We start from the raw sequence: 56,602 nt of genomic DNA, 5'->3' as shown, positions 1-56,602 counted from the left end.
ATTCCACGTACGTGGCGGCGACCCGAGCATCGTCGAAAACACCCCGGTTGGAGTCGGTGGACAACTCGGACACCTCCACGTTGACGAGCTGCGGACGTACCGCAACTGCCGACGACCGTACCGACGAATCCTGAGGCGCGCCTGAGGTGCTGCCCCGGCGTCTCGGCACAGGTATGGTCTGGTTCCCCTCGTCCGTGCATCATCGACATATGACGAATTCGTACGACGCGTGGCCCGAACTTCGAGTCGACAGCTGGGCGGACACGCGCGACACGGTGCAACTGTGGACCCAAATAGTCGGCAAGACCCGAATGGCGTTGTCTCCCCCGCTCAACCACTGGTGGGGAGTTGCGCTGTACGTCGACGCCTCGGGCCTGACGACGTCGCTGATGCCACTCGGCGATCGAGGCCTCGAGATTCGCTTCGACTTTCTCGCACACCAGTTGATCCTCGCCACCACCGATGGCGAGCGCCGAACCATGAAGCTCGAGCCTCGAACCGTTGCCGACTTCTACGCCGAGTACACCGATCTGCTCTCCGGGCTCGGCGTGGAGGCTCCGATCGTGGCAGTGCCGGTCGAACTGCCACACGCGACACCGTTCGCCGAGGACGTCGAGCACGCGTCGTACGACGCCGATGCCGTCCAGAAGTTCTGGCGAGCGCTCGTCAGCGCTGATCGGGTGTTCTCGGAGTTTCGAGCCGGCTTCCGCGGCAAATCCAGCCCGGTCCACTTCTTCTGGGGCGCTTTCGATCTCGCTGTCACACGATTCTCCGGAAGGCCTGCACCACAACATCCCGGTGGTGTTCCGAACTGTCCCGACTGGGTGATGCACGAGGCATACAGCGACGAGGTGTCGAGCGCCGGGTTCTGGCCGGGCGGGGCCGCGGAGGGCGCGTTCTACGCGTACGCCTACCCGAACCCGGACGGCTACGACAGTCATCCGGCCGTCACCGCCCCCGCGTACTTCGATCGTGATCTCGGCGAGTACGTACTTCCGTACGAGTCCGTCCGCACCGCCGAGGACCCCGACGCACTTCTGCTCGCCTTTCTCGAGAACACCTACCGCGCTGCCGTCGAGACCGCCCACTGGGACTAGCTCGGGTGGGGGCGGTCATCGTTCCCCCCATTCGGGGGTATCCCACGGGTGACCCGGATCACTACCGTTCGTCGCATTCGGTATCGCACATATACCCGATACCCGACAAAAACGGAGGAACCATGACCGCTGTCTCGCCCGAGGATCCGGGCGTCGCCACTCCGACCCCACCGGCGGTGCAGACGAAGACGAGCGTCCGCCGAGTAGCGGTTGCCAGTGGCATCGGCACCACGATCGAGTTCTACGACTTCTTCATCTACGGCACTGCCGCCGCACTCGTCTTCCCCACGATTTTCTTCCCGGCGCTCGGATCGACCGCAGGCACCGTGGCGTCGTTCGCGACGTTCGCCGTCGCGTTCATCGCCAGGCCCGTCGGTGCGGTGCTGTTCGGCCACTTCGGCGACCGCATCGGTCGTAAGAAGACCCTGATCTCGACCCTGCTGTTGATGGGCGTGTCCACCTTCGCGATCGGTCTACTGCCCGGCGCAGCCACCATCGGAGTCGCAGCCCCGATCATTCTGGTACTGCTCAGATTCGGGCAGGGATTTGCCGTCGGCGGAGAGTGGGCGGGTGCCACGCTGCTCACGGCCGAGTACGCACCGGCCGGCAAGCGTGGGTTCTATGCGATGTTCCCGCAGCTGGGACCCTCGGCCGCGTTCATCTTCTCCAGTGCGACCTTCCTCGCCACCGGCCTGCTGTTCGGCGACACCAACGAGACCTTCCTCAACTACGGGTGGCGAATTCCGTTCCTGCTCAGCGCTGTTCTGGTCCTCATCGGCCTCTACATGCGGTTGGCCATCGAAGAGACCCCGGTCTTTCGAGCCAACAAGCTCGCCGAAGAGCACGCTCCGGCGAACTCGGCACCGACCAAACTGCCGATCTTCGACGCATGGCGCATCCAGAAGCGCGAAATCATCACTGCGGCAGGCGCTTTGGCGTCCCTCTTCGCCTTCTTCTACATGGGGACCGCATACCTGACGAGCTACGGCACCAAAACCCTCGGGTTCGACCGCCCGTTCGTGTTGGTTACCGGGATAGGCGCTGCGGTGATCTTCGGTATCGCCATCGCTACCTCGGCAACCTATTCCGATCGCGTCGGCCGACGTCGGGTCATCATGGCGGCGTGCATCGTCGCGGTGCCGTGGTCGATAGCACTGTTCCCCTTGCTGGACTCGGGCTCACCGGTCGCGTTCGTGATCGGCATGTGCGTGACGCTCGCGATCTTCGGTGTTGCGTACGGCCCGACCGGAGCTCTGCTTCCGGAGCTCTTCCAGACCCGATTCCGTTACACCGGAGCAGGTTTGGGCTACAACCTCGCCGGCGTTCTCGGTGGCGCGATTCCGCCGATGCTTGCCGCACCGCTCGCGGCCGCGTTCGGCAGTATCTCGATCGGCGTGATGCTGGCTCTGCTGTCGGTGCTGAGTCTGGTCTGCACCAAGAGACTGATCGAGACCAAGGATGTCGACATGGCGTAAGGGCCCACAACCGACACACACACAAAGAACCGCGGCCACCCGGAAATCGGGTGGCCGCGGTTCTTACCAGCTGTCCTGGAACGAGACTCAGTCGTCGCCACGGGGCGGCGGCTGAACGTCGACGCCACCGGAGTTGTGCTCCGGTCCCGCCGCGGGGTGCTCGGCCGGTACGCGACCGCGAGTCTTGGCGGCCTCACTGTCCTTGGTGGCACCCTCGGCGAACTTGCGACGCCAGCTCTCCTCGGGACGGTAGGGGCCCGGCTTCGGCCGAACCTTGCCACCCGGGAAGGCCAATCGCGCGATGGTCCGCTGGACCATCCCCCACTGCTGAAAGAACGGCCCGGTGTTGTAGGGCAATTCGTAGCGCTCGCAGATGTCCTTGATCTTCGGCGCGACGTCCGAGTACCGAGTGCTGGGCATGTCCGGGTACAGGTGGTGTTCCACCTGGTAGCTCAGGTTGCCGCTCATCAGGTGGAACAGCGGTCCGCCGTCGATGTTGGCGGCGCCGACGAGCTGGCGAACGTACCATCCGCCGCGGGTCTCGTTCTCGACCTCTTCCTGGCTGAACGTGTATGCCTGGTCCGGGAAGTGACCGCAGAAGATGATCGCGTTCGACCAGACATTGCGAATGATGTTGGCGGTGAAGTTGGCGGCCACCGTCGAGAGGAACGTGCTCTCGACACCACTGACCCGACTGTCCAACAGGGCGGCCGTCCGGCGGTTCTTGCCGAAACGCGCGGATCCCCGCAGCTTGGACGCGAGGCGAGACCTCTTGCTCTCGGGTAGACGACCACCCGAGGCGAGCTGCGCCAGCGCGAATGCCCCGGCACTGATCAGCGGCCAGCCCACGTAGTCCTTGACGAACTGCTTCCGTGCCTTGACGCCGATGCCCTTGAGGTCCTCGACGAGCTCCTTGACGGGCTTCTCTCCGCGACGGATAGCCTCGATGTCGAGATCGTGCAGGGCGACGCCCCACTCGAAGAACGCCATCAGCAGCACGTTGTAGAACGGCTGGGCCAGGTAGACGGGGCTCCACTTCTGACGTGGATCGATACGCATGATCTCGTAGCCGAGATCCTTGTCCTTGCCGCGAATGTTCGTATAAGTGTGGTGCACGTAGTTGTGGGAGTGCTTCCACGAGTTGGCGGTGGACGCGGTGTCCCAGTCCCACACCGAGGAGTGGATTTCCGGATCGTTCATCCAGTCCCACTGGCCGTGCATGACGTTGTGGCCGATCTCCATGTTCTCGAGGATCTTCGCGATGCCGAGGCATGCGGTGCCGGCCAGCCACGCCGGCTTGCTGGTGGAGCCGAGCAACAGCACGCGGCCGGCAACCAGCAGCTGACGCTGGGCTGCGATCACCGAGGTGATGTACTTGCGGTCCTTGTCACCGAGGCTGGAGTACACCTCGTCGTGAATGGCGTCGAACTCCTTGGCGAGTTCGGCGATCGTCTCGTCACTCAGGTGCGCCAGCGGGTTCACCGGCTCATCGGTGTCGGTGAAGCGCCTGGTGGTTTCGTCGATAGACATACATTCCCCTGTTCGAATGGAAGATCAGAGTTCGATTTCGATGTCGCCCTCAGCAGTGTTGACACAGATCCGAACCGCTTGCCCCGTAGGTTCGGAGATATCCCCGTTACGTAGGTCACGTAAACGCCCCTTCCTCAGGGTACCTACGCACGTATGGCAGATGCCGATTCGGCAGCCGTACGTCAAATCCAGGCCGGCTTCCTCGCCCGCGGCGAGAATCGTTGTGCCGCCGTCGCACTCGACGTCCTTCTCGCTGTTGACGAAGCGCACGGTTCCGCCTTCACCAGCGTCGTCTCCACCGCCGATGACGGGCTGGAAACTCTCGTAATGGAAGCGTTCCGACTCGCCCTGGTCTTTCCAGTACGAGCGCAGATCGTCGAGATGCTCGCCCGGACCGGAGCAGAATGCTTCTCGCTCACGCCAATCCGGAACCAGTTCGTCCAGTTCCGACGCCTTCATCCGACCTTCGTCACTGGTGATACGTAGCTTCACCGTCAGTCCGCCGTGCTTGGCTTCCAGTTCCTCGAGCGTATCCGCGAACATCAACTGTTCACGGTTGTGCACCGAGTGCACCACGACCACGTCGCGGACCTGGTCGTGATGATCCAGGGATCGCAACATGCTGATGATCGGAGTGATGCCACTACCGGCGCTGATGAACACCATCTTGTCCGGAACCGGACTCGGAATCGTGAACTCACCCTCGACCTCGCTGAGCCGGACGATATCGCCGGTTCTGATGGTACCCACCAGATACGGCGACACCGTGCCGGACGGCACGAGCTTGGGACTGACGCTGACCAACCCGTCCTCCGGGTCCGGATCGGACGTCAACGAGTACGCCCGCCAGTGATAGCGGCCGTCGATCAACACCCCGAGCCGTACGTACTGGCCCGGCGTGTGACCCTGCCACTCGAAACCGGGACGGATGTACACCGACACGGCCTCGGATCCCTCGGGAACCACACGTTCGACTTTGCCGCGGAGCTCACGAGTGGTCCACAGCGGATTGATCATCGACAGGTAGTCGTCGGGCCGGAGCGGATTGAACAACGACCGGACTGCGCGCAGCATCGTCCGTCTCACAAAAGAAACCTGGGGCTTGGCCCCCCGTTCAGCCATACTCAACGGTAACCCCGGGCGGCCTGCCGCGCGCCGGAATTGCTCAGACTCGAATGAGACTGCTACACAACATGAACAGAACCGGGAAATACCGACCGGTCAGCGTGCTCGCGACACTCGGTCTCCCAAGGCGGCACTGACCTTGCCATACCAGCCCAGCGGCCGGGTACCTCGAGTGGGTACATCCGCCAACAACGCCTCGGCTGTTTCCTCGGCATCGATCTTGTTGTCGCCGATGCCACCGGTCGCCCCGCGCTTGGCCCACCCCACCACGTAACACCCGGGCACCGGAGTGCCGTCGGCCGCGGTGACGCGGCCGCCCTCGTTACGGATGGTGCCGGTGATGTCGTCGAACGGGACGCCCGGCGACGGTGTTCCGCGATAACCGATCGCGAGCAGCACCAGCTCCGTCGAGAGAGTGACCGCGTGTTCACCCACTCCCACCTCGATGGACTCCACCGAGCCCTGCCCATGCACAGCAGAAGGTGCCCGCCCGAAGGCGAACACGATGCGACGCCCGTGCGCGCCGGATCCGAGATCGACTCGGGCCGCACCGGCCAGCGCCGATGCGGGAGCGGACAACGGCAGCCGGTCGATCGCGTCGAAAATTCCGTCCGGTCCCGCCACGACGACGTCGACTCCGGCGCGATCGACGAGCGCCTTGCACTCCGATCGTGTGAATGCCGCGAACTCCGGTCCTCGTCGAGCCAGGACGACCACCTCTCGCACGCGATTGCGACGGAGCTCTGCCAACGCGTGTGGGGCGATCTCGGTTCCGTTCAGAGAATCGGGATCGGCCGTGAGAATGCGCGCGGCGTCGAGGGCGACGTTGCCGTTGCCGATGATGGTGACGCGGTCGACGCCCGTGAGATCGATGGCGTCGGCGGGGACGTCGGGATGCCCGGTGTACCAGCCGACCAGGGTGCGCGCGCTGACCGAATTGTCGAGATCGACACCGGGAATCTCGAGCGCTCGATCCTTGTCGGCACCGACGGCATAGACGACGGAGTCGAACTTTCGAGCCAGCTCGACGTGATCGACGTCCTTGCCCACCTCGATGCCGAGCTTCATCGTCACGCGTGGGTGCGCGAAGATTCCGCGAAAGTGCTCGCTGATGCGTCGAGTGCCGAGGTGGTCCGGTGCCACGCCGTAGCGCGCCAGACCGCCTGCGGTCGGCAGCCGGTCGTAGAACGTGATCGTGGTTCCCGGCACGCGCAGCAGGGCTTGCGCGGTGTAGCAGGCCGCCGGACCGGTGCCCACTATGGCGATACTGACCGGAGGCAGCTCGTTGACCGTCGCCACCGGAAAGCGCGGCTCACCCCACTCCGCAACCGCCGGCTTGTCGCGGTAGTAATCCGCGTTGATCTCGGCGTAGATCTGCTGGTCCGGAGTCAACCGGGACACCCGGGTGATCGCGTCGACCGGGCACGCATCCGCACACGCACCGCAGTCGATGCACGATCGTGGATCGATGTACAGCAGCTCGGTCTTACCGAAATCCGGCTCGTCGGGGGTCGGATGAATGCAGTTGACCGGGCACACCGACAGGCAGGATGCGTCGTTGCAACAGTTCTGCGTGATCGCGAACGGCATGGGTTATCGGATGTCCTTCACGGCCTCGAAAAGAGTGGTCAGAGCATGTGCAGACGACGGTAGATCATCTCCGCCGGCTTGGTGATCAAACCGCAGTCGAGAAGAAATGCCATCAGATGCTCGCTCGAGGTGCGCATCATCGTGTGGTGGTGGGCGTTGTTCTTCGCTTCCTTCACCGCACGGTCGACATCGAGGCCCGCTGCTGCGTAGACCTCCTTGTTGACCATGTTGGACACGATCAGTCGAGCGGCGATCGCGACGACGAGCGCGCTGGCCTTGCGGCGAGCCGGACTCTTGCCTTCGATGTCTTCACGCATCTGCGCGCGCGCGAACGTCATGTGCCGCGATTCCTCGACGACATGGATCTTGCTGGTGGTGCGCACGAGGGGCAGGACGTTCTCGCCGCGCATCCAGTCGCGCTGCATGACGTCGAGAACTTCTTCGGCGACGAGGATGCCGCCGTAGGCGACCTCGGCGGATGCCAGGGCCTTGAATCCGCGGCCGAGTTCGATGCTCGACCGGCGCGGCAGGTACGCCTTGATGCCCATCTTCTGGCAGGCCCGAGCGAACATGATCGAGTGACGGCACTCGTCGGCGATCTCGGTGAGCGCGAACTGGAAATCCGAGTTGGACGAGTCCTTGCAGTACTGATCGCGCAACACCATCTGCTGCAGGATCATCTCGAACCAGATGCCGGTGCTCATGATCGAGCAGACCTCGTGGCGAGTGAGCGTGATGCGCTGTTCTTCGCTCATCTCGTCCCACAACTTCGTGCCGTAGAGCGTGCTCCACTCCGGATTGAGACCGTAGAGGGACGGATCGAGATCGGCCTCCCAGTCGACCTCTTCGGCCGGGTCGTACGACAGCTGGGCGGCGGAATCGAGCAAACGTGCGGAAACATCCTCGGGCTCGAGGACATCGTTCCTGGAGAGTGTGCTGGTCATCGCCGTCGTTCCTTTCATCGTCGAACAGGAGTGGTTAGCTGTTACGGAGATTACCAGGTACTTGTCGACACAGATAGTCACTCGGGCAGAATCGCCCGAATTCTTTTCGTCGGGGCACCTAGAGTTCGAGCGTGCAGAGAACGAAGAAGCGCCAGTGATCGCAGCACTGAGGTCCGCCCTCGCCCGCACCCCGATGCGCCTCTACGCGGCGGGAATGGTGTCGGCCAACGCCATCGGGGCGGTCATCGTCTTCGTGTTGGCGCGGTTCATCTTGCCGCTGCCGGTCGGATCGGAGGAGATCCTGTTCTGCTCTGGAGGTCACTCCGCAGGCTGCGCTCCTGACCGCAATTACCTCGCGTTCTTCGTATACCTACCGGTCGCGATCGGTATAGGGATCGCGCTCGGACTTCGCGTTGCGAGACCGCTCGTCGAGTGGCTGCACACCGGCGGCACGCCGTCGGACGAGACCACGATCGCCGTGATCCGGCTACCCCTCCGGCAACTCGGCGTGCACGTTCTGTTGTGGGCGCTCGGTGTTGCGGTGTTCGTCGGCGTCAACGCCTCGGCCGGGGCTGCGCTGTCGATCATCGTGGCCATCGCCGTCAGCTTCGGCGGACTGGCGACCTGCTCGCTGGGCTACCTGGTGGCCGAACGCACCCTGCGGCCGATCACCGCCGCGGTGATGGAAGTCAGCGAGGTCACCGACGCCGCGGCGCTCGGCGTGAAACTGCGCGTCGTCCTGATCTGGGTACTGAGCACGGCCATTCCCATCCTGGGGCTCGGGCTGATCGGACTCGGCCGACTGATCGATACCGTCATACCCCCGGACGTCGACCTGTCCCCCGCGATGGTCTCGCTGTCTGCCATCGCCCTCGTCGTCGGCTTCGGCGGCATGTTCCTCGTCGGTCGCTCGGTGTCCGATCCGCTGCATCAGGTGAGCTCTGCCATGCAGCGAGTGGAGGCCGGTGCCACCGATACCCGCGTCGACGTCTACGACGCGTCCGAGATCGGAAGACTGCAGAACGGGTTCAACAAGATGGTCGTCGGTCTCGACGAGCGGGAGCGACTCCGCTCGCTGTTCGGCCGGCACGTGGGCCACGACGTCGCCCAGCGCGCGTTGGCCAGCGCGCCCCGTCTCGGCGGCGAAAACCGAACCGTCGCCGTCCTGTTCATCGACCTGGTCGGCTCCACCGCACTGGCCGAGCGCGAATCCGCCGCGACGGTAGTGGACCTGCTCAATCGATTCTTCGCAGTGGTCGTCGAACACGGCGAGCGCAACGGCGGCTTCGTCAACAAGTTCGAGGGCGATGCCGCCCTGCTGATCTTCGGCGCTCCGGTCGATCATCCCGACCCGGCCACCGCGGCGCTGCGCACTGCACGCACCCTCGCCGCCGCGCTTCGAGCCGACGGCGGATTCGAGATCGGTATCGGCGTCACGTACGGGCCGGTGATCGCCGGCAACATCGGGGCCGAGTCCCGTTTCGAGTACACCGTCATCGGCGACACGGTGAATCAGGCTGCGCGGCTCACCGATCTCGCAAAAGACGACCCCGACACCGACGTGCTCACATCGTCGACGGTGCTCGAACACGCAACCTCGGACGAGCGGCAACTGTGGGAATCGGGTCGGTCCGTGACCCTTCGCGGGCGATCCGCACCGACGGTTCTGGCGGCTCCGATACTGCGCGGCGAACAGGCGAGCACGCGGTAGAAAATTCGAAGGTTTCCCTTTCGGTGCCGATGGGGCATACCCCCCGAACCAACCCACCCATCGCGCTGGCGCGAGACATTTGCTGGTACAACGTCTCTCGCTCCGAAAGGCACCCATGCCCGCAATTCTGTTCGGCTCCATCAGCACTCTCGTCGACACCTCCGAGCTACAGCGACGCTCGTTCAACGAGGCCTTCGCCGCCCACAATCTGAACTGGAACTGGTCGCAGGACGACTACCGGTCCATGCTCGGATCGAACGGCGGTGCCGACCGCATCAGCGAATACGCGTCGAGCACCGGAACCGAGGTGGACGCGGCCGCAGTGCACGCCACCAAGTCCGAGATCTTCCAGCGATTGATCGGCGAATCCGACGTCAAGACGCGACCGGGCGTGGCCGACACGATCGACTCCGCGAAAGCGAACGGGTTGAAGGTCGGCTTCGTGACCACGACCTCGCGAGAGAACATCGACGCACTGCTCGCTGCCCTGTCTCCCGAGCTCACCGCCGATTCGTTCGACATCATCGTCGACGCCTCCTCGGTCGACGCAGGCAAGCCCGACCCCGCGTCGTACGAATTTGCCCTGAAGACGTTGGGCGAGAACGCGTCCGACAGTGTGGCCATCGAGGACAACGCCGGTGGAGTGCAGGCGGCAGCGGCAGCGGGCGTCACCTGTGTCGCGTTCCCGAACGAGAACACTGCCGGTACCGATTTCGGCTCGGCCACCGACACCGTCGATGCACTCGATCCCGAGCGCGTCCGCGCACTGATTTCAGCCTGAGCGGAGCCTGCGGAGTGAGCATTTTGCCTGATCCTTCAACCATCTCAGGAGCAACAAGTGAGTAATCTTCAGGCCCAGGTCGTCGCCGGCGACAGATCGTTTCGTGTCGAGGGATACGAGCGGATCGAATACGACTTGATCTACGTCGACGGAGTGTTCGCGATCGAGAACACCGAATTGGCCGACAGCTACCGTCCGTACGGGCGCGCCCTGATGGTTGTCGACGAATCGGTGCACGCCATCTACGGCGACCGGATCGGTGCATACTTCGATCACCACGGCATCGCCCTGACGGTGGTGCCGGTCCACATTGCGGAGACCGCGAAATCACTCGAGACGTTCGAGCGCATCGTCGGCGAGTTCGACGCGTTCGGTCTCGTGCGAACCGAGCCGGTCCTCGTGGTGGGTGGTGGATTGACCACGGACGTAGCCGGTTTCGCGTGCGCGAGTTACCGCCGAAACACTCCCTACATCCGCATTCCCACCACGTTGATCGGCCTGATCGATGCGAGCGTCTCGATCAAGGTGGCCGTCAACTACGGCAAGCACAAGAATCGTTTGGGGGCCTACCACGCCTCACAGAAGGTGCTGTTGGACTTCTCCTTCCTCGGCACACTGCCCGAGGATCAGGTCCGCAACGGGATGGCGGAGCTCATCAAGATCTCCGTGGTCGGCAACCTCGAGATCTTCGAGTTGCTCGAGCAGTACGGCCCGGAACTGCTACGCACCCGGTTCGGCCACCTCGACGGAACTCCTGAGTTGCGTTCGGTCGCAGACCGTTTGACGTACTCGGCAATCGCGACGATGCTCGAGCTCGAGGCACCCAACCTGCACGAGATCGACCTCGACCGAGTCATTGCATTCGGGCACACGTGGAGTCCCACGCTCGAGCTGACGCCGCCCGCGCCGTTCTTCCACGGCCACGCGATCAACATCGACATGGCCCTGTCGACGACGGTCGCCGAACAACGTGGCCACCTGTCGACGGCCGATAGAGACCGCGTGCTCGGAGTCATGAGCAGCATCGGACTGGCGTTGGACAGCCCGTACCTGACACCCGAGTTGCTGACCGAGGCAACAGCATCCATCCTCAAGACTCGGGACGGGATTCTGCGCGCCGCGGTGCCCGACCCGATCGGCACCTGCCGCTTCCTCAACGACCTGGAACCTCGCGAACTGGCCGACGTCCTGTCGTTGCACAAGAAGATCTGTCTGGACTTCCCACGGGCAGGCGAGGGTCTCGACATGTTCACCGCACCCACGCCGTGACCGATGCAGCCATGACGCCGCGTCCGGTCACCCCGACGACGATCCTGGCGCGCGAGCTCAGCGAGATAGCCGCGCTACTCGACGCCGACGCCGGGGTGACCGACGAGCTGACCACCCGTGTTCATCGGGCCCTCGATCTCGCCGCGGGACTCGACCCGTATCTCGACACCTGCACCACCTCCGAATCTGCGGCACTGGCCACGTTGGCGTCGCGGACCCGCTCTGCGGATTGGGGATCACGCAACGTGGTCTCCGGTTCCGGGCCCCTGGAGATGGAGATGCTCTCCGGCCATGTGGAGGGACGCTTCCTGGCGTTTCTCGTGCACATGACGCGGGCGACTCGGGTGCTCGAGATCGGTATGTTCACCGGTTACTCGGCGTTGGCGATGGCCGAGGCGCTGCCCGCGGGCGGCGAGGTCGTCGCCTGCGAGGTGGATCCGTACGTGGCCGAGTTCGCGCAGTCCTGCTTCGCGGAATCGACTGCAGGATCTGCCATCTCGGTGCAGGTAGGGCCTGCGCTGGATACTCTGCACGGGCTCGACGGGAAGTTCGATCTGGTGTTCGTCGACGCCGACAAGAGCGGATACCGCGGGTACGTGGAGTACCTGCTCGAGAGCGATCTGCTCTCCGACGGTGCCGTGATCGCCGTCGACAACACGCTGTTGCAGGGTCAGCCCTACGCTCCGCAGCCGAACGAGAACGGCCGGGCCATCGCCGAGTTCAACGACTATGTCGCGAACGACCCTCGCGTGGAACAGGTTCTGATTCCGTTGCGCGACGGTGTGACACTGATCCGGCGCACATGATCCGCACCGTTGCGGCGCTGATCGGCCTCACGGTCACCCTCCCCGTCGACCTCGCGGCGGTGGGGGTGGCGGCGCTGCGCGGTACCCGGCCCGTCGCCCATCGAACCGATTCGCCCAGAACGATTCTGATCAGTGGCGGCAAGATGACCAAAGCCTTGCAACTCGCACGGTCCTTCCATCTCGCCGGCCATCGGGTGATCCTCGTGGAATCGGCGAAGTACCGCTGGACCGGACATCGTTTCTCCCGCGCTGTCGACCGTTTCCATTGCATTCCCGACCCGGGTGATTCGGGATATGCGCAGGCTCTGCTGGACATCGTGCGCCGCGAGGGCGTCGACGTCTTCGTGCCCGTGGCAAGCCCGGCCGCGAGTATTCACGACGCCGACGCGCGTGCACTCCTCGATGCGCACTGCGAGGTGATCCACGGCGACGCGGATACCGTACGGATGGTCGACGACAAGTCCCGATTCTCCGAGCACGCAGCGTCATTGGGACTCCGGGTTCCCGACTTCAAGCGCATCACCGACCCAGCCCAGATCGACGAATTCGACTTCGAGCCGGGCCGTGAGTACATCCTCAAACGGATCACGTACAACCCGGTCGGCCGAATGGATCTGACGCGGTTGACGGCGCACACGCCGGAACGCAACTCCTCGTTCGCCCGGAGCCTGCACATCACCGAGGACGACCCGTGGATCCTGCAGGAATTCATCGCCGGACAGGAGTACTGCACGCACGGCACGGTGCGCGAGGGTCGCCTGCAGGTGTACGGCTGCTGCGTGTCGTCCGCCTTCCAGGTCAACTACGAGATGGTGGACAAGCCCGAAATCCTGCGCTGGGTAGAGACATTCGTCTCTTCGCTCGACACCACCGGGCAACTGTCGTTCGACTTCATCGAGTCCGCCGCCGACGGCCGGATCTACGCCATCGAATGCAACCCGCGCACCCACTCGGCCATCACGATGTTCTACGACCACCCCGACCTGGCTGCCGCGTACCTCGACGACGGACATGCCGAGATCGTGCCGCGTGCGACGGCCCGGCCGACGTACTGGATCTACCACGAGCTGTGGCGTCTGATCACCGAGGGTGATCGAGTATCTCGGCTCCGCACCATCTTTCGAGGCAAGGACGCCATCCTCACCGGTTGGGATCCCCTGCCGTATCTGTTGGTACATCATCTTCAGATTCCGTCGTTGCTGATCCGGAACCTCCGCGAGCGGCGTGGCTGGTCCCGAATCGATTTCAACATCGGAAAACTCGTGGAAAACGGAGGCGACTGATGACGTTGTCGGTCGTGGTGCTCGTCGGGTCCTCGGTGGACCGCTTTCACAGTGACCTCTCTCGCGTCTACGCCGGCGGCTTCCTTGACGCGCTCGGCACGAACCCCGCGTACAGCTTCGAAATCGCATTCGTCTCCCCGGGCGGCCTCTGGAGTTTTCCCACCGGTCTCGAGGATTCGAGTATCGCTGCGGCGCAGCAGATGCCGTTGGCACAGGCGGTGGAGCTCATCGCGGCGCGCGACTTCGACGTCATGGTTCCGCAGATGTTCTGCATGCCGGGTATGACGACGTACCGCAGCCTGTTCGACCTACTGGGCGTGCCCTACCCTGGCAACGGTCCGGACCTCATGGCGTTGACGGCGAACAAGGCCCGCGCCCGCGCCGTCGTCGCGGCAGCCGGCGTGCGTGTTCCCGACGGCGTGGTCGTCCGATCCGCCGACGACGTGATGGACCTCGCCCTGCCGGTCGTGGTCAAGCCCGTGGATTCGGACAACTCGATGGGTGTCTCGCTGGTCCACGGGTCCGACGGGCTGGCACCCGCGATTCGAGAGGCTCTGACGTATTCGCCTGCTGCACTGGTGGAGACGTACGTTCCACTGGGTCGTGAAGTTCGGTGCGGGATCATCGTCCGAGATGGCGAACTCGTGTGCTTGCCCCTCGAGGAGTACGCCGTCGACTCCGTCCGCAGTAGTGCGGACAAGCTGAATCGCACATCCGACGGCGATCTCTACCTGGTGGCGAAAGAGCAGACCAGAGCCTGGACGGTCGACGTCACGGATCCGATCACCGAAAAAGTCTGGGCAGCAGCACGATCGAGTCACATCGCACTGGGATGTCGGCACTACGGCCTGTTCGACTTTCGCATCGACCCGGACGGCGAGCCGTGGTTTCTCGAAGCCAGCCTCTACTGCTCCTATTCGCCGTCCAGCGTGTTGGCGGTGATGGCCGCAGCCGCGGGCATCACCGTCGAAGATTTGTTCGCATTCGCGCTCGAAGAACTGCCGGTGAAGGAGTCGTCGTCATGACGTTGGGAATCGAGATGGCCGATCTGAACTTGGAATCGGTTTCAATAGAGCAACTTCGAGAGCTCCTCGCCGAACACGGGGTGTTGATCCTGCCGAACCAGCCCGTCTACGATCAGCGCTTCCTGGCGTTCCTGCGCCGGTTCGGAGAGTTGATGTTCACCGAAGGCGAGACGCCTGTTCCCGACTGTCCGGATCTGAACGTCATCAGCAACGTCGGCCGCTCCACGCCGCCGAAGTCCACGTTCCACGTCGACACCACCTACATTCCGAATCCACCCGCCTACACCGCGTTACGCGCGGTCGAAGTTCCCGCGGCCGGCGGCAGTACGTTGTTCAGCGACCAATACGCCGCATACGAGACGCTTCCAGCGGAAATGAAGGAGCATTTGGCCGGGCGCACGGTGACGCACAGAGTGACCGGCGTGGCGTCGGATTCCGATTCTTCCGCCGACCATCCCCTCTTCGCCGTTCACCCGATATCGGGACGCACCGCGCTGTCGCTGTCCGCGCCCGCTCGCTGTGTCGCGGTCAGCGGACTGACCGAAGACGAAGCACGAGACACCGTTCGCTACCTCGTGGGGCATTCGACGAGGGAGGACAACCTGCTGCGGCACAACTGGTCCCCCGACGACATGGTGATGTGGGACAACAGGTGTGTGATGCACCGCGCGGATCACAGCGGGGTGGTCGGCAACCGGGTGATGCACCGCGGGATGGTGGCGAGCACCCACCCGACTGTCTCTGTGTGACCGATGACTCAAAGATTTGCCGCCGCGGCTCACGCCCGGAGAATCGAGTCATGACTTCCCCCTTGGCGATCAGCCGCGAAACAGCCGTCGGCGCCGAAGCTCGTCTGTCCTGGATCCTGTCCGGACTGGCAGGCATGGTGGGTGCGGTCGCGTTCCTGCATTCCGCCGGCTACTTCGTGACCTTCATGACCGGCAACACCGAACGAGCCGTCGTCGGACACTTCGGCCATCCGGAGGGCAAGGAGGTGGCACCGGGGGCGTCACCCTGGGCCGCACTGGCCCTCATGGCCGCGTTTCTCGGCGGCGTGATCGTCTCGTCGATCTGTCGGCGCCGCTACTGGTCCAACCACCCCCATGGAGCGACGGTGTTGACCACCGTTGCGCTGGGAGCGGCGGGTCTGATCGACATCGCCGTCTCCGGGTGGTCGTCGGCAAATGTGAACTTCTACCCGATCCTCCTCGTCGCCTTCGCGCTGGGCGCGTTGAACACCGCGTTCACGAAGAAGGAGGAGACGTACATCCCGCTCAGTTACGTCACCGGAACGGTGGTCAAGCTCGGCCAGGGAATCGAGCGTCACCTCTTCGGCGGCGGAACACACTACGACTGGCTCTGCTACGCAACGCTTCTGGGCTCCTTCGCAGCGGGAGGTGCTGTCGGTGCGTTCATCGGCGTCGTGATCACCGGGCCGCAGGTGCTACTGCTCACTGCGCTCATCAGCTTCGGTGCAACGATCTTCACGTTCACCCACACCGAACGGAACTCGTTGCTCGGCTGATCGGTGGCTGATCGGCTAATCGGTGACCATCGGGGATGCGCCGACGATCGTGCGCAGCATTCGGTCGACGACGGGACGTGGCAGCCGCGATCCGATCAGCACCTGCCTCCCCACGAGACCCTCGATCATGACGACGAGCATCTCCGCATCCCCCTGGGGGTCTTCGGATTCCAACGACGCGACTATCCACTGGGTGTACGCGACGAACGCGGCCCGCTGAGAGTCGAACAGATCGCGGATTTCCCGATCATGTTGCGCTTCACCGAGCAGGATGCTGCGCGCGATCACTCTTTTCGTTGCTTCTCCGGTGGTCATCGCCTCGATGAAGTCGATGATGCGGTTCACGACGATGTCCACGGTGAGTGGTTTGACGTCGACCAGACCACCGAAGGTCGCGCCGGCAGTGTCGTAGTCGCGGGCGAACAACAGCTCGAGCGCCAGGTGCAACAGTCGTCCGCGAGTGGGCGCGTGGTAGTTGACCGACCCGGGGCTCAATCCTGCTGCAGCGTCGACCGCCCGGTGCGTCAAGCCGCGAAAACCTTGCGTTGCCAACACTTCGATTGCTGCCGCGGCGATTTCGTCGCGCCGACGCACTCTCGACTCGTCGTCCTTGGGACGGGCAGGACTCATACCACGGAGTCTAGTGCCCCACCATTGACAGTTGCCGAAGTCACGTCATAGTCTCAACCGATGTTGAGGAACCCCGCCCGATGAGCCGCGGCCCGTCGCGACGACAAATGATGGTGGGTGCCGCCGCGGCTGCAGCCACGGCTGTGTTCGGCCCCGCGGCACGAGCGGCCGCAACTCCCGGCACCGGTTCGAGTGAAGACTGCGGCGAGCGGTACCAGGGCTACCGCGACATCGACCGAGAACGGCCCTATGCCCATTTCTTCGCCGCACGGACGACACCGGCACCGGCCGTCGTGACCGACGCAGTCGGGGGGCCGCCGATAGCGCCCGAGTGGGTCCCGCACTTCGATTCCATCACAACCGATCTCGCGCCGACGGGATATTCGGCGATCGAAACCGGCTACGGACGACGCGCCGACGGCATGACGTTCGTGGCGGTGCGCACCGCGATGCCCCGGGTCACGGCAGCGATGTGGGATTGGTGGTTCGGTTGGCATTCCGCCGAGGCGGCCCGCTACAAACTGTGGCACCCCGATGCCCACCTCCACGCCGCGCTCGCCGAGGACCGCACGGTCCACGCGATTCAGGACAGGGCGAAGTACATCGGCAACACATCGTTCGTCGACGAGTACGTCGGCCCGAAGCTTCAGCAGCTGGGTATCGGCTTCCGTGACCCTGTTGCACACGGTTTCGACGTTCCCGCAGACCAGACGGTCGTCTTCGGCCGAGTGGGAAGTTCCATCGCACCGGTGGATCTGGGCTGGCTCGCCCATCAGGTTCGGCCGGTACAGGGCGGTGCCGAGATGCGCAGCCGCTTCTATCTGAACCTACGAGGATTGCACGTTCCCGATCCGAAGCAGGCCGTGTGCGCAGTTCGCCGGGGTACGTCCGTGGATCCGAGCGACCTCGTTCTCGGACTCGACCTCGCCCGAGATCTGCTGCTGCACTGCGGACAGGAGATGAACCACCTCGCAGGGTTTCTGCCGGAGCTGCACGCAGAGTTCGGCGGTTGATCCGTCCACGAGGGGCAGCTAGTGACCCAAGAAGACTTTCGCCAGCACGATGAGCGCCGCGACGACGGCAGTGGCAAGCCCGATCACCAGGGCCCGAAACGTCGGACGGTTCCCGCGAACTCGTTCCGTGACAATCGGTATGGTGGCGATTCGTACGACGATCACCGCACCGGCCAGCAGTTCGGCCCATTGTGCCGGAAGCACCGACAGCCACCCGAGCGCCAGCATCGCCGCCGGAAACGTCCCGGAGCTCAGAATGGGGACGGCATCCCGGAATTCCTCGATGGCCTCGAACGTGCGCTGTTCGTCCGTCGCATCACCGTGCGCCTCCGGTATCTGGCTCCCGGCGACGAAATCGGCGAATACATGCGCGAGAAAAGTCGTTGCCGCAGTGGCCGCTACGAGAACAGCCGCCGTCCCGTGCCCGATGGAACTCGGCGTGGAGGCGGCAACCGCGGCGAGGACCAGGATGTTGCCGTAGATGTACGCCGAGAGCCTCCTGGCCGCCCGAACGGGCGTCAAGGGGCCGTCGGACCGGGTGACCAACCGACGGTAGAGATGGGTGCCACCGGGGCGGTGTCCGGGATCGGTCATGGTGCAGATCGTCGCACGTCGCCGGCGATCGGTCGACGAATCATCCCTGCTGGTCGGCCAACCACTGCCGAATATCGTCCGTGACGGGCTCGACCATGTCGTCGTACTCGTGATGTTCGCCGACGAACGCGGCCACCAACGGACAGATCGGGACGGCGTGCTTGTTCTCGGAACGCGTCGCGTCGAGCGCGTGTCGAACGACGATCGTGGCCAGACCACGTCCGCCGTAGGCCGCATCCACTTCGGTGTGGAAGAAGACGCGCCTGCCCTGCTCGTCGTCGGCGAACTCGGTGAAGCCGACCTGCGTGCCCTCGACCGAAATCGTGAACCTGTCCGCCTGCTGGGCGATCTCGACCTCGGCACCGGTTTTGTCGACCGTCATCGACGCTCCCCTTCTCTCGATGGCACGCCCCAGTCGGTTGGGTACGCGGCCGGGTCAGCCTACCCAGCTGTATACCGAAACCCAGTCCAGCAACAGATGCCCGTTGCTGTTTCCGGTGCCGTTGGTCTCGGTCTGCAGTTCCCAGCGCATCGGACCCGAGGGAACCCACTTGGTGCTGTCCAGAACCACGGTGTCGTCGAGGATGTAGCGAACGCGACCCGGGGACCATTCGATGGTGTACGTGTGCCAATCGGTGAAGTTCGCGCCGATGTTCCGAGCGACGTCCTGGCAGCCGCCGACGCACGAACCGGCACCCGAGTAGTGATGGAATCCGCCGACCTGCCCCGCGAGACTTCCTTCGGGGAAGTCCATTTCGCCGTCCGCAGGCCATCTTTCGGACTGCGGCCACAGCAGCCATGCAACGTAGTACTCGGCTAGAGTTGCCGAATCGACCTTGAATCGCGCTGTGTATCTTCCGTATGTCTGGTTCTGCCCGGCCGCGTTGATCACCGGTGAGACGCTGGCACCGGCCGGGACACCGTCGACATTGTGCAATCCGTAATCGAGCAGGCCGTCGTGCGTGGACAGCACGGCGTCCGCTCGGTACGGGCGCTTCTGATAGGTGTCCTTGTAGCACTTGGGGTACGTGCGCCACTTCTGATTCTGCGCACCGACGTAGACGATCTTGGTGGGATCGCAGTCGTTGGCCCAACTGCCGACGGCGGAAGGCTTCGCGAAGTCGTCGACGAAGATCTGCTTCCAACCGGGTAGGTCGCCCACCGGCGCTGCCACCCCGCTGGGCGTGGTGGACGGAGTGGTCGGTGGCGTCGTGGGCGGCGTCGTCGTGGGCGGTGTCGTCGGAAACGGCGTGGTCGCGGTGATCCACTTCTGAGCAGCAGACCCGTTGCATTTCGCCAACACAGGTCGGTTTCCGTTGACCTCACGCGAATTCTGAATGCACAGGCCGGTCTTCTGCAGCAACGAGATCGAGCCGTCCCCACGGATCGACCATTGCTGCGCGGGCTTGCCGTTGCACGCCCACGTCGTCAACGCGACGCCGGCCGCCGCGTAGCCCGATGCCGGCGACAAGCATCGGCCCTGCACTCGAATCGTGGCGTCCTCGGTACCGGTCCACGTCTGCGCGCCGGTACCGTTGCAATCCCAGATCTGGACGGGATTGTTCTGTCCGGTGAGGCCGCCCTTGTTGTCCAGGCAGAACCCTGCGGGCGTCTTGATCTGTCCCGAGGTGGCGGCCGCGGCCTGTGGCGCGTGAACTACGAAAGCCGAAAGTAATACGGTGGTTCCGAGCGTCACCAAGGAACGCTTCAGAACAGCACGGCCCGAAACAGTCATGGTTTCATCCTTCGAGAGACCGAACATCGCATTGGATACACGGCGGATAAATACAATTGATTGCCGGCATCTCGAATCATAGGGATGATTCAGACATTGCGCAGTGAATTCGCATTCGCCCTGAAACGCCTGCTCAGAGGCGTAATTGAAAGAAATACGACCGGTACGAATTAGCGATTAAATATTAAACTAGTTGCTCCGGATCGAAAATCTATTCACGCGAATCGAATTGTCGAGCAAATCATGCATCTGGACTTTTTAGGACGTCATATCGATCATTTCGCTGGCAAACGAGCGCATCGCCAGCCCCGTGCAGGATCCGGCGCGACAATTCGAGGGACGGTGCGCACAGCATCGCGGCTTCCCGAGCACCGGGTCCGGAAAGCGGCACCGAACACCCTCTGTACGGTGGAGCGAAGGACCTCGACCGCGCATCACAAGGGAAAGGAACTTCATGGATCGGCCACAGAGGCTGGAGAAAGACCCGAACAAAGGCTTCGTAGCGCTGCTGGGCTGGAGTTTGGCCGCAGTGGAAGCCCTGGACGCGTTCGATCGACGCTACGTCGTCGTCGCGCCAGAGTGGGCCGAGGCGTACTGCACCGAGCATGACATTCCGTACCTACCGTGGAACTTCGAGCGACTCAACGACAGGTCGCTCGAGATCGCGGAGACTCTCCGAGACAAAGGCGTCGATGTAGCGATACCGCTGTACGAGGAGACAGTCGAGTGGGCCGGTGCCATCAATTCCGTGCTGCTGGGCAATCCGAGGTTGTTCGGCCAGGCGATGCTGCTCCGAGACAAGGCACTGATGAAGCGCCGCGCACAGCTCGGTGGCATTCGTGTCGGCATCTTCGAGGAAGCACACGATCGTGAGGACGTCATCCGCTTTCTGCGTCGGGTGAACCAGACGCTGCTCAAACTCGACGGCGACCCGAACGACCCCATCCACCTCAAGGCCTTCGACAAGGCAGGATGCCTGGGCCACCGCGTCATTCGGACCCCCGACGAAGTCGACTCCATCCCGGACGAGGAGTTCCCGGTACTGATGGAGTCGCATCTCGACGGCTGGGAGTTCGCTGTCGAGGCGTGGATCCACAACGGAAAGATCAAGTTCCTCAACATCTCCGAGTACGTCACGCTCGGGTATTCGGTGTTCGTCCCCGCGACGCCGGAGCTCGAGAAGTACCGCGAGCAGATCACGGTTCAGATCGAGAAGCTCATCAAGGCGTTCGACATCGAGTTCGGGTTCATCCATCCGGAGTACTTCGTCACCAGCGACGGAGAAATGTACTTCGGCGAAGTCGCCTATCGTCCACCAGGTTTCAAGGTGTTCGAGCTCCTCGAAAGGGCGTACGGTTTCAACGCGTACCAGGGCCTGGCCCTCGCCTTCGACCCGAAGACCACCGAGGAAGAGATCGACGCCTTCTTCCCGCGCGAGGTGGTCGATGCCACCGGTCACGCGGGATGCTTCGGTGTGTACCCACGGCGACGCGTCGTGAGCGATCTCGTCATCCCCGACGTGACCGCCGACGACGACTACTACGAGACCAACGACCTGTCGGCACCGGTCGAGGAAACCGTCACCAAGAGAACGGCTTTCGGTACCCACTGGGGCTTGCTGTACTTCTTCGGCGATGATCCGTACCGGATGCGCGACCTGCTCAAGCAACAGGAAGAACTGGACTTCTACGTGTGAAGCAGCAACTCGGCAACGACCACGAACCCACGACGCAGACGATGAACGACGCTGCACCGATCGACAAGGCTCTGGTGTCGCGGCTGGCGCAACTCGATCACGCCGTCGACGCGCTGGCCGCCGCACCGGAGTTCAGCAAGAGCACCAAGGTGCGACGGGTTCTGGATTCTGTGCACCGAGTGTTGTTGCAGCCCGGCGGTTGTGGCGCGGTACGCGAACGCGCCGCGGTGCTGGAGAACGCCGGGCTGTTCGCCGGTACGGACTGGGCGCAGCCGGACATTCTCGTTCCCGCGTTCGTGGGTCCGAGCCTGCGCAGTGGCAACGACGACACCGTGGTTCTCGAAGCAGCCAGCGAGTTGCGGATGGTCGCGATCGTCGCCGGTGAGTACGAGCATCCCGCAGTGACAGCTGACGATGCGCGACGCTTCCTCTCCCAGGTACTCGCCCTGAACCTCGAGGTGTTGTTCACCCCGCCCTCGGAATCGGAACGAGTCCGTTCGGGTCGGACAGCACATCTGATCCGCGATCTCTTCGGCTACGTTGCCGGGGAAATCGGCTACGACAGTGTGCTGGACGAGTTGCTCGAGGAGATCTGGCGGATTCTGCGTCAGCGTCCGATCCAGGTCGACACCATCAAGTCCATGGTCACGCGCATTGCGATCTATCGCGACGACCCGACCGTCGATCTCGGCACGTCCGGTCAAGGACTCGATCGGTTGACCACGGCGTTGTTCGGCACCACCGACGCATGCCGCGAGGACCCGGGCGTGGAGGTCTACCGGAACCGGCTCGAGGCCATGGACGTCGAGGCACTGCAATTCGAGGCCCGCGGTTTCGCACGGGCGATGCACGACACCGGTCTCGTTTCGCCGTACCATGCCACACTCACGCAATATCTCGTCGACCACTACTCGTATGTCCTGCCCGAGGCCTTGGGGCTGTCCGACACCGGGCGTACGTGCCTCACTCGCTACCCGGAATTGGTCCACCGTCTGATCGAAGAAACCGTGTATCCCGAGACGGCGCAAAGTCTCTACGGATTGGCACTGCTCCTCGACCGCGGAATCCTGCATCAGCCGCCGATCGTGCCGTCCCTGTGGCGTCAACTATCGCTCACCCTCGCGCCCGCAGTGCGAGAACGCTTGATCACCACTTTCGGTCCGGTTCCGGCACCGGAGTCGCGATTGCTCGGTGGGTTGCTCTCCATGCTCGGACAACCGCTCGGTGTCGGCCAGGGCGACAATCCCACGTGCCAGTCGGCGCGCGCGCTGTCGATGTGGGCGTACAACGATCCCGACTACCTGCTGCAGATGGTGGTGTGGGCGGCACGAGACGAAGAGATCGTCATGCACTTCGAGGGCCAGTCGATCTCGTCCGTCGACAGCGAAAGTGGTGTCGCGACCTCGGATCCGGTCGATCTGGACCCGGCATCGCTCATTCTGGTTCCGCACCTGGACCGGATCTACGCCGAGATGGTCCGACGCTGCGCCGACAGACCGGGCGATCCGCATCGCTGGGTCAATCCCGAATTCCACGGGTGGTGGTCGGCCCGCGAGTTCCATATCGACGTGGACGTCGCGACCGGAAATCTGGTCGATCTCGATGGTTTCCTGCGGCAGTTCCATGCCGCTTATCACCCCGAGTACAACGGCCATCAGCCGCTGATCCACCCGCAACCCGCCGGGGTGGCCGTAACCGACAGCGCTGCACGGTATGTGGGGTGGCACGCCATCGCCATTCTGCGGGTTGCCCCCGATCCCGACGGCGTCATGCGGGTCTACTTCTTCAATCCCAACAACGACAGTGGGCAGGATTGGGGTGACGGAGTCGTCGTCGGAACGGCAGGGAACGGCGAACGCGCGGGCGAAGGCTCGCTACCGTTCGAGCAATTCGCGTCTCGCCTGTACATCTTCCACACGGATCCGTTGGAAAAGGGTGAGCCGGAGAAGATTCCGAACGCGGACATCGACACGATCGTCGGTTACATCGAACGCAGTTGGGGTGCCGAGCGCTCGGCGCGGGCTGCGTATCAGCCGTTCCAGGAGTAGACCGAGACCCAGTCCAGGATCAGATTGCCCTCGCTGTTGCCGTCTCCCTTGGTTTCGGTCTGCAGCTCCCATCGCATCGGCGTGGACGGCACGAAGTCGGTGGAGTCCAACACGACCGTGTCGTCGAGGAGGTACCGGATCCTTCCCGGTGACCATTCCATGGTGTAGGTGTGCCAGTCGGTGAACTGCGCGCCGATGTCGAGGGCAGGCGTTTTGCACCCGTCGGCGCACGAGCCTTCGCCCGAGAAATGATGGAACCCACCGACGTTGCCCGACAGCGCACCTTCCGGGAAATCGAACTCGCCGTCGTACGGCCAATTCTCGGATTGCGGCCAGAGCAACCATGCCGCGTAGTACTCGGACAGATCCGGTGAATCGACTTTCAGACGCGCCGAATATCGTCCGTACGTCTGATACTGGTCGGCACCGATCAGTGGGGAGATACTCGCTCCGGCCGGAACGCCGTCGACCTGACCGAGGTGGTACTGCAGAGCGCCGTCGGCAGTGGACAGCACTGCATCGGGCCGATACGGCCGTTTGTCGTAGGTGTCGGAATAGCACGACGGATACGTGCGCCACCGCTGGCCCTCGGCTCCGGTGTAGACGACCTTCGAGGGGTCGCACTGATTGGACCAACTGCCGGTGGCGGACGGGGCGGTGAATTCGTCGACGAATATCTGCTTCCAGCCGGGCAGATCCCCGGTGGGTGCAGCAATTCCTCCGGGGTTGTCGGCGGTCGGTTCTGCGGCCGCTACCGGTGTCCACGTCTGCACCGACGAGCCGTCGCATTCGGCCAGCACGGCCACACGCCGAGAGGTCTGCCGTGCGTCGTCCGCGAGACAGAGGCCGGTGCCCGTCAGCCCGATCGCACCGGATTCGCCCGCTGTCCAACTGGCGACCGCACTGTCGTCGCAACTTCCGAGGACAACAGGTACACCGGCTGCGGTCTCGCTGTTCTTCGGCACCAGACACTGCGATTGCGACCGAACCGTGCCGTCGGCCTCGGCGACTACTTGCTGCGCCGGCGTTCCGTTGCACGTCGCGAGACGGACGGTGTCGGTGTCACTTCCATCGAGGCAGAGCGTGTCGGGAGACTCGATCTGCCCGGTGAAGGTCACTGCAAACGGTGTGTCCGCGTCCGTGGTCGAGTCCCCGGAGAACACGCCGCAGCCCACGACGAGTACGGACACGGTCGCCAGCGTCCCCGTAGCGACAAGAGCCCTCCCCGTGCGGCAACCGCTACCCCACCGACCGAGACGCGAACGTGCACGAACAATCCGCATCGGGGTCGTCCCCATCGTTGCCTCCAAAGTGACGATCCGTCCCAGCCGAGGGTACAGATCGTCAGCAGGAGCAACTTTCGAGCAGCTTACGGAGCGAGATCAGTCCTTCTTGTCGAGCGATTCGGGCTTGTGCACTGCGTCCTTTCCGGACTTGTCACTTTCGACGCGGTACTGCGGGTCGTCTTTCGAGGCCTTGACCTTGCGGCCGGCGGCTTCGGTCTCGGAGGTGATCTTCTCCTGCACCGTTCCCTCGGTGGTAGTTCCGTGGGTCTGCCATTCGACCTTGTCGCCCTTGTGCAAATCGTCCTTCGACATGTTCCGGTGATCCCTTCGTCGGTGGTCTGTCCATCGACACTTACCCACGAGCGCGTCGGCGCAATCAGCTGGTTCCCAGAGCCGGAGCCAGTGTGGTGAACCAGGCCTCTCGCAACTGGTCCTCGAACAGCGGCCAGGTATGCGCACCTTCGTCGCGCATGGATACCGTCGCCGGAACGTCGGCCCGACGCAGGGCGTCGACGAAGATGGATGTGCAGTAGTTGACCATCGCTTCGACCGCCATGCCGCCGAACGGCGGAACGGCACCGTCGGGAATGCGATCCACGGCGCCGGGCGCACCGCGTGACGAGCTCACGTACACCGCCGTTCCACGAAGTCGTTCGACATTGAGCGACGGGTCGTGGTCTCGCCATCCCTGACTTCCCGGCAACCCCCACATGTTGAACGGGTTGTTGAGTCCGCCGGCGATCATGGCCGAGATGCCTGCGGTGGCAAGCGGATTGGACGGTGCCGGGCATCCGCTGAACGACGCGGCCGCGTCGAACACGTCGGGAGCCTGGATCGCCAGATCCAACGCCGGGCCACCGCTCATCGACAGGCCCGCGACGCCGCGCTTGCCCGTCGAGCCGTAGGCGGCGTCCACGGCCGCGGGTAGTTCACGGCTCAGATAGGTCTGCCAGAGGTTGGTCCCCAGCACCGGGTCGGTTGTCTGCCAATCGGTGTAGAAGCTGAACCGACCGCCGATCGGTGCGACGACGGTGACGTTCTTGTCGAGAAAGAACTGTTCGACGCCGGAGTTGTTGAGCCAGCCGACCCCGTCCTCGTTGCCGAGGGCACCGTTGAGCAGAACCAGCGTGGGCGCGGGACCACCTCCGGGCGAGTGCAGCACCTCGTTGGAGATGACACGATTCATGGACGGAGAGAACACGTTCAGCACCGCGCGCGTTGCCGACACCTGGTGGATTCCGACGGCCCCGACTGCCGCGTCGGCCGATCCGGTAGTGCCCGGCAGCGCCTGCGCCGGGTTTCCGGCCAACACTATCGACGCCAGTACGGCCGCCGTCACCACCGCGGTGGATCGAGTCAGCTTCTTTCTCATCTGTCCCACAGGCAACATCAGCACCATACGAGGGTTGCACGAATTCCGCTTTCGACCGCTAACGATCCGATTACAAAACCGCCCGGTCCGTTCGCTGTTTCCAGGTATCTCTACGAACCTGCGGTACGAATTCGAGTGGCGCGCAGCGTCAGATGATGCCGCTCGGCCACCGAGGACGCCGACTCGGCCGCCCGCACGAACAGCTCGGCCGCCAACCGGAGATCGCCGGCCTTCTCGTGCAGATGCGCAGCCACCGCGTGGTACCGCGGTACTGCGGAATCGACGGCGGTGAGCGCCGCGAGTCCGGCGGCCGGGCCGTCCGCTTCCCCCACCGCGACAGCTCTGTTGAGCCGTACTACCGGACTGTCGGTGATCGCGAGCAACTCGTCGTACCACTCGACGATCTGTAACCAGTCCGTGTCCTCGACCCGTTGCGCATCGGCATGCAAGGCGGCAATGGCGGCTTGTATCTGGAACTCGCCCAGCCGATCCCGAGCGAGCGCCGCCTGCAGAATCCGAACTCCCTCGGCTATCGAGACGGTGTCCCAGCTCGACCGATCCTGCTCGGCCAAGGGAATCAGCCGGCCGTCGGAGCCTGTTCTCGCAGCGCGCCGGGCGTGGTGCAACACCATCAACGCCAACAGTCCAGCGGTCTCCGCGTCGTCGGACAGGGTCGCGAGCTGCCTCGTCAACCTGATCGCCTCGGCCGCGAGATCGACGTCGCCGGTATACCCCTCGTTGAACACCAGGTACAGCACCCGCCGAACCGTCGAGAGGTCACCCGGAGCGTCGAAACGGACGTCGCGCACCGCCCGTTTGGCTCGGCTGATGCGCTGGGCCATGGTTTTCTCCGGCAGCAGATACGCCTGCGCGATCTGCCGCGTCGTCAGACCCCCGACGGCACGCAACGTCAGCGCTACCGCTGCTGCGGGTGTCAGCACCGGGTGCGCGCAGAGGAAGAACAACTGCAGTGTGTCGTCGACGCCGTGGACACTGCCCGGTTCCGGCTCGGCCGCAACCCGGTTCTCTCGATCCCGTCGAGCCTTCTCCGATCGCTGGGAGTCGAGAAATTTGCGCCATGCCACGGTAACGAGCCACCCCTTCGGGTCGGACGGCGCGTCACCCGCCTCTGCCGACGCTCCCCACACCGAGGCCGCCTGCACCAGCGCCTCCTGGACGGCGTCCTCGGCCGCCGCGAAATCTGCTCCGCGGTGGACGAGAACGCCGATCACGGACGGGGTCAGCATCCGCAGCAGGTAAGGATCCACCAGTGCCGTCACTCGTCGATCGTGGCGGGGGCCTCCATGAACGGACGCAGCTCGAGCCATTCGCCGATCGGCTCACCACCGGCACCGGGTGCTGCCGAGAGCTGCCCGGCGAGTTCGAGTGCGCGATCGTAGGACTCGACGTCGATGACCATCCAACCTGCGATCAAGTCCTTGGTCTCCGCGAACGGACCGTCGGTGACCGGGGGCTTTCCGGCCCCGTCCGACCGCACCCATGTTCCCTCGGGGGCCAGGGCCTGCGCGTCGACGAACTCGCCCGTCTTCTCGAGCTCGGCGGCGAAGTCTTGCATGAACTGGATATGGTCGTGTACTTCGGCCGGAGTCCACCGGTCCATCGGAATCCAGCCGGCAGGCTCGGGGGCCCCGCGGTAATGCTTGAGCATGAGGTACTTGGCCATGATGTCTCCTAGCGTCGGATGCAGTCATTCTTTCTGCATTCGCCCCTGGGACGGAGCCGGTCGGCCGATTTCTACACACTCGACCGAGAAACTTCACCGCATCGTGCGTCCGACCGAGCCGAGCATCTGGGTTGCCTCGACCACGCGTGCTGCCATGGCCGACTCGGCCGGCTTGCCCCACGATCGGGGGTCGTAGGCCTTCTTGTTGCCGTACTCGCCGTCGATCTTGAGAACCTGGTCGTACTTGCCGATCATGTGGCCGGCGATGGACCGTGTGAACGCGTACTGGGTGTCGGTGTCGATGTTCATCTTGATCACCCCGCTGGCCACTGCCGACGCGATATCGGCGGCACTCGAGCCCGATCCACCGTGGAAGACGAGATCGAACGGCTTGTCCTTTCCGGTTTCGGCACCGACGACCGACTGGATCTCGTCGAGAATCTCGGGACGTAGATGTACCGAGTCCGGGTTGTAGACACCGTGGACATTGCCGAAGGTCAGCGCCGTCATGTAGCGACCACGCTCGCCTGCACCGAGCGCGGCGATCGTGGCGCGGGCGTCGTCGACGGTGGAGTACAGCTGCTCGTTGATCTCGTGAGACACCCCGTCTTCTTCCCCGCCGATCACTCCCACCTCGATCTCGAGAATGGTGTCGGCCTGGACCGACAGATCGAGCAGTTCCCGTGCGATACGCAGGTTTTCGTCGAGCGGCACAGCGGAGCCGTCCCACATGTGTGATTGGTACAGCGGTGCCAGGCCGCGCGAGCGTCGTTCGATCGCGTCGGCCAGCAGTGGGCGCACCCAATCGTCGAGGTTCTCTGCGGGGCAGTGATCGGTGTGCAGGGCCACCGAGATCGAATAGTGTTGCGCCACTTCGTGGGCGTACTGCGCGAGCGCCTTGGAGCCGGCGAAGCGGTTCTGCACGGCATTGCCGGACAGGTACAGCGCGGTGCCGACCGACACCTGGATGATGCCGTCGCTCTCGGCTTCGGCAAATCCCTGCAGCGCCGCGTTGAGCGTCTGTGAGCTGGTGACGTTGATCGACGGGTACGCGAACCCGCCCTCCTTCGCGCGGTCCAACATGGCGACGTACTGTTCCGGACTGGCAATCGGCATGGGCTGTTCTCTCTTTCGGGTGCGGCTGGTCTTCAGCGTGCTGCTGCAGCGCAGCCGCACGAATTGCGGTGGGTGAACGTAGTCGGTACCGAAATGGACCGCGGCGCGTCGTCACGGCCTTCGATTCGACCGATCAACAGGTCGGCGGCGGTTCTGCCGATGGTCTGCACGTCCTGCGCGGCGGCCGTCAGGCGCGGCTCGAACAGATCGGACCACTCGAAATCGTCGTAGCACACGAACGCCAGGTCGTCGGGGATCGACAAACCAAGGCCGCGAACTGCTTTGAGGGAACCGATGGTCATCGAGTTGTTCATCGACACCAATGCCGAAGGCCGGTCCGCGCCCGTCAGCAGTCGACGTACCTCCGTCTCGGCCACCTCGACGTTGGACCTTCCCTCGAGGATCAACCAAGGGTCGAGTTCGATTCCCCGGTCGCCGAGCGCCCTGGCATAACCTGCGAAACGTTCTGTGGTGGAGGAGATACCCTCGATTCCGCGGACGATCGCAATTCGCTCGTGGCCGGCGTCGAGCAAATGGGCCGTCAGCTCGTACGCGGATTGCTCGTTCTCCGGGCCCACCTGATCGCACGGGATATCCAGCATACGGTCGATCAGCACGAGAGGTGTTCCGCTGCGCATGATCTCGGGAATCGTCGACTCCTCCGAGCCGGCCGCAGGCGCAAGGATCATGCCGTCGACCTGACGGTCCAACAGCGAATCGGTGACGCGCCGCTCCGACGTCGGCTCGTCGTGCGAGTCACCGAGAATCAACACGTAACCTGCCTCCGACAACCGCTGCTCGACGGCATAGACGAGGCTGCCGAAATACGGATTTGTCAGCGCCGCGATCGACAGCCCCACCGTGTGGGTTCGACCGGCCGCGAGAGAACGCGCCACGACGTTGCGCCGATATCCGATCTCGACGATGGCAGCGTCGACGCGTTGCCGGGTGGCCGGGTTGACCTTACGAGTTCCGTTGAGCACGTGCGAGACCGTCGATACCGACACTCCGGCGATCCGAGCGACGTCGTCCATGGTGGGCATGTCAGTCGTCTCCGTGGGTATCGGATGCCGGCGGTCTCATGTCAATCGCAGGATTCGATCGGCGCGCTGGGCGGTCGAACCGATGAGCTCGGCGTTGCGTTCGTCCGAACCCAATGCCCAGAACTGCGCTTCCTCGGGCGATTTCCCGTACGCCTCGTGCCGCGCGACGAGACGCTCGTGCCGAACGGCCGTGTGGGGAGCCAGGAACCACACCTCGTCGATCATCGCCCGTGCAGCAGGCCATGCGTCGGATTGCATCAGCAGGTAGTTGCCCTCGGTGATCACCAACGGAACGTCCGACGGGACCGGTACGGCGGACCCGATCGATTCCTCGATCTCTCGCCTGAACTTCGGTGCGTACACCAGCGGATCGCCGGGGCGTTGATCGTGAATCGCGGCGACGAGACGCGCATAGCCGCCGTCGTCGAAGGTATCGTGTGCGCCCTTGCGATCGAGCCTGCCCAGTTCGATCAACACCTCGTTGGCCAGGTGGAATCCGTCCATCGGAACCAGCACCGAAAGCTCGGGGCCCAGTGCATCCACCAACTGCTGTGCCACGGTGGACTTTCCGGCACCCGGTGCACCGGTCAGGCCGAGTATGTGCCGCTCTCCCGGCACGGCGAGCCGCCCGGCCAGCTCCACGAGTTCGTCGAGGGATGCTTCCTGCACCTGTCGGTCATTGCTCACTGTTGTCGCTTTCGAATACGTGGGTGGGAAGTTCGCGTAGCCACGCTCTGGGGCCGATCACCGAACAGCGCAGCGCCGCAACGCGAGCCGACCGTCGGATACGCTCCTGCACGGAGCCGGACTGCGTCGAGTAGTACGCGTACGCGCCGTGGAAGACGTCGCCGGCTCCCAGTGTATCGACCACGGTGACCGCCTCGACGGCCACGGAGCCGGAGTTGCCCTCGGACCAGAATTCGACGGGCTCTCCGCCGTGGGTGGTGACAACCGTGCGTACGCCCGAGCGCACCAACGTCGCTGCAGTGGCAGCTGTGTCCGACGCTCCGGGCGTGCGAAAGTCCGCTGAGCACACCATGTCCGTGACGAACGGAATCAGCTCGCTCATCACGGGTTTCCAGCGTCCGGCGTCGACGACCGACGTGGTATCCCGCGCCGCCGCATGTTCCACGGCGGCGCGGGCGATCAGGGGGTGGTGGCCGTCGACGAGTACGACGTCGGCACCGGCGAGCACGGCATCGAGATCGTTCGGCGGCGCGGCGTCGGAGTGCACGGCGTCGGCCGAGACGACCGACCGGTCTCCCGTCGACTCGATCACCGTCACGGCCGAGACGGGTACTGCTCTCACGGTGCCCGCGATCGAGTCGACCACGCGCACACCGCATTCCGCAAGCTCTGCCTTGATCAAGGCAGCCACCGGATCGTCCCCGAGCGCAGTGACGAGAACGGCCGTACCACCCAGTGCGGCGAACGTGACGGCGGCGTTGGCGGCAGGACCGCCGGCCGCAACGAACTGCGCGTTCGACGTGATCTTCTGATTCGACGCCGGCGGCGACGACACTCGATGAATCACATCGAGTGTCGCCAGCCCGACGAAAACGCCGACCGGGCGAGACGCATCAGAGGCCGGCGCGTTCCTCATCGGTCGGCTCCTCCGCGCCGGTCATGAGCGCGACGACCTCGGACATGGTGCGCTTCTTCGGATCCACGACGCCTGCGCGTTTGCCGAGGCGGTGGATGTGGATGCGGTTGGCGACCTCGAACACGTGCGGCATGTCGTGACTGATGAGCACCACGGGTATCCCACGGTCGCGAATCGTTCGGATCAGGTCGATCACCATGCCCGACTCCCGCACGCCCAGAGCTGCGGTCGGCTCGTCCATGATGATCACCCCGCGGCCGAATGCCGCTGCTCGAGCCACTGCGACGCCCTGACGCTGCCCACCGGACAACGTCTCGACGGCCTGGTTGACCGACTTGATCCCGATCTTGAGGTCCTGCAGATGCTTCGACGACTCGTCGCGCATTCTCGGCATGTCCAATCGCCGAAAGATGCTGCCGCTGATGCCTTTGCGCTTGATCTCGCGTCCGAGGTAGACATTCGAGGCGATGTCGAGCGCAGGAATGACGGCCAGGTCCTGATAGACCGTCTCGATCCCGGCCGCCCGGGCATCGCGGGTGTTCTTGAACGACACCGGCGAGCCGTTCATCAGGATCTCTCCCGAGTCCGGAATGACAGCTCCGGCCAAAGCCTTGATGAGACTGGACTTTCCGGCACCGTTGTCGCCGATCACTGCCAGTACCTCACCGGCCCGCAGCTCGAAATCCGCGCCGTTGATGGCCGTCACGCTGCCGTACGTCTTGACCAGACCACGTGCTTCCAGAGCGAGGGGGGCAGTCACTGTGACCTCCTGCGTGCGAATTGATCGACGGCCACCGCGACGATGACGAGAATGCCGGTCGCGACGTTCTGGTACAGGCTGTCGACGCCGGCCTGGGTGAGCCCGTTGCGCAGCACCCCGACGATCAGAGTTCCGATGAGAGTCCCGATGACGGTGCCGCGGCCACCGAACAGGCTGGTTCCACCGATGACGACCGCGGTGATCGTTTCGAGGTTGGCGTTCTGATAGGCGTTCGGGTCGGCATTGGGGATCCGCCCGAGCGCTGCCCATGCCGCGATCGCGGCGATGACACCCGTGACGATGTAGACCGAGAACAGCACGCGACCGGACTTGATGCCGGAGCGGTCCGAGGCCTGCGGGCTACCACCCACCGCGTATATGTGCCTGCCCCAGGATGTTTGGGACAATGCGTACCACATCACGGCGTACACCAGCAGCATCACCACCACGCCGTAGGTGGTGGAAAAACTGCCGATTTTGAACGACGTCCCCAGCAGCGTCAGCGGTCCGCTCGGCACCTGGTACGTCTCGGATCCGGCCAACAGTCTCGTGGCCGCCTGGATCGCGGTGAAGGTACCGAGGGTGACGATGAACGGCGGCAGTCTCAGTACCGTCACCAAGCCGCCGTTGATCGCGCCGAATGCGACACAGACGGCGAGCGTCGAGCCGAGCGCCACGATCGGGCCGTTGGCACCTGCGGTCTGCGCCATGACGATGGTGCCCATCACGGCCACCGCGCCGATCGACAGATCGATACCGGAGGTGAGGATGATGAGCGTCTGGCCGACGGCCAGAATGCCGACCACCACGGACTGCTGCAGAATCAGAGAAACGTTCTGCGGGTTGAGAAACGAGCTCGAAATCGAGCTGAACACGATGATGGCGATGACGAGCGCGGCCATGGGCCCGAGCAGCGGTTCACGCAGGATGGTTCCTACGTTGAACCGGCTCGGAGCCTTGGGAGGCGCGGCAGTATCGGTACTCACGAATCAGTTCCTGGTCCTCGACGGATTTCTGCGATCAGCCCCAGCAATTCGCTTCGCCCCATGCGGTGTCCTGGGATTCGATTCCGGCAACAGGCTTGTCGGTGACCAGCTGAGAACCGGTGTCGTTGAAGCCACTGGGCTTGGTGCCGTCCTGGGCGAACTTGACCACAGCGTCGACGCCCTGCTCGGCCATCTTCGCCGGGAACTGCAGCACCGTCGCACCGATGATGCCCGACTTGACGTTCGCGATACCGGTGCAGCTACCGTCGATCGAGCCGATGGTGATCTGATCGGCGCGGCCTGCGGACTGAATCGCCTGGTAGGCACCCGCCGCGGCGGGCTCGTTGATCGTGTAGAGCGCATTGACACCCGGAGCGCGCTGCAGCAGGTTCTCCATGGCCGTCTGCGCCTTGGTCTGGTCGCCGTTGGTGTTCTCCTGGCCGACGATCTCGGGAGAGCTGTCGGTCAGGCCCATTCCTTCGAGGAAGCCGTCGTGACGGAACGTGTCGACGGTGCCGCCCGCGGTGCCGTCGAGCATGATGACCTGGGGTGCAGTGGTTCCCAACGTGCCCTTGACCCACTCGCCCTGGCTGACGCCTGCCGCCTTGTTGTCGGTCGCGAAGGTCGCGTCCACCGCGTCCTCGGGATCGGTGGCCGTGTCGAGGGCGATGACGACGACGCCTGCGTCGCGTGCCTTCTTGATCGCGTCGAGGACTCCGGTGGAGGAGTTCGGGGTGATCAGAATGCCTTTGACACCCTGGCCGACCAGGTTCTCGATCGCCGCGACCTGACCCTCGTTGTCACCGTCGAATGCACCTGCGAGAGCGACCAGTTCGGCTCCACTGGAGTCCGCCTTGGCCTGAGCTGCCTCGCGGAGCTTCACGAAGTACGGATTGGAATCCGTCTTGGTGATGAGTCCGACCTTGACGCTGTCCGAATCCGAACCGCTGCATGCAGTCAGTCCGAGTACGAGGGAACCGGCCATCAACGCGGTTCCGATCGTCAGCGTGGTCTTCCGACGGTGATTGAACATCTGGACTCCCTTGTCCTCGCTCCGCAGGTCGCGTCGCTCGATTGCAGGAGCGTACGACCAATACAAGCGCTTGCGCATGCGCTTTCGCGAAATAATTCCGAAAACTTTTCCGACCGGCCGGCGACGACTCGATTCAGCCCGATCAGCCCCAGTTCCCACAAACGCGCGCGCGTTTGCCATCCGCGCGCGGAATAGTGCCCGATCGCCCAGCTATTCCGCGCGCATCCAACGAATGCGCGCGCATTTGCGGAGCCGATCAGTCCCCGCTCCGGCCCCGCCGCCCCGGTCCTCGCCGCCCCGGTCCTCGCAAACGCGCGCGCGTTTGCCATCCGCGCGCGGAATAGTGCCCGATCGCCCAGCTATTCCGCGCGCATCCAGCGAATGCGCGCGCGTTTGCGGAGCCACGATCAGTCCCCGCCCCGGCCCCGCCGCTCCCGTTCTCGCAAACGCGCGCGCGTTTGCGGAGCCGATCAGTCGCCTCGCGTGCTCGACGAGTCCTCGTCCACCACCGAATTCGGCTCGTCGTACGTGACGGTGATGTCTTGGAATCCCTTGTTACGCTGCGCTTCTGCTTGACCGGTGTAGGAGTTCTTGTCACCCTCGGTGAGTTCGACGTTGTCGGTGAACGGCGTCAGCAGAGCCCGGGGATGCAGGTGGTCTACGCGCACGGCGTTGATCTCGATGCACAGCACGATCAGTACCGACGCGACGTACAGGAAACCGAGCAGACCGAGGACGATGGCGAAGATGCCGTTGCTTGCACTCGCGTTGCCCACGACGTAGCGGATGTAGATGCCGCCGAACGACTGCAGCGCCTGCCAGACGACCGCCGCGATCGCTGCGCCGGGGAGCACGTCTCGCACGCTCAGGTCCCGCGCGGTGCCGATTCGGAAGGCCGCGGTGAAGACGGCGGCGTTGACCACCACCGCTCCGACGAGTGCGAGCGCACCACCGGCGAACCCGAACACGCCCGAGGATGCGACGCCGTTCAGCACCGTCAGTCCGATGATCGCGGTGCCGACAGTGCTGAGCAGCAACAATCCGCGCAGCCGACCCTTGATGGGGTCCGGTTGCTCGTTGCGCGGCACCGACCACGCGGTGTTCATCGCGTACTGCACGGCCAGCGACACTCCGAGTCCGCCGTACAGCGACCCGACGACGCCGATGACGATGGCCGTGGTTCCGCCACTGAGGCGGTCCGGTTGACCGAGCTGGTCACCGATGACCGGGATCTGACTCATCGCCGAGTCGATGATGCGGGTCTGCAGCTCCGGGTCTCCGGCCAGCACGATTCCCAGCAGCGTGGTGAACAGCAGCAGAAGGGGAAACAGCGACAGGAACGAGTAGTAGGCGATCAATGCCGCGAGGTAGCCGCCCCGGTCGTCCATGAATTTGTAGAGCACCGCCAGCGGGAAACCTGCCGAGGGGTGCCTGCGCTGGAAGTTGTCCACCTTCGCGACCATCATCGGTCGAATGTAGCCAGCGACGAGCCTGCGGAAACGTCGACGCTCCGGCTTTCGGTGTGACCCAGCTCTCACGATCTGGACGTGCGCTTCGTCGGTCGAGCTCCGACCAACCCTTCGAGAACAACCCGAACCGAGAAAGGAACTCGCCATGAGCTTCATCGACAAGGCCAAGAACGCAGCAGAGGACGCCATCGGCAAGGCGAAGGAAGTTGTCGGCGACGCAACCAACAACAAGGACCTCGAGGCCGAGGGCAAGAAGGATCAGGGTTCGGCCGGCGTCAAAAAGGTCGGCGAGAACATCAAGGACACCTTCAAGTAACCAGCAGCCCCGGAAGGGTCGTCGATCGAATGATCGGCGGCCCTTCGTGCATCCCGCGATGATGCGCCGCGATACTCACCGGACCACCGCATCGCGAACCGTATAAAATCCATTGATCCGGCCTCGAGGTCGGGACAGGGCGTCCAGAAGCAGGCGCACGATCGAGGATCTCGCCGACGCGACGACGTCGACGGTCCACCGCGCGAGAGGATCGTGTGAATGACTGATTCACCGGCCGAGCAAGACACGTCTCGAACGTCCGAAGCACTGTCGCTCGCGCAGTTCGCTCGATCGCTGCGCGACACGCATCGGTCGATGCCGCAGACGTTGAGTGAGATTCTCCGAATGGCGATTCGGCTCATTCCGGGCGCAACCACCGGATGCATCACCACGGTGAACAAGGGTGAGCGCACTGTCGTCGCATCGACGGACCCGATCGCCGAGAAGCTGTGTCGGTTGCAGTACGAACTCGACGAAGGTCCGATTCCCACCGAGGTCCGTCACCTCGACGTCGTAGTGTCCTACGATCTGGCAACCGAACCGCGATGGCCGCAGTTCGCTGCGATGGCCATCGAGGCCGGTTTCAAGTCGCTCTCGGCCTTTCAGCTCTACAGCAACGCCGATGACCTCGGGGCCCTGGTGTTGTACAGCGACGTCACCGGAGCGTTCGACGCCGATGCGGTAGCGATCGGGGAGGCCTTGTCTGCGCATGCTGCCATCGCAATGCTCAGTGCCCGCGACACCGAGCAATTCCGGACCGGCTTGGCCAGCCGGGACATCATCGGCCAGGCAAAAGGCATGATCATGGAACGCTACGACCTCGACGCAGTACAGGCGTTCGACCTACTGGCGAAACTATCGCAGCAACAGAACCTTCCCCTGCACACCGTCGCTCGCGATCTCGTCGACGCCGACCACCCGACGAACTCGACGTTCTGACCCTGCCCGCGGTCAACGCCCTGGCTCCGGTTGGCAGTGCGGACACCACCATGTTCGACGTCGATCGGGGTCGTTCGGCACGTCGGCCTCGACACGAATGACGGTCGCGCACCGCAGACACGGCTTACCTGCTCGTCCGGCGACCCAGTGCGTCCGGCCGCGACGGGTGTCGCCGGTGGTGACCTGCATGGCCCCGGGGGTGCTCGCCGAATGCCGCATCGCCCGCTCGAGCAGAGTCACCAATTTCTCCGCGTCGACGCCTGCCGACGGAGCCCAGGGCCACAGTCCACGCAGAAAACACAGCTCGTTCGCCCATAGATTCCCGGGTCCCGCGATGACCCGCTGGTCCAGGAGGGTAGAGACGATCGGCCGAGACCCCTGCGCGAGGATGTTCGATGCCGCACGATCGGTGTCGAACTCGGCGTGTAATGGGTCCGGTCCCAGATGCGCGACCAGCGCATTCATCGAGGCCTTGTACCCGTAGTCGACGACCGGCAACAGGATTCCGTACGCGGCCGGCCCGTCCACCGCGGCCAGCCGCACGCGGACGTCGGGCTGCACCCGCCGCGGTATCGAGCGGCCGGCTCGCACCACCGTCCACGATCCCGTCATGCGGAGGTGGGTGTGCAGCGTGGTGTCGTCGTCGAAATCGGTGAACAGATGCTTGCCGTGCGTCCGGTGCGCGACGACGGTTCGCCCGGCGAGATTCTCGACGGCGTGTGCGGGCACGTTCAGTCGCCCTGCCCGTAACGTGACGCCGTCCAGCGCTCGCCGCAATCGCGCGGCGAGCGCATGGACGGTGTCACCTTCGGGCATGGTCTCCGAGTAGCCCGAGGACGGCACAACCAATCGGGCGAGCTGATGCTCCGACGGGGCTGAACCTCCGGACGTCCCCGAACTCGTAGCAGATTGCTACACTCGATCGGGCCACACCGAGAGCAGGAGCGCCCATGACGAACGTCGCCGATCGCGTCACACGTTTCTCGTCGGACCTCGTCGATGACGCCGCCGCAGAGGGCGAGCGCGAGAATCGCTCTGCCAGGCAACAATTGGAGCACTGGGCAAGAGTAGGCCGCGAGGTGTCGAGCCAGCGGGCGGTCGCACGCCGCCGCGTCGAGTCCGCACTCCTCGGTCGCACGCCCCTTGCCGAACTCACACCCGAGGAGGGTGTCGTGTTCAATGCCGAAGTTGCCGCAGCCATCGAGGAGTCGATGGCTACCGGACATCATCTCGAAGAACGCACCGCACAGGGACGCGTGTCGGTATTCCTCGACGAGCACGGACGGGTCGTCAAGCATCTTCCGGACGGTACACAGACAGTGCTGTGAAACGCCTCGATCTCGTCATCGGCCCCGATGGATCCGGCAAAACGACGTTCGTCGAGCAGCGCCTGCTTGCACTCCTCCCGCTCAGCCCCTTCGTCAACGCGGATGTCATCGCCAAGCAGAACTGGCCGCGTTCCCCGGAGGCACACTCCTACGAGGCAGCGAAGGTGGCCGCTCAGCTGCGCACGGCACTCGTGGACGCCGGCGAATCGTTCATCGCCGAGACTGTGTTCTCACATCCCTCGAAACTCGAATTCGCTACCGCCGCAAAACAAACAGGCTATGTGATCGTGGTCCACGCGATCATGGTTCCGGTCGAACTGTCGATTGCCCGCGTCGCAGTGCGGGTCGAGGAGGGTAGGCACCACGTACCCGAGGTCAAGATCCGCGAGAGGTACGCGAGACTGGGGCCACTGGTCGCGAAGGCCATCGAACTGGCCGACCACGCGACCGTGTACGACAACTCGGCCCCGGACAGGACCCGCATCGCCGCGCGATACGTCGACGGCGACGTCGTCGGCGATACCCACTGGCCGCCTTGGACACCGGCGGCGCTCACGCGCCGCCGGTGAGAGTCGGACTTATCGTCAGTGCGCGGGCCGCCTGACGTATCCGACCATGAAGTCGACCGCCAGGAAGGCGACCAGGCTCAGCCCCAACAAGGGCAGGAACCAGCCGACGGCCACGGCAGCCGTGGCGAGGAGCACCGCGGAGATCGGCGAGATGCGGCGCAGTCCCCCACGCAGAGGCGGCCGGCCTGCGGTGAGTCCAGCGCTCTTCGTGGGGCGACGCTTCCACCACATCATGTAGCCGCGCATGATGACCGATGCCAAGGCGAGTGAAAGCCCAACCAGGGCAATCTGATTGGCCACACCGAACAGCGTGCCCATGTGCAACTGAATTCCCCAGGCCGCCAGCTTGGCTGCCACCGGCCAGTCGGCGAAGTACTGGGTGTCGATCACCGCGCCGGTGCTGCCGTCGATCGAGATCGAGTTGTTCGACATCACCCAGGGCTGACGGGTTTCGGCGACGACGAACGCCACGTCGTCCGACGCCGGGATCGACGCCTCCACCGCTCCGTCGATGCCGTTCGCTGCGGCAGTATCGATTACCGAATCGATGCGGCCGACATTGCTGTCTGTCGCCGACGCATCGGCCGACATGTCCATCGAATGCCCACCGTGGCCCGAGTGATCCCCCGAGTGATCCCCCATGGTCGCCGTGTCGGAGGAACCGATGGTCGTGGCGACGGCAGGGGTCGTCCAGCTCAGCGCCGCGCGGAGGTCGGTGACGTTCGCGCCCGCGTAGGTGGACCACGTGAGTCCGGTGGCGGAGAGGAAGATCAGACCTACAGCGATCCAGACACCGGCTACGCCATGCCAGTTCAAGGATCGGTTGCGGCCCTTCGATTCACGATCGAAGGTGAGCAGTGTCGCCCGGTCTCGGTTGCGTCGGTAGCGATCGATCCACAGGTACAGGCCGCCGAGCGCGATCACCCACAACCAGGATGCGGCCAGTTCGCTGTAGATCCGGCCCGGTTCACCGAGGTGCAGGTGTCGGTGCAGTTCGGAGATCCACGTTCTGACCGGCAAGGCGCTCGAGGAGCCGTAGACGGCAAGTTCACCCACCGGTGACGCCGTGGCTGGATCGACGAAGACGGCCAGTCGTCGCGATTCGCCGAGGGTCGGGTCGGTGAACAGCACTCGGGTGGTGTCGCCGATGTCGGCAGCGGGTCGCACGGCCGACACGGTCAGATCCGGCCTCTCGGCCTGAGCGGCTCGGATCTGTTGGGCGACCGGGACAGCCGGTCCGGTGGAGTCGACGTGCAGATAGTCGCGGTAGACGAGTTGTTCGATGGTCGGGGCGACGGCGTAGAGGCCGCCGCTCACGGTGGCGATCAGGATGAACGGTGCGATGAGTATGCCCGCGTAGAAGTGCAGACGAAGAATCAGCGGACGCCAGCTGCGAGGGCCGGCCGAACGGGTGGGCGGGGAAGGATCGGCGACGCGTTCCTTTTCCGGTGTGGACATGAGAGCTCGTTTCGTGAGGGCAGGGGTGGGCGCGCGCCGTGGGCACGGGTCGACTCGACGTCGAGCGAATCGTGCTGTGCGCGTGAAGAAATTGCCGCAGCTCTGCTCGCCCCCGCGGTGCAGGAGCGGTCGTGATGGGAGGCTGCGGTCAGTACGACACGGCAGGCGGTCCGCGGTTCCCGGAGCCCGAGAGATCGAGGAGCCGGTGGACGCCGGGTGTGCGATACAGCGGAAGCGGGGCGGCACTCTGCGAGTCGTCGACGACGAGAATTGCCAGTATCGGGAGTATTCGACGAACAACGGTGGCTGCGTGCGAGATCCCACGCTCGGCCCCGTGCACGATCACCGCGCCGACGACGATCGCGATCGCGTGGGCCGCAAGCATCTGCTGTGTCAGCACCGAACCGTGGTGATCGCCGTCGACGATCGTCAGCAGCACGTGTCCGATCGTCTGCGCAGCGGCCAGCGTCGCCATCAGCTGCAGGCGAGGCGCGATGACGATCGGCACGGCGGCGGCAGCGTAACCGAGTCCCGCGCACACCAGAGCCAACAGGACGAACGCGGCGTCGGAGGGAAACATACCGCCGCCGACCGCGTGCGCGGTGGCGGTGATCGTTGCCGTCAGAGCGCCGACGGCAGACCCGCGCAGGGCTGCGGATCCGTCCGGGGTCGCGGGCACGAACAGCAGACTACTACCCGTTTCGGTAGACACAGTGACGTCTTGCTTCTGTCGCATGGTTTGTACGCGAAAACCGATCCAGCGGTCTTTTTCAGGTCCGTTATGGTGATCGCGGGTATCACGCCACGTTCAGAGAGGATTGCCGTGCCGGACAGTTCGGATGTGGCTCAGGCCCGTGTGTTCGCCAACATGCTCGCGGCCGAAATTGCGTCGACATCGAGCCGAATCGAGGTCTCCGAGAACTACGCCCACAAGGCCTTCAGGGTGGGCGACCCCCGCAGCGCGAAGTGGCACACCGACGAGGCCCGCGCTCAGAAGCAGGCGCTGTACGAATTGCACCGCCAACTGGACGCACTGCACAGCCGCTTCCAGATCTCGAATGGTGAACCCGAACCCGTGTGCTGACGTCGGCTCGGTGTGTGAGGGCGCCTGGTCCGGGGTACCGCGACAAGATGGTTTTCGACAAGACAGACAACGGCTCGGGGGCCGAAAGCGAAGGACAACGAACGATCACGATCGGGTTGGTGGCCGACGAGGGATTCGCGTCGACGATAGCGGCCGCCATCGAACAGGAACTTCCGCCCACCATCACGATCGACGGAACCGATGCCCGACTGGACACGGCCCGGCCCGCAGTCACGCTGCCTCCCACCGAGGCAGGTTCTGCGCCGTTGGGTCAGTGGCTGGAGGCCATTCAGGCCACCAACACATTCGACCTGGTGCTCTGCATCTCCGAGGTTCCGCGACGCGTCGGGGCCAGCCCCGTCGTCGCCGAATTGCGTGACGGTTCGACCGGTGCTTTGTACGTACCCTCGTTCGGCACCATAGGAGTACGGCGTCGCGCTGTGGCGGTGGCCATCGCCATCGTGCACGATCTCCTCCGCAGCGATACTGCCTCGCGGCCACACCTGCGACGGTCGATGTCCAAGTGGGCTCCGGGCCCCGACCCCGACGGTGGCGGCGAGCGAATCCTGCTCACTCCCGGCATGTTCGGCCGAACACGCATGATCATGGGCATGATTCGCTGCAATCGGCCGTGGCGTCTCGTCCCCGCACTGTCGAGCGTGCTCGCGGCCGCGAGCGCCGCGTCGGCGTTCGGTGTGTTCTACGCGAGCATCTGGCAGATGGCGGCCTCGATGACACCTGCCCGGCTCACACTGATCGGCGTCGCCGCCATCGTGGCCATCACGGTGTGGCTGATCTTTCCGCACGGCCTCTGGGAGCACCGACGGTTCCGCTCCTCGACCACCGATCGCTGGATATACAACTCTGCCACTCTCGGCACCGTCGTGGCCGGCGTGCTGTGTATGTATGCCGTTCTGTTCGCGGTCGTGTTGCTCTCTGCTGCCGTGGTGATCTCGCCCGAGTTCCTCACCGCTCAGATCGGGCGAGAAGCAAATACGGCGGACTACCTGTCACTGGCCTGGTTGGCGGCGTCGTTGGGCACGGTCGCTGGAGCAGTGGGCTCGTCGGTGTCCGATCGCAGCGACATCCTCAACGCTACGTACGGCCACCGAGAAATGCTCCGGCGCCAGCACAGCGCAGAACGGTCACGCGCGGAAAAAGCCGGGTCCGAAGAATTCAGCAAAGCCCAGCCCTAGGCCGGGTCACCGGGGTGCCGTCGCGACGACGGAGAGCACAGGACCTGTTGGCCGAAATGTAGCGTGCGATCTCGCGGGAGTAGCCAATTCGTCGCGTGTGCTTTCGGGCCGATCCCGGACAGAATCGAGATCGCACGGCCGAATCAGCAGTAATGCAACCAAAGGAGCCCGACAGTGCCCACTCTGGAACGCGACGTCGCTATCGTCGGGGCCGGCCCTTCCGGCCTGGCCGCAGCAACCGAGCTCCGCAAAGCAGGATTGTCCGTCGCCGTGCTGGAAGCGCGTGACCGCGTCGGAGGACGTACCTGGACGAACACCATCGACGGTGCGAGCCTCGAAATCGGCGGTCAGTGGGTCTCACCCGATCAGGAATCTCTCATCGCGCTGATCGGTGAGCTCGGCCTCGAGACGTTCGACCGATACCGCGAGGGCGAGTCCGTCTACATCTCCGCCGCGGGCGAGCGCACCCGTTACTCGGGTGACTCGTTCCCCGTCGACGAGACGACCGAGAAAGAGATGGACCGACTCGTCGCACTGCTCGACGACTTGGCCGCCCAGGTCGGCCCCGAGGAGCCGTGGGCGCACCCGCTGGCGCGTGAACTGGACACGATCTCGTTCGAGCAGTGGCTGATTCGTGAGTCCGACGATGCCGAGGCACGAGGAAACATCGGCATGTTCATCGCCGGTGGCATGCTCACCAAACCTGCGCACGCGTTCTCGGCACTGCAAGCAGTCTTGATGGCCGCATCGGCGGGATCGTTCTCGCACTTGGTAGACGAGAACTTCATCCTCGACAAGCGCGTCGTCGGTGGCATGCAGCAGGTGTCGATCCGCATGGCGGCCGCCCTCGGCGACGACGTCATCCTCGCCGCGCCGGTGCGAACGGTGCGGTGGAACTCCGACGGCGCAACAGTATTCGCCGACGGCGACATCGAGGTACACGCCAAGCGGGTCGTTCTCGCCGTTCCGCCGAACCTGTACTTGCGTATCTCCTACGACCCGCCACTCCCGCGTCGCCAGCATCAGATGCACCAGCATCAGTCCCTCGGACTGGTGATCAAAGTCCATGCCGTCTACGACACCCCGTTCTGGCGCGAGGACGGGCTGTCGGGGACCGGCTTCGGTGCCTCCGAGATCGTGCAGGAGGTGTACGACAACACCAACCATCAGGACAGCCGCGGAACACTGGTCGGCTTCGTGTCCGACGCCAAGGCAGACGCGATGTTCGAGCTCGACGAGCAGGAGCGCCGCGCGAAGATCCTCGAATCGATCGCACATTACCTGGGGCCCAAGGCAACCGAGCCGGTCGTCTACTACGAGTCGGACTGGGGTTCGGAAGAATGGACCCGTGGTGCGTACGCGGCCAGCTTCGATCTGGGGGGTCTGCACCGCTACGGCAAGGACAGCCGCACCCCCGTCGGCCCGATTCACTTCTCCTGCTCCGACATCGCCGCGGAGGGCTACCAACACGTCGACGGCGCAATCCGCATGGGTCACCGCACCGCCGCGGACATCGTGTCGACAATCGGCCACGACATGCCCGCCGCTGCGCGTGGGAGGCAGTGATGCAGTGGCGGATGCCAGCGGAAGGCGCTCGGCACGAACGGACGTGGATGGCCTATCCGTGCGAGGGGTATTCGCTCGGTGACACGCCCGAGGAGCACCACGAGGCTCGCACCACGTGGGCCGAGGTCGCGCGAGCCGTCGCACGATTCGAGCCGGTCACCGTCGTCGTCGACCCCGCCGAAAGTGCCGTCGCACGCACGTATCTGACTTTCGAGAGCGCTTTCCCCATCGACATCCTCGAGGCACCGTTGAACGACGCCTGGATGCGCGACATCGGGCCCACGTTCGTGCTGTCCGAGGACGGCCGTGTCGGCGGCGTCGACTGGGTGTTCAACGGCTGGGGCGCGCAGGACTGGGCGCGCTGGGACAAGGACTCGAAGATCGGCGCGCTCGTCGTCGAGAAGTCCGGTGCCGAGATGATCGATTCACCGATCGTCAACGAGGGCGGCGGTATTCAGGTGGACGGACTGGGAACGGTTCTCGTCACCGAGACGGTACAACTCGATCCCGGTCGCAATCCCACGCTGTCGAAGGCCGATGTCGAGGCCGAACTTGCCCGCACGATCGGCGCCACCACGGTGATCTGGCTTCCTCGTGGACTCACCCGTGACGCGGACGAGTTCGGAACCCGAGGCCACGTCGACATCGTCGCTGCCATCCCCTCGCCCGGCGTCGTTCTGGTGCACGACCAACGCAATCCCGAACACCCCGATCACGACATCAGCAAGGCCGTGTTCGAGATCTTCGAGAACAGCACAGACGCACGCGGTGAGAAATGGACCATCGTGAAAGTTCCGGCACCGGAGATTCTCCGCGACGAGGAGGGCTTCGTCGATTACAGCTACATCAACCACTACGTCGTCAACGACGGTGTGATCGCCTGCAGCTACGGCGATCCCGCGGACGAAGAGGCTGCTGCCATTCTGTCGGCGGCATACCCGGGCCGCACCGTCGTCACCGTCGACGCTCGGCCACTCTTCGCCCGCGGGGGCGGAATTCACTGCATCACACAGAACCGGCCACAGGCTCAGACGGACTGAGTGGACGCGGGGCAGGTGCCGAGTCGTGATTCCACGCAGATCGGTGTGATTACCCGATCTCGTGGTACCCCTGGAGTATGAGTGAATTCGCGACGGGACCGGTAGCTGCGTCCGACAACCCGCCTTCATCGGTCCCATCGTCATGGGGACTGGAGTCAACGTTGGTGGACGACGTTCCCGGCTTCACGGTGCCGTGGCAGGGCGCACCTGCACCGGATCCGCGGGTGCTGATCCTCAACGAGAACCTCGCCAGGTCACTGGGGCTCGACCCGTCGATGCTGCGCTCCGAGCAGGGCGCAGGCGTGTTGTCCGGGGCTCTCGCACCGGCCGATTCGACCCCCTCGGCGATGGCGTACGCCGGTCATCAGTTCGGCGGATTCGTGCCGTTGCTGGGCGACGGTCGAGCACTACTTGTGGGCGAGCTGCACGACGAACACGGCCGACGAGTCGATCTGCATCTCAAGGGCTCCGGTGCCACGCCGTTCTCCCGCGGCGGAGACGGGCGCGCGGTGGTGAGTGCGATGCTGCGCGAGTACCTGATCAGCGAGGCCATGCGGGCTCTGCACATCCCGACCACTCGGTCGTTGGCCGTCGTCACGACGGGTGAGCAGGTGGTTCGAGAGGCAGGTCCGCAGCCCGGCGCAGTGCTGGCTCGGGTTGCCTCGAGCCACCTGCGCGTAGGTACCTTCGAGTTCGCGGCCCGCCGCGAGGGCCTCGCACACAGCCTGGCCGACTACGCCATCGCGCGTCATTATCCCGAGCTTGCCGAACTCCCGGCAGAGGGCGCGGAGAGTCGATACCTCGCATTCTTCGAGGCCGTCGTCGACAAGCAAGCGCAGTTGGTGGCGCAGTGGATGTCCGTCGGCTTCGTGCACGGCGTCATGAACACCGACAACACGACGATCTCCGGTGAGACGATCGACTACGGGCCGTGCGCGTTCATCGACGCCTACGATCCTGCAACGGTCTTCAGCTCGATCGATCACGGCGGCCGCTACGCGTACGGCAACCAACCCGCCGTCCTGGGTTGGAACCTGGCACGATTCGGCGAAACACTACTGCCGCTGGTCGATTCGGTTCCGGACCGCGCCATCAGCGCGCTGACGACGGTGTTGGACTCCTACGGTGATCGCTACCGACAGCACTACGAGAACCTGATGGCCGCCAAGCTCGGCCTCGATGCGATCGAACCGGACGGCAGTCTCCTCGACGAACTGCACGTGCTTCTGCGGGATCATCGTGCCGACTGGACCCTGACCTTCCGCGCGTTGGCGGAAAATCTGCGGGGCAACGACGCAGATTTTGCGTCACTCGTACCGCACGAGGCAGCTGCACCGTGGCTCGAACGATGGCGCGCAGCGGTGCTCGAGCGGGGCCACGACCTCCGGTCCGTCTCGGACGCCATGGACCGAGTGAACCCCGCGTACATTCCTCGAAACCACATGGTCGACGCGGCGCTGGCGGCAGCGACCGAGGGCGACCTCGCGCCCTTCGACCGCTTGTTGTCGGTCGTGACGAATCCGTTCGACGGTCGGGATGAGCTGTCGCAGTACGCCGGACCCGCGCCCGTCGACTTCAGCGCAGGGTTCCGAACGTTCTGCGGGACGTAGTCAGCTGACCGCAGCAGTTGCGACGCGATATTCGCGTCGCAACTGCTGTGCGGCACAGGGAGTTCGGGCCTACTTCTCGTCGGGATCCAGGGCGTCCTTGATCTTCCCCATGACGCCCTTCTCGGTACCCAGTGCGGCCGACGCGGGATCTCCCTTGGCCCCGTCGTACGTCGCGTACAACTTCGGATCGGGTGCAGGCGCGGATGCCTTCCCGCCCAGAGGCTGCGGATCGGCGAGGAACCCCATCTGCCGTTTGCCGTCGGGCGCAAGCCGATTCGCCCAGCCACCGGTCGAGGAGAACTCACCGTCCGAGAGGTGCCACAGATCGGTTGCGTGCTCGGATGCCTCCTCGTCGAGAAGTGCACTCGGTGCTACGACGTCCTCGAGTCCGTCGGCTTGCAGCTCTTCGATGGCAGCGAGCCACAGGTTCTGATGGTGCGTATCGCGAGCGAGATTGAACTGCAGCATGGCCTTGACGCCCGGGTCGTCGGTCATGTTGTACAGACGCGCGGTCTGCAGCCGCCCCTGCGCCTCGGCGGCAACGTTCGCACGAAAATCTGCGAGCAGGTTGCCACTGGCGATGATGTACCGACCGTTCCACGGATAGCCGTTGGAATCCGCCGGGAGCGCACCGCCGCCGGACACGATCGCCTGCTGCGGGTCCATGCCGCCCATCACTGCCGCTACCACGGGATCGGTAGCAGCGGCTTTGGTCGACTCGGTGGCCGGTGCACCTTCGAGCAGACGAGCGACCATGGTGGCCAGCATCTCCACGTGACCCATTTCTTCGGTCGCGATGTCCATGATCAGGTCCTTGTACTTGCCCTCCATGCGACAGTTCCAGCCTTGGAACAGATACTGCATGGTCACGGTCATCTCGCCGAATGCACCACCGATGAGCTCCTGAAGCTTGTGTGCGTACACAGGATCCGGCTTCTCGGGCTTGGCATCGAATTGTAGGTAGTCGGTGTGTCGGAACATAGGGACTCCAGTTCGGGTCGAAGTTCGAGCAGGTGACTCGATCCGGCTACCCGCCGAAATTCGCAGCAAACACATTGCACTGCAAGGGTTTAGAACTCGATACACAGGCCGGGACCGCGACTTCTTCACGCCTCGACGACGGACACCGGCGGAACATCCGGGTACACACGGCTTTCCGCAGCACCGTCCGCACGAGGGCCGCGGTGCTATCGACCTACAGGTAAGTCCCCTGCAGTGCGTCCACTGCAGCGACTCGAGGTCGCGAAGGCGTCGTCGCCGCGCCGACGACCCGACCGAGCGAGCCGGCACGCTCGACGTGCACACGTTCGCTGAGCCGTCGCACATTACGGTCGGCAGCGGAGGAGGCCAGGACGACGGTGAGGCGAAACCCACGGCACAACAGCCGATGGGCCGCGTCGACGATGTACGTGGTTGCGGCATCACCGATCTCGGTGACACCGACCAGGTCGACCACCATCGGTCGGTAGGCGAGCACGGACCCCGCCAGGCAGTCTGCCAACAGGCGGGTATTGCCGGGGATCTCGAGTGCGCCCTGCACCGAGACGACGATGGGGCCGTCGTCTCCGCGGTCGACGGACATCGAAAACGACGAGGATTCGGGAATCATGGGCATTGACCTCCACAGATCGAAGACTGTGGCAGGGGAAGATCGTGGTTCGTACCGCAGTCGATTCTGCGGGCGTGGTCTCCACCCAATCACTGTGTAGGATACCCCGACTCGGGCCTGGATGCGACCACCCCTGCGTTCGGCGGGGCCGCGGGCGTGCGCTCGGGACAGGTGCGAATGCACCCGCGAGGCTCTGTATATTATGACCCCGTTCGGTCGAGTCGGGGCCGGGAGTTGACGAGTGGCTGCCTGCTGTCCATGCGGGGGCCCGACCGAAACGAGCCCACCAGATGAGTGACTTTTCCATCGAAGACGACCGTCTTCACGACGCACCGGACGCCTCGGGTTCGGCGTTCGCCCGGATCGGGCAATACATCCAAGCGTTGCGCCGAATCAAGGGGAAGATCCTGACCGGTGCCGACGTCGATGCCGTTCTTCAAGCCGTGTGCTCCGAGGTCGCAGCCGTGGTTCCCGACGCGGATCTCGTCGGCATCACCATGCTCGACGACACCGGCCGACCGCGAACCGTGGCGTCCACCGACCCCGCTGTGCACGACATCGATTCCGACCAGTATCGCGCTGGTCAAGGCCCCTGCCTGCACGCCATCCGCAGCGGACGTATGGTTCGCGCACAGGCGCACGAGGCAGTAGCTCGCTGGCCTCGCTTCGCTGCCGCAGTGGCCGATCTGGGCGTCCACAGCTATTTGTCGGCCCCGCTGACGCCCGACGAGCACCGCCACGGGTCGCTGAACATCTACGGGACGGGTGCCGACGGCTTCGACCCACTCGACGAGGTCTCGGTGGCCCTGCTCGCCACCTCGATCGAGACCGTCATCGCGATCACCGAGCGCGCCCGGTCGGCCGAACGAGAAATCACCGGCCTGCGGACAGCGATGAAAACGAGAGCTGACATCGACCAGGCGAAAGGAATCATCATGGCGATGCGCGGAATCTCCGCCGACGACGCGTTCGCCCTGCTGTCCGAGCAGTCGCAGAACAGAAACATCAAGGTCAGCGAGATTGCGTCGGCGATGATCGAGTCGGTTGCCGAACATTCGAACTCTCGAACCGGCCTGCACGAAGAAACGAACAGTGGGTATGATTCGGACAGCGTGGTGTAGCCCCTGCCCGCAGTCGACAGCGCCGCTCGCACCGGGTTCGCCTCGGTTCTGCAATCCTTGCCGGTCTCGGTTACGCCGCAGTGCGCTGTTCGACGGACATGCCACTGCACAGGGTAAGGACGGTGACCCCCTATGAAACACAACGAGTTGCTCGGGCTCGGCATCGCCAGCGAACACCATGACAACGCAATTGTTCTGCGGGTCAACGGAGAAGTGGATCTCGCGACCGCGTCCGATCTCGCCCACCACATCGAACAAGCGGTCACGGCAGCGCCGGCAGCCGTGATCGTCGATCTTTCGGGGGTGTCCTTCCTGGCCTCCGTCGGCATGAGCGTGCTTCTCGCAGCTCGCCGAAAGGCATGCTGCTCAACCTCGTTGGTGGTGGTCGCATCCGGGCCGACCACGGGGCGGCCGATGCATCTGGTCGGACTCGATGCTGCGATTCCGATTTTCACCGATATCGATTCGGCCCTCGAGTCCGTCGGTTCGTCGCTGACGAAGTCCGTAACCGGAGCATCGGGCTCGTCCGAGTCCGGTGCCGGGTGTCCAGAGTGTGCGACCGGCACGTCGACCGCGGATGTACACACTGCGTGAACCGGTCCGATTTCCACCGCCTACCCGTCGAGATCGCACTAGTCTTGGTCGATGACGACGGGTGACGAGGACGAGGACGAGGACGAGGACCACCGTGCGTGGAACGACAAAGCGCGCAACGAAACTCCCACTCAGCAGTTGGATCGCAATTGGTCGTCGTTGCTACAGGAACTCCGTGTCGTACAGACCGGTGTACAACTTCTGACCGGGTTCTTGATGACCTTGCCGTTCCAGGCCCGCTTCGACGGGCTGTCCACGGCCGGCCACGTGGTCTATCTGACGACGGTGTCGGCGTCGATGCTTGCGACGATCCTGTTGGTGGCTCCCGTCAGCATGCACCGACTCCTGTTCCGGCAGCGTGCAATAGGGGTCATAGTGCGCGTCGGCAACATACTCGCCATCAGCGGTCTCGCCATGTTGGGAGTGACACTGGTGGGTGCTGCCGCCCTGACGTTCGAGATAGTGCTCGGTGTGCGCGCCGCAGCCCCCGCGGCCGCTGTCGTGGCGTCGACGGCCGTCGCGTTCTGGTTCCTACTGCCCCGGATCCACCGCCGTCGATAACGTCTCGTCGACGGTGCCTCAGGGCCGGCAGTCGACGGCCGTGCGCCACCACCGATCGTCCGGCCCCACCGGCATGGCGCGCTTGTGCCGGGTCTTGTCGAACCAGCGCTCGATGGTGTCCACCGCATCGTCGTCGACGGGTCCGCCCTGCAGGTATGCGTCGATCTGTGCGTAGGTGACGCCGAGTGCTTGTTCGTCCGGGAGCGCGGGACGGTCGTCCTCCAGGTCTGCTGTCGGCACTTTGCGCCACGTCGATTCCGGTGCGTTCAGGTGCCGCAAGAGCTGCGCACCTTGGCTTTTGGTGAGACCGCTCAGCGGAGTGACGTCCGCGCCTCCGTCACCGTATTTGGTGAAGAAGCCCGTCACCGCCTCGGCCGCGTGATCGGTACCCACCACCAGAAGATTCTCCTGGCCGGCGATCGTGTACTGCGCGATCATGCGTTCGCGCGCCTTGATGTTGCCCCGTACGAAGTCCGCGATACGCGGAGTATCCAGCGCCGAGGCGGCCGAGCGCGCCGAGGCGTCGACGGCGTCGCGGATATCGACAGTGACCGTCCGGTCCGGCTCGATGAAGTCGAGTGCGACGACGGCGTCGGCTTCGTCCGCCTGAGTTCCGTACGGCAGACGCACCGCGACGAATGTGGCCTGGTTACCGAGTTCCGCGGCCTCGCGAACGGCCAGCCGAGCGAGCTTTCCGGCCAGGGTGCTGTCCTGTCCCCCGCTGATGCCGAGCACGAAACCCGCTGTGCCACTGACCCTCAAATAATCGGCGAGGAAACCGACCCGGCGGCGGATTTCCTCGTCGGGATCGATCGACGGCCGAACACCCAGCTCGTGCTGAATACGGCTTCGGATACTGGAATCGGTACTCATACTGCGCTCCGATCTCGTTGACGAACAGTTGTCTGCACTCCCCCGGCGTCAGCTACCCGTGGGCCCGTTTCCGCGCGTGGCGCAGCAGGGTATCGAGGGAAAACGCCATGGTCCGGGCCAGAACTTCTTCCGGTTCACCGTCGAAGTGCTTGCATTCGGTGCTCACGTCGCCACGGTCGTACACCGCTGCCCACACCGTCCCCGGTGGTTGGTCTTCCTGGCTCTGCGGCCCGGCTTCGCCGGTGACGGCGATCGTCAGATGTGCGCCGACCAGCGACGCCGTCGATCGAGCCATCGCCGTCGCGGCCTGTTCGCTGACGACCGGGCCGTCGGGGACCTCGAGCAGAGTGTGCTTCACGCTCTCGTGGTACGCGACGATTCCGCCGCGGTACCACTGCCCCGAGGACGGTGCCTTGCCGAGCATGGCCGCGAGATTTCCGGCGGTCAGCGATTCGGCGGTGCCGATCGCGATGTCGTACGTCTGTGCCAGGTCGGCAATCTTCCTACCGAGGAGGCGTCGGCCTCGGTCGGTAGACGCTGTTCTGCATCGGTGTCCATCACACACTCTCCGTACCTGATTCGTCGAAGGTGTTCGCCGGATTGTTTCAGCGACTGGTTCTGTGGGCGCGGGGCCGGAGGCTGCAGGGGTTGAACCTCCGGCCCCTGGCTCGACCGCACGGCCCGGGCGCGTACGCCGAGCTGTGTATCGACTTCCACGCACGACGGCAGTCCAAACACGGGGCTTACGACCGATATTCGGGTCCTTATCGCAGATACCGGACCCTTGGCACGTGTTCGCGAGCAGTGCTAATTTCGGATCGACAGTCAGTTCCAGGAGGTGTGTTATGCCGAATCGACGTATCTCTGCGGGGGCAGAGCGACCGGTAGCGTTCTACTCCGACACAGACCGCGCCATGATCGACTTCGCCCTGAGATGGGTCAACCACGGAGGCGGACCGGACGACGAAATCCGGTCCGCCTTCGCGATGTCGACTCAGGACTACTACCGCACCGTGCTGGAGATCCTCGACCGCGACCCCGGCAGCGTGTTCGGCGAGTTCGGCCTCAGCCCTGTCATGGTGACGCGAATCAAAGCCATTGCCAGAAGGCGCATCTGGCTCACCCGGTGATCGGCTCCGCGCTACCGGATGTCGAATCGATCGTTGTCTGCCAGCTTCGCCCACGCGGCCACGAAGTCGTCGACGAACTTGCCACCGTTGTCGGCCTGGGCGTACACCTCCGACAGCGCTCGCAGTTGTGAATGGGACCCGAACACCAGGTCGATCGATGTCGCTGTCCACTTCTGGCTGCCGGAGCCACGATCCGTGCCGACGTAGGTGCCGTCCTCACTCGTCGCCCATTCGGTGTCGGAGTCGAGCAGATTGACGAAGAAATCGTTGCTCAGAACTCCGGGGCGATCGGTGAACACTCCATGGCTCGAACCACCGTGGTTGGCCCCCAAGGCTCGAAGACCGCCGAGAAGAACTGTCATCTCGGGCGCAGTCAGATTCAGCATGTAGGCGCGATCGAGGAACAACACCTGCTCGGGAGTGCTCTCCCCTGCAGCCACGTAGTTGCGGAACCCGTCGGCTCGTGGCTCGAGTACCGAGAACGATTCGACGTCGGTCTGCTCCTGCGTCGCGTCGGTGCGACCCGGCCGGAACGGGACGGTCACCTCGTAACCGGCGTCGCGTGCGGCCTTCTCGACGGCCGCATTGCCGGCCAGCACGATGACGTCGGCGAGCGAGACCTTCTTGTCACCGGCCGCTGAGCCCTCGAACTTTTCGCGTATACCGTCCAAGATTGCGAGCACCTCGCGGAGGACCTCGGGTTCGTTTGCCTCCCAACTCTTCTGTGGCTCGAGCCGAACCCGAGCGCCGTTGGCACCGCCGCGGTAATCGGTGACTCGGAAGCTGCTGACCGACGACCACGCGACACCGATGAGCTGAGCGATCGTCGAGCCCGAGCCGAGGATCGCCGACTTCAACGCAGATGCGTCCGCCTCGTCGATCAGGTCACCGTGCGGCGATGGAACCGGGTCCTGCCACAGCTGAGGTTCGGGAACCCACGGCCCGAGGTACCGGGACACCGGTCCCATATCGCGGTGCAGCAACTTGTACCACGCCTTGGCGAACGCGAGCGAGAGCTTCTCGGGGTGATCCAACCACCTCCGAGTGATCTTCTCGTACGCCGGATCTGCCCGCATGGAGATGTCGGTGACGAGCATCGTGGGGGCACGGCCCGGACCGCCGAACGGATCGGGAATCGTGCCCGCACCGGCACCGTCCTTGGCAGTGAACTGCCACGCGCCGGCGGGGCTCTTCGTGAGCTCCCACTCGTATCCGTAGAGATTCTTCAGGTAGCCGTTACCCCACTGCGTCGGAGTCTCCGTCCAGACCACCTCGAGCCCGCTGGTGATCTGGTCCTCGGCCTTGCCCTTGCCGTAACCGTTCTTCCAGCCGAGGCCCTGCTGTTCGATGGGGGCACCCTCGGGTTCCGGCCCGATCTTGTCGGCCGGTCCGGCTCCGTGTGTCTTACCGAAGCTGTGTCCACCGACGATGAGTGCCGCCGTCTCCTCGTCGTTCATCGCCATCCGCGCGAAGGTTTCCCGGATGTCGTGGGCCGCGGCCACCGGATCCGGCTCTCCCTCGGGGCCTTCGGGATTGACGTAGATCAAGCCCATGGTGGTGGCACCGAGGGGCTTGGAGAGCTCCCGTTCGCCGGAGTATCGCTTGTCGGTGCCCAGCCACTGATCCTCGGGACCCCAGAAGACCTCTTCCGGTTCCCAGATGTCCTCCCGACCGAAGCCGAATCCGAACGTCTCGAACCCCATGGACTCGAGCGCCGCGTTACCGGCGAACACCAGCAGATCGGCCCACGAAATCTTGTTGCCGTACTTCTGCTTGACCGGCCACAGCAACCGACGCGCCTTGTCCAGGTTGGCGTTGTCCGGCCAACTGTTCAGTGGCGCAAAGCGTTGCGCGCCCTGACCCCCACCGCCTCGTCCGTCGAACGTGCGGTAGGTGCCGGCGGCGTGCCAGCTCATACGAATGAAGAGTCCGCCGTAGTGGCCGTAGTCGGCCGGCCACCAATCTTTCGAAGTGGTCATCACCGAGATGACGTCGGCTTTGAGCTCGTCCACGTCGAGCTTCTCGAATTCCGCTTTGTAGTCCAGCTTTTCGCCGAACGGGTTCGATTTGGAGGTATGCGCATGCAGGATGGACAGGTCCATCTGCTCCGGCCACCAGTCCTTGTTCGTCAGCGGTGCGTGCGCCTTGGGCTTCGGCGACTCGATGACCGGATTCTCGCTCTCGCTGGTGCTGGCGGTCTCGGTGGCGGAGTGGGGTGGGCGTGCGTCGGAGGTCACGAATTGTCCTTTCCGATGGGCATTGTGGATGGACGATCGCGGGCTGCGATCGATCGGTCGGATGCACAACTGGGGCACGTTCCCCAGTAGGTCACCTCGGCCTCGTCGAGGACGAAACCGTGATCTCGGGCGGGTCGTGCACACGGTGGCTCACCGGTGGCGCAGTCGGCGTCGACGATGAAACCACAGGAACGGCAGACGATGTGGTGATGATTGTCTGCCACTCTGGTTTCGTAACGTGCCGAGTGACCCGCGAGACGGATACGACGAACCAAACCCGATGCAGTCAACGCATCGAGCACGTCGTACACGGCCTGCTTCGAGACCGTGGGCAGGGTGGCGCGCGCCAGTCGCAAGATGGTGTCGGTATCGGAATGCGGTTGTGCATCAACGATATCGAGAACCAACTCTCGGGGACGCGTCACCCTCAGTCCGGCGTCACGAAGCATGCTGGCGGAAGTGCTTGCCATGGCTTTCACGATAACCACCTTCGGTCGCATCGTCGATCGTTTCCTGGAATCGGTCGATTGTCGCGGCGCGGGCACGGCCGCCTGCAGACGAGGCCGGCCACCGCGATCAACCCGCGTCCCGTGCCACCGGCGAGTTCCACTCGGCAGTAGTGAAACGGGCTGCGTGAGCAGCGACGGCGGCTGCGTCTGCATTGCGCGAGAAGATCCGGCGTTGGCGTTGCGCGCCGTTCCCGAGGTGCGTCAACCGTTCGAGAGAAGTCTGCACGCAGCGGAGGTCGCCTGTGCTGGTCAGCGCCGGTTCCACGTAGCGGACGAGCGATCGGAGCAGACTCGATGCCGACACCGGTTTCCCGGTGCTCGGATCCACTCCGACGCCGGTCAATCCATCCATGCGGGCACGGTGGTATGCCGCTGCGAGATGATTCTCGGCCACGACGAGTGCCGGCTCGCCGCGGTCGATGGACCGAAGGGCCGTGACGACGAGACCGCGGATCAGTGCAGCGGACAACACCACCTCCTCGGCGACGGCAGGTACGTCGCCGACCCGCACCTCGACCGTCGGCTGGTGGGAGCTAGGTGTTCTTCTCGGGGACGTTGTGGACGGTCAGTCGCTCGATGGGTGACTTGCCGCCGATGCCTGTGTGGGGTCGGTGGTGATTGTAGTGATGGATC

At 64.3% G+C, this 56,602-nt stretch carries 58 protein-coding genes (1 of these 58 cut by a window edge); 26 read left to right on the top strand and 32 right to left on the bottom strand.

Going from position 1 to position 56,602, the window contains the following annotated elements:
- Positions 1-169: the 5' end (the start) of a class I SAM-dependent methyltransferase gene (locus AB0P23_RS21405; RefSeq protein ID WP_283348202.1), read on the bottom strand. Its footprint begins 776 nt before the window's first position; 169 of the gene's 945 nt are visible here — the first part of the coding sequence; it begins with the start codon at positions 167-169; the stop codon falls past the left edge of the window.
- Between the two features lie 40 nt (positions 170-209).
- Here AB0P23_RS21405 and AB0P23_RS21400 point away from each other — a divergent pair, with 40 nt between their 5' ends.
- Both AB0P23_RS21400 and AB0P23_RS21395 read left to right on the top strand, forming a co-directional pair.
- A complete protein-coding gene (locus AB0P23_RS21400; protein WP_032407212.1) occupies positions 210-1,097 on the top strand; it encodes a DUF5996 family protein in 888 nt (295 codons plus the stop codon).
- 122 nt (positions 1,098-1,219) lie between these two features.
- Positions 1,220-2,572: an MFS transporter gene (locus AB0P23_RS21395; protein WP_057473941.1), complete on the top strand. Its 1,353-nt coding sequence runs from the start codon at positions 1,220-1,222 to the stop codon at positions 2,570-2,572.
- Positions 2,573-2,659: 87 nt separating this feature from the next.
- On the opposite strand, the gene AB0P23_RS21390 is transcribed toward AB0P23_RS21395, so the two are convergent.
- The 4 genes from AB0P23_RS21390 to AB0P23_RS21375 all read right to left on the bottom strand — a co-directional run bounded on the left by AB0P23_RS21390 (position 2,660) and on the right by AB0P23_RS21375 (position 7,761).
- On the bottom strand, positions 2,660-4,102 hold the full coding sequence (locus AB0P23_RS21390) for a fatty acid desaturase (protein ID WP_363799251.1): 1,443 nt from the start codon (positions 4,100-4,102) through the stop codon (positions 2,660-2,662).
- Between the two features lie 24 nt (positions 4,103-4,126).
- Positions 4,127-5,224 (bottom strand): ferredoxin reductase, encoded by a 1,098-nt coding sequence (locus AB0P23_RS21385; protein WP_045842078.1) that lies wholly within the window; start codon positions 5,222-5,224, stop codon positions 4,127-4,129.
- Between the two features lie 99 nt (positions 5,225-5,323).
- Positions 5,324-6,817: an FAD-dependent oxidoreductase gene (locus AB0P23_RS21380; RefSeq protein WP_051365042.1), complete on the bottom strand. Its 1,494-nt coding sequence runs from the start codon at positions 6,815-6,817 to the stop codon at positions 5,324-5,326.
- A 38-nt stretch (positions 6,818-6,855) separates the two neighbouring features.
- Positions 6,856-7,761, bottom strand: a complete 906-nt coding sequence (locus AB0P23_RS21375) for a diiron oxygenase (RefSeq protein WP_027495752.1) — start codon at positions 7,759-7,761, stop codon at positions 6,856-6,858.
- A 154-nt stretch (positions 7,762-7,915) separates the two neighbouring features.
- Between AB0P23_RS21375 and AB0P23_RS21370 the strand changes: the two genes are divergently transcribed.
- From AB0P23_RS21370 to AB0P23_RS21335, 8 genes are all read left to right on the top strand, one after another.
- Positions 7,916-9,472 carry an adenylate/guanylate cyclase domain-containing protein gene (locus tag AB0P23_RS21370; RefSeq protein WP_283542437.1) on the top strand — a complete coding sequence of 519 codons (1,557 nt, stop codon included), beginning with the start codon at positions 7,916-7,918 and terminating at the stop codon, positions 9,470-9,472.
- Between the two features lie 115 nt (positions 9,473-9,587).
- The gene (locus AB0P23_RS21365) at positions 9,588-10,253 is read left to right on the top strand and encodes an HAD-IA family hydrolase (protein ID WP_032374847.1); all 666 of its coding nucleotides are present in this window, start codon (positions 9,588-9,590) and stop codon (positions 10,251-10,253) included.
- 57 nt (positions 10,254-10,310) lie between these two features.
- Positions 10,311-11,522, top strand: a complete 1,212-nt coding sequence (locus tag AB0P23_RS21360; RefSeq protein WP_032374848.1) for a sedoheptulose 7-phosphate cyclase — start codon at positions 10,311-10,313, stop codon at positions 11,520-11,522.
- A complete protein-coding gene (locus tag AB0P23_RS21355; RefSeq protein WP_230595361.1) occupies positions 11,519-12,328 on the top strand; it encodes a class I SAM-dependent methyltransferase in 810 nt (269 codons plus the stop codon). Before AB0P23_RS21360 ends, AB0P23_RS21355 begins: the two co-directional genes overlap by 4 nt.
- Entirely contained in the window at positions 12,325-13,611 is a 1,287-nt protein-coding gene (locus AB0P23_RS21350) for an ATP-grasp enzyme (protein WP_032374849.1), read from the top strand. Before AB0P23_RS21355 ends, AB0P23_RS21350 begins: the two co-directional genes overlap by 4 nt.
- Entirely contained in the window at positions 13,611-14,636 is a 1,026-nt protein-coding gene (locus tag AB0P23_RS21345; RefSeq protein WP_032374850.1) for a D-alanine--D-alanine ligase, read from the top strand. Before AB0P23_RS21350 ends, AB0P23_RS21345 begins: the two co-directional genes overlap by 1 nt.
- Positions 14,633-15,385: a TauD/TfdA family dioxygenase gene (locus AB0P23_RS21340; RefSeq protein WP_363799245.1), complete on the top strand. Its 753-nt coding sequence runs from the start codon at positions 14,633-14,635 to the stop codon at positions 15,383-15,385. Before AB0P23_RS21345 ends, AB0P23_RS21340 begins: the two co-directional genes overlap by 4 nt.
- Before the next feature lie 50 nt (positions 15,386-15,435).
- Positions 15,436-16,161, top strand: a complete 726-nt coding sequence (locus AB0P23_RS21335; RefSeq protein ID WP_045842079.1) for a YoaK family protein — start codon at positions 15,436-15,438, stop codon at positions 16,159-16,161.
- A gap of 15 nt (positions 16,162-16,176) precedes the next feature.
- Here AB0P23_RS21335 and AB0P23_RS21330 read toward each other — a convergent pair whose 3' ends face one another.
- Positions 16,177-16,791 (bottom strand): TetR family transcriptional regulator, encoded by a 615-nt coding sequence (locus tag AB0P23_RS21330; RefSeq protein WP_051365040.1) that lies wholly within the window; start codon positions 16,789-16,791, stop codon positions 16,177-16,179.
- Between the two features lie 80 nt (positions 16,792-16,871).
- Here AB0P23_RS21330 and AB0P23_RS21325 point away from each other — a divergent pair, with 80 nt between their 5' ends.
- Positions 16,872-17,804: a hypothetical protein gene (locus tag AB0P23_RS21325; protein WP_363799242.1), complete on the top strand. Its 933-nt coding sequence runs from the start codon at positions 16,872-16,874 to the stop codon at positions 17,802-17,804.
- A gap of 18 nt (positions 17,805-17,822) precedes the next feature.
- Here the strand turns inward: AB0P23_RS21325 and AB0P23_RS21320 are convergent, their stop codons facing one another.
- From AB0P23_RS21320 to AB0P23_RS21310, 3 genes are read right to left on the bottom strand one after another with little or no spacing between them, the layout of a single operon-like run.
- A complete protein-coding gene (locus tag AB0P23_RS21320) occupies positions 17,823-18,398 on the bottom strand; it encodes a hypothetical protein (RefSeq protein WP_045842080.1) in 576 nt (191 codons plus the stop codon).
- Between the two features lie 40 nt (positions 18,399-18,438).
- A complete protein-coding gene (locus AB0P23_RS21315) occupies positions 18,439-18,780 on the bottom strand; it encodes a GNAT family N-acetyltransferase (protein ID WP_032366803.1) in 342 nt (113 codons plus the stop codon).
- Positions 18,781-18,834: 54 nt separating this feature from the next.
- The gene (locus tag AB0P23_RS21310) at positions 18,835-20,133 is read right to left on the bottom strand and encodes a glycoside hydrolase family 16 protein (RefSeq protein WP_032367295.1); all 1,299 of its coding nucleotides are present in this window, start codon (positions 20,131-20,133) and stop codon (positions 18,835-18,837) included.
- A 454-nt stretch (positions 20,134-20,587) separates the two neighbouring features.
- Between AB0P23_RS21310 and AB0P23_RS21305 the strand changes: the two genes are divergently transcribed.
- Positions 20,588-21,829: a carboxylate--amine ligase gene (locus AB0P23_RS21305; protein WP_027495739.1), complete on the top strand. Its 1,242-nt coding sequence runs from the start codon at positions 20,588-20,590 to the stop codon at positions 21,827-21,829.
- Positions 21,830-21,870: 41 nt separating this feature from the next.
- On the top strand, positions 21,871-23,877 hold the full coding sequence (locus AB0P23_RS21300) for a hypothetical protein (protein ID WP_032367296.1): 2,007 nt from the start codon (positions 21,871-21,873) through the stop codon (positions 23,875-23,877).
- Here AB0P23_RS21300 and AB0P23_RS21295 read toward each other — a convergent pair.
- The 13 genes from AB0P23_RS21295 to AB0P23_RS21235 form a co-directional block, all read right to left on the bottom strand.
- Positions 23,859-25,067: a ricin-type beta-trefoil lectin domain protein gene (locus AB0P23_RS21295; protein WP_363799238.1), complete on the bottom strand. Its 1,209-nt coding sequence runs from the start codon at positions 25,065-25,067 to the stop codon at positions 23,859-23,861. The two genes, AB0P23_RS21300 and AB0P23_RS21295, sit on opposite strands and share 19 nt — an antisense overlap.
- A 192-nt stretch (positions 25,068-25,259) precedes the next feature.
- The gene (locus AB0P23_RS21290; RefSeq protein ID WP_027495736.1) at positions 25,260-25,475 is read right to left on the bottom strand and encodes a DUF2945 domain-containing protein; all 216 of its coding nucleotides are present in this window, start codon (positions 25,473-25,475) and stop codon (positions 25,260-25,262) included.
- Positions 25,476-25,539: 64 nt separating this feature from the next.
- Complete coding sequence (locus tag AB0P23_RS21285; RefSeq protein ID WP_052068695.1) at positions 25,540-26,535, bottom strand: alpha/beta hydrolase family protein; 996 nt, start codon at positions 26,533-26,535, stop codon at positions 25,540-25,542.
- 110 nt (positions 26,536-26,645) lie between these two features.
- Positions 26,646-27,803: a DUF6596 domain-containing protein gene (locus AB0P23_RS21280; RefSeq protein ID WP_363799263.1), complete on the bottom strand. Its 1,158-nt coding sequence runs from the start codon at positions 27,801-27,803 to the stop codon at positions 26,646-26,648.
- Between the two features lie 8 nt (positions 27,804-27,811).
- Positions 27,812-28,219, bottom strand: a complete 408-nt coding sequence (locus tag AB0P23_RS21275) for a YciI family protein (protein WP_032366806.1) — start codon at positions 28,217-28,219, stop codon at positions 27,812-27,814.
- A 93-nt stretch (positions 28,220-28,312) separates the two neighbouring features.
- Positions 28,313-29,335, bottom strand: a complete 1,023-nt coding sequence (gene fbaA / locus AB0P23_RS21270) for a class II fructose-bisphosphate aldolase (protein ID WP_027495733.1) — start codon at positions 29,333-29,335, stop codon at positions 28,313-28,315.
- Between the two features lie 32 nt (positions 29,336-29,367).
- Positions 29,368-30,378: a LacI family DNA-binding transcriptional regulator gene (locus tag AB0P23_RS21265; RefSeq protein WP_283542438.1), complete on the bottom strand. Its 1,011-nt coding sequence runs from the start codon at positions 30,376-30,378 to the stop codon at positions 29,368-29,370.
- A gap of 36 nt (positions 30,379-30,414) precedes the next feature.
- Entirely contained in the window at positions 30,415-31,065 is a 651-nt protein-coding gene (locus tag AB0P23_RS21260) for a nucleoside/nucleotide kinase family protein (protein WP_027495731.1), read from the bottom strand.
- Positions 31,055-31,981, bottom strand: coding sequence for a PfkB family carbohydrate kinase (locus tag AB0P23_RS21255; protein ID WP_283542439.1), 927 nt, complete (start codon positions 31,979-31,981; stop codon positions 31,055-31,057). Before AB0P23_RS21255 ends, AB0P23_RS21260 begins: the two co-directional genes overlap by 11 nt.
- Entirely contained in the window at positions 31,959-32,741 is a 783-nt protein-coding gene (locus AB0P23_RS21250; protein WP_283542440.1) for an ATP-binding cassette domain-containing protein, read from the bottom strand. Before AB0P23_RS21250 ends, AB0P23_RS21255 begins: the two co-directional genes overlap by 23 nt.
- Positions 32,738-33,727, bottom strand: coding sequence for an ABC transporter permease (locus AB0P23_RS21245; RefSeq protein ID WP_206497880.1), 990 nt, complete (start codon positions 33,725-33,727; stop codon positions 32,738-32,740). The genes AB0P23_RS21250 and AB0P23_RS21245 overlap by 4 nt, the downstream gene beginning before the upstream one ends.
- A 34-nt stretch (positions 33,728-33,761) precedes the next feature.
- Positions 33,762-34,760, bottom strand: coding sequence for a substrate-binding domain-containing protein (locus AB0P23_RS21240; RefSeq protein ID WP_027495727.1), 999 nt, complete (start codon positions 34,758-34,760; stop codon positions 33,762-33,764).
- Positions 34,761-35,230: 470 nt separating this feature from the next.
- Positions 35,231-36,223 (bottom strand): YhjD/YihY/BrkB family envelope integrity protein, encoded by a 993-nt coding sequence (locus AB0P23_RS21235; RefSeq protein WP_027495725.1) that lies wholly within the window; start codon positions 36,221-36,223, stop codon positions 35,231-35,233.
- 151 nt (positions 36,224-36,374) lie between these two features.
- Here AB0P23_RS21235 and AB0P23_RS21230 point away from each other — a divergent pair, with 151 nt between their 5' ends.
- Positions 36,375-36,545, top strand: coding sequence for a CsbD family protein (locus tag AB0P23_RS21230; protein ID WP_027495724.1), 171 nt, complete (start codon positions 36,375-36,377; stop codon positions 36,543-36,545).
- A gap of 219 nt (positions 36,546-36,764) precedes the next feature.
- Positions 36,765-37,484, top strand: coding sequence for a GAF and ANTAR domain-containing protein (locus tag AB0P23_RS21225; protein WP_032374855.1), 720 nt, complete (start codon positions 36,765-36,767; stop codon positions 37,482-37,484).
- A gap of 12 nt (positions 37,485-37,496) precedes the next feature.
- Here the strand turns inward: AB0P23_RS21225 and AB0P23_RS21220 are convergent, their stop codons facing one another.
- The gene (locus AB0P23_RS21220; RefSeq protein ID WP_032399285.1) at positions 37,497-38,300 is read right to left on the bottom strand and encodes a DNA-formamidopyrimidine glycosylase family protein; all 804 of its coding nucleotides are present in this window, start codon (positions 38,298-38,300) and stop codon (positions 37,497-37,499) included.
- Positions 38,301-38,434: 134 nt separating this feature from the next.
- Here AB0P23_RS21220 and AB0P23_RS21215 point away from each other — a divergent pair, with 134 nt between their 5' ends.
- Positions 38,435-38,812: a hypothetical protein gene (locus AB0P23_RS21215; protein WP_032369138.1), complete on the top strand. Its 378-nt coding sequence runs from the start codon at positions 38,435-38,437 to the stop codon at positions 38,810-38,812.
- Positions 38,809-39,381: a zeta toxin family protein gene (locus tag AB0P23_RS21210; RefSeq protein WP_032399254.1), complete on the top strand. Its 573-nt coding sequence runs from the start codon at positions 38,809-38,811 to the stop codon at positions 39,379-39,381. Before AB0P23_RS21215 ends, AB0P23_RS21210 begins: the two co-directional genes overlap by 4 nt.
- 15 nt (positions 39,382-39,396) lie before the next feature.
- Here AB0P23_RS21210 and AB0P23_RS21205 read toward each other — a convergent pair whose 3' ends face one another.
- The gene (locus AB0P23_RS21205; RefSeq protein ID WP_032399253.1) at positions 39,397-40,839 is read right to left on the bottom strand and encodes a PepSY domain-containing protein; all 1,443 of its coding nucleotides are present in this window, start codon (positions 40,837-40,839) and stop codon (positions 39,397-39,399) included.
- Between the two features lie 148 nt (positions 40,840-40,987).
- On the bottom strand, positions 40,988-41,518 hold the full coding sequence (locus tag AB0P23_RS21200; protein WP_155288565.1) for a hypothetical protein: 531 nt from the start codon (positions 41,516-41,518) through the stop codon (positions 40,988-40,990).
- 144 nt (positions 41,519-41,662) lie between these two features.
- On the opposite strand from AB0P23_RS21200, the gene AB0P23_RS21195 reads away from it, so the two are divergent.
- The 5 genes from AB0P23_RS21195 (at position 41,663) to AB0P23_RS21175 (ending at position 47,335) form a co-directional block, all read left to right on the top strand.
- On the top strand, positions 41,663-41,923 hold the full coding sequence (locus AB0P23_RS21195) for a hypothetical protein (RefSeq protein ID WP_155288564.1): 261 nt from the start codon (positions 41,663-41,665) through the stop codon (positions 41,921-41,923).
- Between the two features lie 47 nt (positions 41,924-41,970).
- A complete protein-coding gene (locus AB0P23_RS21190; protein ID WP_052061275.1) occupies positions 41,971-43,119 on the top strand; it encodes a hypothetical protein in 1,149 nt (382 codons plus the stop codon).
- Between the two features lie 174 nt (positions 43,120-43,293).
- Entirely contained in the window at positions 43,294-44,685 is a 1,392-nt protein-coding gene (locus AB0P23_RS21185) for an NAD(P)/FAD-dependent oxidoreductase (protein ID WP_045842082.1), read from the top strand.
- Positions 44,685-45,725, top strand: coding sequence for an agmatine deiminase family protein (locus tag AB0P23_RS21180; protein WP_206498813.1), 1,041 nt, complete (start codon positions 44,685-44,687; stop codon positions 45,723-45,725). The genes AB0P23_RS21185 and AB0P23_RS21180 overlap by 1 nt, the downstream gene beginning before the upstream one ends.
- 77 nt (positions 45,726-45,802) lie before the next feature.
- Positions 45,803-47,335, top strand: coding sequence for a protein adenylyltransferase SelO (locus AB0P23_RS21175; RefSeq protein ID WP_363799224.1), 1,533 nt, complete (start codon positions 45,803-45,805; stop codon positions 47,333-47,335).
- A gap of 69 nt (positions 47,336-47,404) precedes the next feature.
- On the opposite strand, the gene AB0P23_RS21170 is transcribed toward AB0P23_RS21175, so the two are convergent.
- Together AB0P23_RS21170 and AB0P23_RS21165 are read right to left on the bottom strand one after the other, a co-directional pair.
- On the bottom strand, positions 47,405-48,316 hold the full coding sequence (locus AB0P23_RS21170; RefSeq protein WP_032369153.1) for a manganese catalase family protein: 912 nt from the start codon (positions 48,314-48,316) through the stop codon (positions 47,405-47,407).
- Positions 48,317-48,530: 214 nt separating this feature from the next.
- Positions 48,531-48,944, bottom strand: coding sequence for a hypothetical protein (locus AB0P23_RS21165; RefSeq protein ID WP_032399250.1), 414 nt, complete (start codon positions 48,942-48,944; stop codon positions 48,531-48,533).
- 290 nt (positions 48,945-49,234) lie between these two features.
- Here AB0P23_RS21165 and AB0P23_RS21160 point away from each other — a divergent pair, with 290 nt between their 5' ends.
- From AB0P23_RS21160 to AB0P23_RS21150, 3 genes are all read left to right on the top strand, one after another.
- Positions 49,235-50,065, top strand: a complete 831-nt coding sequence (locus AB0P23_RS21160) for a GAF and ANTAR domain-containing protein (protein WP_052061267.1) — start codon at positions 49,235-49,237, stop codon at positions 50,063-50,065.
- Between the two features lie 132 nt (positions 50,066-50,197).
- On the top strand, positions 50,198-50,659 hold the full coding sequence (locus AB0P23_RS21155) for an STAS domain-containing protein (protein WP_206498810.1): 462 nt from the start codon (positions 50,198-50,200) through the stop codon (positions 50,657-50,659).
- Positions 50,660-50,710: 51 nt separating this feature from the next.
- Positions 50,711-51,220: a DUF6328 family protein gene (locus tag AB0P23_RS21150; protein WP_283551100.1), complete on the top strand. Its 510-nt coding sequence runs from the start codon at positions 50,711-50,713 to the stop codon at positions 51,218-51,220.
- Positions 51,221-51,238: 18 nt separating this feature from the next.
- Here the strand turns inward: AB0P23_RS21150 and nadE are convergent, their stop codons facing one another.
- Together nadE and AB0P23_RS21140 are read right to left on the bottom strand one after the other, a co-directional pair.
- Positions 51,239-52,093 (bottom strand): ammonia-dependent NAD(+) synthetase, encoded by an 855-nt coding sequence (gene nadE, locus AB0P23_RS21145; protein ID WP_032399248.1) that lies wholly within the window; start codon positions 52,091-52,093, stop codon positions 51,239-51,241.
- Between the two features lie 52 nt (positions 52,094-52,145).
- Positions 52,146-52,658: a CinA family protein gene (locus AB0P23_RS21140; protein WP_363799219.1), complete on the bottom strand. Its 513-nt coding sequence runs from the start codon at positions 52,656-52,658 to the stop codon at positions 52,146-52,148.
- A 280-nt stretch (positions 52,659-52,938) separates the two neighbouring features.
- Here AB0P23_RS21140 and AB0P23_RS21135 point away from each other — a divergent pair, with 280 nt between their 5' ends.
- Entirely contained in the window at positions 52,939-53,223 is a 285-nt protein-coding gene (locus AB0P23_RS21135; RefSeq protein WP_052061266.1) for a DUF3263 domain-containing protein, read from the top strand.
- Between the two features lie 11 nt (positions 53,224-53,234).
- Here AB0P23_RS21135 and katG read toward each other — a convergent pair whose 3' ends face one another.
- From katG to AB0P23_RS21120, 3 genes are all read right to left on the bottom strand, one after another.
- Positions 53,235-55,460: a catalase/peroxidase HPI gene (gene katG / locus AB0P23_RS21130; RefSeq protein WP_363799217.1), complete on the bottom strand. Its 2,226-nt coding sequence runs from the start codon at positions 55,458-55,460 to the stop codon at positions 53,235-53,237.
- Complete coding sequence (locus AB0P23_RS21125) at positions 55,457-55,930, bottom strand: Fur family transcriptional regulator (protein ID WP_045842162.1); 474 nt, start codon at positions 55,928-55,930, stop codon at positions 55,457-55,459. The genes katG and AB0P23_RS21125 overlap by 4 nt, the downstream gene beginning before the upstream one ends.
- 106 nt (positions 55,931-56,036) lie before the next feature.
- A complete protein-coding gene (locus tag AB0P23_RS21120; RefSeq protein ID WP_363799214.1) occupies positions 56,037-56,480 on the bottom strand; it encodes a hypothetical protein in 444 nt (147 codons plus the stop codon).
- Positions 56,481-56,602 lie beyond the last annotated feature (122 nt).

The organism is Rhodococcus sp. NPDC077669 (assembly GCF_040686915.1).
In the GTDB taxonomy this organism is placed as follows: domain Bacteria; phylum Actinomycetota; class Actinomycetes; order Mycobacteriales; family Mycobacteriaceae; genus Rhodococcoides; species Rhodococcoides fascians.
This window is presented reverse-complemented; position numbering and strand designations above follow the sequence as displayed.

Excerpts from the sequence above, each read along its gene's own strand:
- AB0P23_RS21400 (WP_032407212.1), top strand. The coding sequence starts at position 210 with ATGACGAATTCGTACGACGCGTGGCCCGAACTTCGAGTCGACAGCTGG.
- AB0P23_RS21395 (WP_057473941.1), top strand. The coding sequence starts at position 1,220 with ATGACCGCTGTCTCGCCCGAGGATCCGGGCGTCGCCACTCCGACCCCA.
- AB0P23_RS21390 (WP_363799251.1), bottom strand. The coding sequence starts at position 4,102 with ATGTCTATCGACGAAACCACCAGGCGCTTCACCGACACCGATGAGCCG.
- AB0P23_RS21385 (WP_045842078.1), bottom strand. The coding sequence starts at position 5,224 with ATGGCTGAACGGGGGGCCAAGCCCCAGGTTTCTTTTGTGAGACGGACG.
- AB0P23_RS21380 (WP_051365042.1), bottom strand. The coding sequence starts at position 6,817 with ATGCCGTTCGCGATCACGCAGAACTGTTGCAACGACGCATCCTGCCTG.
- AB0P23_RS21375 (WP_027495752.1), bottom strand. The coding sequence starts at position 7,761 with ATGACCAGCACACTCTCCAGGAACGATGTCCTCGAGCCCGAGGATGTT.
- AB0P23_RS21365 (WP_032374847.1), top strand. The coding sequence starts at position 9,588 with ATGCCCGCAATTCTGTTCGGCTCCATCAGCACTCTCGTCGACACCTCC.
- AB0P23_RS21350 (WP_032374849.1), top strand. The coding sequence starts at position 12,325 with ATGATCCGCACCGTTGCGGCGCTGATCGGCCTCACGGTCACCCTCCCC.
- AB0P23_RS21345 (WP_032374850.1), top strand. The coding sequence starts at position 13,611 with ATGACGTTGTCGGTCGTGGTGCTCGTCGGGTCCTCGGTGGACCGCTTT.
- AB0P23_RS21340 (WP_363799245.1), top strand. The coding sequence starts at position 14,633 with ATGACGTTGGGAATCGAGATGGCCGATCTGAACTTGGAATCGGTTTCA.
- AB0P23_RS21335 (WP_045842079.1), top strand. The coding sequence starts at position 15,436 with ATGACTTCCCCCTTGGCGATCAGCCGCGAAACAGCCGTCGGCGCCGAA.
- AB0P23_RS21330 (WP_051365040.1), bottom strand. The coding sequence starts at position 16,791 with ATGAGTCCTGCCCGTCCCAAGGACGACGAGTCGAGAGTGCGTCGGCGC.
- AB0P23_RS21325 (WP_363799242.1), top strand. The coding sequence starts at position 16,872 with ATGAGCCGCGGCCCGTCGCGACGACAAATGATGGTGGGTGCCGCCGCG.
- AB0P23_RS21320 (WP_045842080.1), bottom strand. The coding sequence starts at position 18,398 with ATGACCGATCCCGGACACCGCCCCGGTGGCACCCATCTCTACCGTCGG.
- AB0P23_RS21315 (WP_032366803.1), bottom strand. The coding sequence starts at position 18,780 with ATGACGGTCGACAAAACCGGTGCCGAGGTCGAGATCGCCCAGCAGGCG.
- AB0P23_RS21310 (WP_032367295.1), bottom strand. The coding sequence starts at position 20,133 with ATGACTGTTTCGGGCCGTGCTGTTCTGAAGCGTTCCTTGGTGACGCTC.
- AB0P23_RS21305 (WP_027495739.1), top strand. The coding sequence starts at position 20,588 with ATGGATCGGCCACAGAGGCTGGAGAAAGACCCGAACAAAGGCTTCGTA.
- AB0P23_RS21300 (WP_032367296.1), top strand. The coding sequence starts at position 21,871 with ATGAACGACGCTGCACCGATCGACAAGGCTCTGGTGTCGCGGCTGGCG.
- AB0P23_RS21290 (WP_027495736.1), bottom strand. The coding sequence starts at position 25,475 with ATGTCGAAGGACGATTTGCACAAGGGCGACAAGGTCGAATGGCAGACC.
- AB0P23_RS21285 (WP_052068695.1), bottom strand. The coding sequence starts at position 26,535 with ATGAGAAAGAAGCTGACTCGATCCACCGCGGTGGTGACGGCGGCCGTA.
- AB0P23_RS21275 (WP_032366806.1), bottom strand. The coding sequence starts at position 28,219 with ATGGCCAAGTACCTCATGCTCAAGCATTACCGCGGGGCCCCCGAGCCT.
- fbaA (WP_027495733.1), bottom strand. The coding sequence starts at position 29,335 with ATGCCGATTGCCAGTCCGGAACAGTACGTCGCCATGTTGGACCGCGCG.
- AB0P23_RS21265 (WP_283542438.1), bottom strand. The coding sequence starts at position 30,378 with ATGCCCACCATGGACGACGTCGCTCGGATCGCCGGAGTGTCGGTATCG.
- AB0P23_RS21255 (WP_283542439.1), bottom strand. The coding sequence starts at position 31,981 with ATGAGGAACGCGCCGGCCTCTGATGCGTCTCGCCCGGTCGGCGTTTTC.
- AB0P23_RS21240 (WP_027495727.1), bottom strand. The coding sequence starts at position 34,760 with ATGTTCAATCACCGTCGGAAGACCACGCTGACGATCGGAACCGCGTTG.
- AB0P23_RS21235 (WP_027495725.1), bottom strand. The coding sequence starts at position 36,223 with ATGGTCGCGAAGGTGGACAACTTCCAGCGCAGGCACCCCTCGGCAGGT.
- AB0P23_RS21230 (WP_027495724.1), top strand. The coding sequence starts at position 36,375 with ATGAGCTTCATCGACAAGGCCAAGAACGCAGCAGAGGACGCCATCGGC.
- AB0P23_RS21225 (WP_032374855.1), top strand. The coding sequence starts at position 36,765 with ATGACTGATTCACCGGCCGAGCAAGACACGTCTCGAACGTCCGAAGCA.
- AB0P23_RS21220 (WP_032399285.1), bottom strand. The coding sequence starts at position 38,300 with ATGCCCGAAGGTGACACCGTCCATGCGCTCGCCGCGCGATTGCGGCGA.
- AB0P23_RS21215 (WP_032369138.1), top strand. The coding sequence starts at position 38,435 with ATGACGAACGTCGCCGATCGCGTCACACGTTTCTCGTCGGACCTCGTC.
- AB0P23_RS21205 (WP_032399253.1), bottom strand. The coding sequence starts at position 40,839 with ATGTCCACACCGGAAAAGGAACGCGTCGCCGATCCTTCCCCGCCCACC.
- AB0P23_RS21190 (WP_052061275.1), top strand. The coding sequence starts at position 41,971 with ATGGTTTTCGACAAGACAGACAACGGCTCGGGGGCCGAAAGCGAAGGA.
- AB0P23_RS21180 (WP_206498813.1), top strand. The coding sequence starts at position 44,685 with ATGCAGTGGCGGATGCCAGCGGAAGGCGCTCGGCACGAACGGACGTGG.
- AB0P23_RS21175 (WP_363799224.1), top strand. The coding sequence starts at position 45,803 with ATGAGTGAATTCGCGACGGGACCGGTAGCTGCGTCCGACAACCCGCCT.
- AB0P23_RS21170 (WP_032369153.1), bottom strand. The coding sequence starts at position 48,316 with ATGTTCCGACACACCGACTACCTACAATTCGATGCCAAGCCCGAGAAG.
- AB0P23_RS21165 (WP_032399250.1), bottom strand. The coding sequence starts at position 48,944 with ATGATTCCCGAATCCTCGTCGTTTTCGATGTCCGTCGACCGCGGAGAC.
- AB0P23_RS21160 (WP_052061267.1), top strand. The coding sequence starts at position 49,235 with ATGAGTGACTTTTCCATCGAAGACGACCGTCTTCACGACGCACCGGAC.
- AB0P23_RS21155 (WP_206498810.1), top strand. The coding sequence starts at position 50,198 with ATGAAACACAACGAGTTGCTCGGGCTCGGCATCGCCAGCGAACACCAT.
- AB0P23_RS21150 (WP_283551100.1), top strand. The coding sequence starts at position 50,711 with ATGACGACGGGTGACGAGGACGAGGACGAGGACGAGGACCACCGTGCG.
- nadE (WP_032399248.1), bottom strand. The coding sequence starts at position 52,093 with ATGAGTACCGATTCCAGTATCCGAAGCCGTATTCAGCACGAGCTGGGT.
- AB0P23_RS21135 (WP_052061266.1), top strand. The coding sequence starts at position 52,939 with ATGCCGAATCGACGTATCTCTGCGGGGGCAGAGCGACCGGTAGCGTTC.
- AB0P23_RS21125 (WP_045842162.1), bottom strand. The coding sequence starts at position 55,930 with ATGGCAAGCACTTCCGCCAGCATGCTTCGTGACGCCGGACTGAGGGTG.